Below are 55,151 nucleotides of genomic sequence, written 5' to 3'. Positions count from 1 at the left end.
TCACGACTTCCTTGATTTCCTGGACGGGCTCGTTGGTGCCGGACACCGCGCGAATCTGCGAGGCCAGCTTGATCGGCTCGCCGGTCTTGACGGCGGAGCGCGGCGTCACGACCGTGTTGTAGGCATCGATCTTCGCGTAGGGCGGCAGGTTGTTGCGATTGTTCGCGCGATATTCGCGATCGACTTCGGCCGCCGTCTTCGTCTGCCGCGTCGCGACTTCGATCACGGCGCACGCGGCGAGTCCGGCAACCGCGCCGCCGATCGCGCCCTTGGTGCCGCCGATCAGCGCACCGACCAGCGCGCCGCCGGCGCCGAGCGCGGTACAACGCAGCACGGATTCAGACGAGATTCCGCCGGTCCCGTTCTGGGTGGCGCAGCCGCTGGCGAGCAAGGTGACCGCGCAGGCGGCGGCGAGGGTTTTCTGGATGGTCATGTCGGTATTCTCCGGCGCTTCATTCAAGTGTGCTGTTGTTGCGCAGTGCATCCATCTGCCGCGCCTTGGCCTTGCCGATGAGCGTCTTCGCCGGACGGTTGCCGGGCTCGATCGCAAGAACGCTTTCCGCTGTCGCAATGGCCTTGTCGTACTGGCCGCGCGACAGGTCGCCCTGCGCGCGCTTCAGCAGGCCGTCGACGGCGGGCGCGGCAGGGTTGGCCGCCGTGGACGGGCGGACGGGCGGTGTCGGACGCGGCTTGCCGCGCGCTGCTTCCGCAACGGCGGCGGGTGGGGTTGGCGCGGGCGTGTCGTCCTGCAGTTTCGCGAAGGGCGACGGCTGCTGCGCGTTCGCGGATGCGGGCGGCGCGTTCGACGCCGGTGGCATTACGGGTGCCGGAGCCGTCGCGACAGTCGTGACGACGGCCGCGCCCGACGCAGGCGAGGTCATGGCTGCGGCGGCCGTTTCGGTCGGTGCGGACGCCGGTGCGTCGGTCGGCATCGTCGCAACGACCGCGCCGGTGGTGACGGAACCCGGTTCCGCGAGGTCCGATGCGGCGTTGGTCGTGGTGGCCGGAACGGTGGATGAGGCGACCGGTTCCGGCGTTGCAGGTGGGCTCGCCTGGCGGCCGTGCCACCAGAATGCGCCGCCCGCGCAGGCAATGGCGACTGCGACGCCGGCTGCGATGACCTTGAGTTTGGCCGACGGATCGTCGGTCGTCGTCGCGGGCCGTGTGATCGGCCGGGGCACCACGCCGGACTCCGGGCGCTCGGGTTCGGCCGACGCCGACATGACATTGGCATCCGCCACGTCGCGAGGCGGGGCAGCCGTATCGACCACGCTTGTTGCGTCGTCGGCGAGTGCCGCTTCGGCATTCGCCGATGCGCCCGCAGGCGCGGCTTGCGCATCCGTGACGCTTGGCAAGACAGGCAGCGCAGCGATTGCGTCGTCGCGATGGTCTGCCGCTGTCATGTGCGCGGCGGTGGCTGCGGCGTCATGCGATTGCAGCGGTGCGCCGGCGCGACCCGATACCGTATCGGCGGTGTTCGCGACGTGCGCGATGTCTTTTTCCGTGGTGTTCGCCGCCAATGATTCGACGCCGGTTTGCGGTTTTTGAGCATCGACGGTGCCGTGTGCAGGCGCGTGAGCGGATTCCGCAGCCGCGTATGCGGGTTGCAGCGCCGGCTCGGCCGGCGGCGCGGGCACCTCGGCCTCGGTTGCGCCGGCGTCATTGGCCGATGCGACGGGCGTGCCGCACTTGTTGCAGAAACGCTGGTTCGGCGTCAGAACGGCGTGGCAGCTCCGACACGGTGCGCCGGCCGCTTCGGGCCGGACGGCCGCAACCGGCGTTCCGCATTGCTTGCAGAACTTGAGACCGCCGGGCAGATCGGCCCCGCAGTGGGTACACGCAGTCATAATTAAGTAATCCTCTTCTTTCGATCGATCGACGTGACGGCGCCGTGCGAGCATGCGCACGTGTGTCGGAATCGCGGGATGGCGGCGTACCGGCCGCGTGCTACGAAGGCGAGCGACGCGGAACGGGCCGTTCAGCGCGGGATATCAGTCGGAATCGGGGCGGCCGCGCGGGAAGGGTCGGTGTAGAGAAGAAGAAATCCGGCCGACGTGAATTGGCACGTACGGCCCAACGGATCCGGATGCCCCGGTATTGAATGGCGAGTTCAAGCTTTCCCCGTTTCAGTCGCCGGATCGAATCCGGCTGACTGTTTTCATTATTTAAATTGATCATACAAATGGTCTTCTGCAGCGGATATTACACTGAAATTACGAGGTTTTGCCATCCGTAAGGCGCGCGGCGCAGCGCGCATTCGCATGCAAACCTGATCGGATGCACCGTGTGCACTATCGCCGGCCTGAGGTGTATTCATCGCCGTGCGCCAGCTTGCGTTGACGCACACTGGAGCGTGTCCTGGCGTGCGCCCGCCATCGTCTTGCAACCGGCGAGAACGGCGGTGCCGCCCGTGAGAGGAGGCCCGGTTCCCTCACTTCGCATGCCGGGGTTCGGCACCCGCCGCCGCGGAAGCGGCGGAAGCCGCCGGCGGCACGCTCATGTACGCCGGCGCCGGCTTCGTCTTCTGCCGGACACCCGGTGGTGGCGCCGTCGGGCGCTGCGTCATGTCGGCCAGCATCTGCCCGCACGGCAACGGGCGACTGTGGCCCGGCTGCAGCAACGCGAGCAGGCTGGCGAGCGGATTCAGCAAGCCCAGCCCGACCGCCGCACCGCCACGCGCGATCAATGCGCCAGCCTTCACCCCGACGTGCGGTTGCTTGAAGGACCCGGTGACATACAGCGGCGAGCGGAGCGATATCACGCGGAATCCCTTGGTATGGGGACGGATCGTCAGATTCATGGTCTCGTCCCGCAGGTTCACGTTGCCGTCCATGCCGATCACCGCATCCTCGGTGTCGAGCGCGAATACGCGCGAGTCGAGCACGCCGTTGGTGGCCACGAAGTCGGCCACGCCGCAGTTGATCCTGACGTCACGTGTGCCGAACAGTTTCTCGTACACCACGTTTGCGACGTTCAGCCCCGCGGCTTCCATCAGCAAGAGACTCACCGTGCCATCGGTCACCAATGTCTTCACCTCGCCGTTGGCAGTCGCCGCGAGCGCCGCCGGCGAATTGCCGGTGGCCGATAACGCGGCATCGCCGTTGACCTCGCCGAGCGCCGTTTGCATCACCGGGAACGTCGGGAACAGTTGCTTGAGTTTCAGGTGCCGCGCCTGCAGCGAGAACCGCCCCTTGAGCGGCGTGCCGCTGCCGTCCAGGTGAATGTTCGAAGCAAGCGTACCGCCCGCGACGCCGAAGTTCAGCGGGTCGAGCGTCAGCACGCCGTCATGCATCACGATGTGGGTCGACAGGTCGGTGATCGGCAAGCTCGCGGTCTTGACGATGCGCCGCCCGGTCAACCGAACGTCGGCGTCGATCTTCTTCCAGCGGTCCGTGCGAAATGCCTCGACCGGCAACGCCTTGTTCGCGGGCTGCGCGACCGCGGCGCCCCGCCGCGCCTTGCTGGCATTCGTGTCGGCGCCGATGAGCGGCGCAAGGTCGGAGAACTGCAGCAGCCTGGACACCAGCGTACCGGACAAGAGCGGCCTCGGTTCGCGCGACACGTACACCAACGTGCCGCCGAGATCGCTGCCGCCGACGCGTCCCGTGAAGTCCTCGTACTTGAACACGTTGCCGGACGCCCGAAATTGGCCGATCAGTCGGCCGTCGGTCGCATAAGGCGAGGTTTCGGGTAGCGTGATGCCCGTGACGTCATACAGGTGGGCCATGCTCGTGCCCGCGAGCCACAGCCTGAGATCGACCGCGGCCAGGTGAGACGGATCCGTCAGCGTGCCGACGAGCGCCAGGTGCGTATCGCCAAAGCGCACATCGGCCTGAACCGGAAACGGGCGTTGCGTGCCCTGCACGTCCAGCAAATTGCCGATCTTCCCCGTGCCGGCGATATTGCCCTGCTTGTAGGTCCCCTTGACGGTCCAGCCAATCGTGTAAGTACCGACGCCGGGAGATGCGGCGGGCGCTGCGCCCGCCGATGCGCGCGTTGTCGCCGAGGCCGCTGCGACAGCCGCGGGTGGGTTCGACGCCACCGGTGAGCCGGATGCGGCCGGGGCGATGGCGGCGCCGGATGTCGTCGCGACGGCATGCGAAGCAGCGACCAATGCTTGCGAGGCCGCGGCCGATGCACGGGACGCCGCGTCGGCACCCGACGCGGGAACCACCGGTTGCACCGAACGGGAGTGCGCCTGGGCCGCGAGCTTTCTTTGACCTGCCGGCCCGACGGTCTGTGCCGATTCGTGGTGCGCCAGTGCCTCCTGCTGCTTCATCACCGCGCCGAACGGAATCGGCTGGCCGAGCGTGTCGATCACCGCGCTCAGATCGAATTGCTTTTGCTGGTCGTAGTAGCCGAGATGGCCTTGGGCGAACGCGATCTCATGCAGGTCGAGCGTCCATCGGCCCGGCTGCGCGGGCTGCTTGAGCTTGAACGTCCAGTTGGCTCGACCGTCCTTCAGGCGCTCGAGGTCGACGGATGGATTGACCAGGTCGATTGCCGGAATCACGATGCGGCGAGCCATCAGCGGCAGCGCCTCGACCTCGAAACTGATCGCGTCCAGCGTGACGAAATACTGCGTGCGCGCCCAATCGGGATTGGAGATCGTGACGTTGCGTGCGATGAACCGCGGCCATGGCACCCAGGCGCGCCAGCCCCGCTCGCTCACGGGCCGGCGCCACCCGACATGCAGATCGCCGTTGATGGCGAACTGCCGTCCGATCGCGTCCGACACCTTGTCATCGATCCAGGGCCGGGCTTGATTCCAGTCGAACGTCACGATGACGATCACCAGCGCGGCAAGCGCCAGGGTGACGATCACGGCAAGCCACGCGGCCGCCTTGCCGACGGTGTGGCCGATGTGCATTGCTCACTCCCCGAGTTTGCTGCACGGTATCGCGCAATTCGTGTTCCTGAATATACGTTGAACGGTGATGTCTGATGATATCGACCCGCAAGCGCGTTCGATCGGCCGGGCGCTCGCGCGCAGCGTCCCGCCGAGGGCGCTGGCCACCCACGACTTCATCGTGCGCGCGAAGGTGACGGCCTTCTCGCCGAAGCCCCTCTACCACGACAGGTTCGTCGCCGGCGACGACGGCAGCCTGACGGGTATCGCGCGCACTGCGCCGGACGCTCATGAGGCCAACGAACAGGTTCGCTTCGCGTGGCTCACCCGCCAGGACTGCAGCGCGAACCACCGGAAAGCGATGACGCTGCCGGCCGACGAACGCGATCTCGATTTCGTCGTGCACGTGGGCGACTACATCATGAAACGGTCAGGACCACTCGCCCTGGCCGCGCCCGCCGACGCACTGCGTGGCCGCACGCGAATGACCGTGCCCAGGGATTCAGTCGAGGTGCACGTCGAACACACGCAGGTTCCGATGCGCCGTCTTTTTTGAATGTACTCTGCGTTCCCGCACATTCGCGTGCGTGCCCCGGTTCGGTCATGCACAGCGTCTCTCCACGCGGTACCTCAGTGGAAATGTCCGCCGAAAAGCCCGAGCAATCCTATGACGATCAGGTAGATTGCGACGATGTAGTTCAGCAGGCGCGGTACCACCAGAATGAGAATTCCGGCGATCAGCGAGACCAATGGGCTCAGGTTCGTGAATGCGTACATGGCGTTGCCCTCTTGACAATAGATCGCGATATCGCTGAGTGAAGCGCCTCTCCTGAAACTGAAACGATGTCGCTTGAAAGTGCGTTTGCCGCCCATCGACATCCGGCTACTCGGCAGGAGGCATGCGCTTGACCCGAGTCATGTCGGTGGCGGATCTCCGGGCGCCAGGCAAACACGCAGCCGGCGGCCACGGGCCGTACTGCATCAGGTTGTGCTTCGTCGCTGCACGCGATTCCCCGCACCGGCGGAAGATTCTTTACCCGCGCAGGCAATCTGAACGACGGACACGTGTCGTGCAGCGTTCTCTTGCGGATCGGAGCGATTTCCGTGCCTGGCTCGGCGTGCGAGCGCCCGTGCAAATACCTCCAGGCGTTCGCGCGTCTCACGGCGCTTCGTCGTGCCGAAGCCGTCACGCGCCGCGGCGGCGGGACAGAATTGACAAGCGCTTGAAAAATCGTCCGCGGATCGCGTGCCGGTCGTTGCGCAGTCGCGCCGCCGCCCGTCAGGATTCCGGCGAAGGGTCGGCCGGCTCGCGATCGCGACCGGCGTCCTGCGGTTCCTCCCCGGCGGCGACCCGCTTCGCCATGTCGAGGTAGGTCTGGGCCATCGCGCGCAGTTCTTCCTCCGACGCGTCCTCGATCCCGATCAGCCGGTCGCTGGCCGCGTGCGTGACGGCGACGAGTTCGTCGAGCTTCAGGTGCATCGCGACACTGTCGCGATTCTGGTTGCGCTGCAGCAGAAACACCATCAGGAACGTGACGATCGTCGTCCCGGTATTGATGACGAGTTGCCATGCATCCGAATAGTGGAACAGCGGCCCGGTGACGAGCCACAGCAGCGTGACGGCCACGGCACTGCCGAATGCGATCGGCGAACCGGCCCACACGGTCACGTGCGACGCGAACCGTTCGAACGCGCGCGTGACGGGATGCCGGACCGCGACCGCCCGAGGGTCCGCCGAGGTCCGGTCGTGTGCGCCCGACCGGGCGCGGGATGGAGGGTTCGCTTCACGCATGGCCGCCTCGCGGAGAAGGATGTCGATCTCGGCGCACGCAATGGCACGGGCGCCACCGATCAACGAGCAGCTTGCGTGCCCGGTCGACCGGCCCGCGCGAGCGGCCCGAACGCCGGTCGCGCGGGGTTCGGGCATCAGGCAGCCGGCTGCCCGACCCGCCCCGACGATCGCCTTCCGGTAGCGACGGCCAACGGCGGTAGCGGCCCGCCCCCTGGCTACATCCGCCCCGCCAGATGAAACCGCGACGCCGGATGCCACAACTGCACCGACGTCGCGACCTGCCCGCCGACCCACGTGCGCCGCCGCAGCAGCAGGCACGGTTCGCCGATTTCCATCACGAGGTGCCGGCGCACCTGCGCATCGGGTTTTTGCGCGTAGATACGGAATTCCGCGCGCTGGATCGGCGCGAGCCGCACCATGTAGTGGTTCGGCGTCTCGACCGTGAAATCCTGCTCGAGGTAAGCGGGAAACAGCGCGGGATTGACGTAGCGATCCTCGAACTGGATCGGCTCGCCCTCCTCGCAATGCACGATGCGCGAATGAAATACCGGCCCCGTACGCAGCCCGAGCGCTTCGACCGCTTCGGGATCGTCGCTGCTTTCGATCGACACCACGCGCGCACTGTGCCGATGGCCGCGCTCGGCGATCTCGTCGGCGATGTTGCGGATCTCGAGCACCGTCGATTCGTAATGACGGCGCTCGACGAAGGTGCCGGCCCCCTGGATGCGGGTCAGCACGCGCTCGGCAGTCAGCTCGCGCAGCGCACGCGACACCGTCATCCGCGCCACGCCGAACTCCTTCACCAGTTCGGCCTCGGTCGGAATCGCGCCACCGGGCTTCCAGTCGCCGTTCGCGATCCGCTCGACCACGTAGCGCTTGATCTGCTGGTAGGCCGGCAGCGCGCGCGCCGGCACGTCGTCGCCCGGTGCGGCATCCGGCCGGGCAGCCGTGTATCGTTCCGCTTCGTTCATGCGCCCTCGATCGAATGAAGGTTGGATGACCTGCCCACCATCGCACCGCCGCTGCTTCACGCGAGCGACGGCGGTGCGCCCGCGACGATGGCCGCCGCGCTCGCGATGTCGTCCGCGAGCGGCCGGTCGTCGTGATACGCCGGCACGCGTTCGCGCACGTAACGCCACAGCGCGTCAGTCGGTGCCGCCGGCGACGCGCGGTTCTCCTGAAGATCGTACGCCTGCGCGGCGGCCAGCAACTCGATCGCGAGCACACGCGTGGTGTTCTCGATGATGTCGAGCGCCTTCAGCGCGGCCGGCGTCGCATGGCACAGGTGATCTTCCTGCAGGCCCGACGTGATGCCGCCGTCGAGGCTCGCGGGCGCGGCGAGCCGCTGGTTCTGCGCAACCAGCGCGACCGCGGTGTACTGCGCGATCATGAACCCGGAACACGTGCCGCCCGGCGTCGCGAGGAACGCCGGCAGCCCGCTCACGAGCGGATTGACGAGACGGTCGAGCCGCCGCTCGGCAATCGCCGCGACCTGCGCCATCGCGGCCGCGAGGCTGTCCATCGCGAGCGCAATGCCCGCGCCGACCGCATGCGCCTGTGAATGGACGGCCGGCGCGTCGCGCGTGCCCGCGACGATCGGATTGTCGGTGACGGACGCGAGCTCGCGGTCGACGACTTCCGCCGTGACCGCCAGCACGTCGCGGGCCGCACCGTGCACGTGCGGAATCGTGCGCAGGCTGAGCGGATCCTGCGTATGCCGCCCGTGCGCCGCGGCGAGCATCGCGCTGTCGGCAAGCATCGCGCGCAGGCGCGCGCCGACGTGCCCGATGCCCGGCGAAATGCGTAGCGCCAGCGACGCCGGATCGAACGCGGCGAGCTGGCCGCCGAGATTCTCGAAGCTCGTCGCCGCGATCCAGTCGGCCCAGTCGAGCAGCCGCTCCGCGCGCGCAAGCGCGAGCGCGGCGAGCCCGGTGACACACGGGGTGCCGTTGACGAGGCTCAGCCCCTCCTTCGCACCGAGCACCAGCGGCTCACGGCCAATGCGGCGCAGCGCCTCGTCGCCGCGCACGCGTTCGCCGCGGTGACGCGCATGGCCGTGGCCGATACAGACGAGCGCGACGTGCGCCATGTGGGTCAGGTAGCCGACCGAACCGTGCGCCGGCACTTCCGGCAGGCAATCGTGTTCGAGCAGCGCGACCAGCTGGTCGACGATGTCGGCGCGCACGCCCGAGTGCCCGTGCGCGTAGTTGTTGATCGCGGCGGCAATGATCGCGCGCGTTTCCGCCGCGCCGAGCGGTGCGCCGACGCCGACCGCATGGCTCATCAGGATGTTGCGCGACAACGCGCCCTGCTGCGCCGGCGACACGATCACGTCGCACAGCGCACCGACGCCCGTGTTGACGCCATACGCGCGAATGCCGCGCGCGACGATTTCATCGACGAGCTCGCGCGCCGCGACGACGCGTTCGCGCGCCTCGTCGGTCAACGCGAGCGGCGCGCCGGCCGCCACTGCCGCAATCTGCCGCCAGTCGAGCGGCCGTGCCGAACGGAATACGGTCATGGCTGCCTCAGTTCGCGGCGCGGTCATGATGGCTCGACACGAACTGGCGGAAGCGTTCGGAGCACTGGCCGCCGAACAGTTCGCCGGGCGTCCCGTCCGCATCGACCTCGCCCTGATGCAGGAACATCACGCGGTTCGACACATGCCGCGCGAAACCCATTTCGTGCGTGACGACCAGCATCGTGCGCCCTTCCTCTGCCAGCGAGCGCATCACGCGCAGCACCTCGCCGACCAGCTCCGGATCGAGCGCCGACGTCGGTTCGTCGAACAGCATCACCTTCGGATGCATCGCGAGCGCGCGTGCGATCGCGACCCGCTGCTGCTGGCCGCCCGACAGATGGGCCGGATAGTAGCCGCGCTTGTCCGCGAGGCCGACACGCGCGAGCAACGCCTCGGCCTCCTCGACCGCTTCCGCGCGGCTGCGCTTCTGCACGCGCAGCGGCCCTTCGACCAGGTTGTCGAGCACGGTCATGTGCGACCACAGGTTGAAGTTCTGGAACACCATCCCGAGCTGCGAGCGGATGCGATCGACCTGGCGCCGGTCGCCCGGATGCAGCTTGCCGTCGCGCGCGCGCTTCATCTTCAGTTCTTCGCCGGCGAGCGCGACCGTGCCGTCGTCGGGCGTTTCGAGCAGGTTCAGGCAGCGCAGGAAGGTACTCTTGCCCGATCCGCTCGCACCGAGGATCGAGATGACGTCGCCTTCGTGCGCATCGAGCGAGATGCCCTTCAGCACATGGTGATCGCCGAACGACTTGTGGATGTTCCTGACCGACAGGGCGACGGGAGCAGCTGTGTTCATCGAATTCTCCTGGAAGGAAGGACGCGGTCAGGATGCGACGCGGCGCGCATCGCGTGCGCCGGCCGCGGGCGGGCCGGACGGCTTCGGCGCGCGCAGGTGGCCCGACAGCCGCCATTCGAGCGCGCCGAGCAGGCGTACGACGACGAAGTTCAGGCCCAGGTAGATGAGGGCCGCGCACACGAACACCTCGGTGGTCCGGTAGGTTTGCTGGATGATCTGCTGCGCGACGCCCGTCACCTCCCACACGGTCACGAGGCTGGCGAGCGCGGTCGACTTGACCAGCAGCACGGCCTCGGTCGAATACGCGGGCAGGCACTGGCGCAGCGCGATCGGGCCGATCACGCGGCGCAGCAGCGCGAAGCCCGACAGGCCGATCGAATAGCCGGCCTCGATCTGCCCGACCGGCACGGCCATCAGCCCGCCGCGCAGGATCTCGGCCGTGTAGCCGGCGGTGCAGAGCGCGAGCGACAGCACCGCGCACACGTACGGCTCGCGCAGCAGCGGCCACATGAAGCTCTCGCGGATCACGCCGAACTGGCCGAGCCCGTAGTACACGAGAAACATCTGGATCAGCAGCGGCGAGCCGCGAAACACGAGGATGTATGCACGCGCAAAGCGGTTCGGCAGCCAGCGCGGCGACACGCGCATCGTGACGATCACGAGCGACAGCAGGCCGCCCAGCACGAGCGACGCGAAGAACAGGCCGAGCGTGGTCGGTACCGCCGCGAGCAGCTGGCGCAGCGTATCGAACAGGAAGTCGAAATCGAGTGACATGTGCGTGCTCCGTCAGTTGCGTGCGAAGTTGCGGCGGAACGACCGGCCGACGATCGCTTCGGCCCGGTTGAACACGCGGTTCGACAGCCCCGTCATGACCAGGTAGAGCGCGCCGCCCGCGACGAAGAACACGAAATACTGATGGGTCGAATTCGCCGCGATCTGGCTCGTGCGCAGCAGCTCGGCGAGCCCGGTGACCGAGATCAGCGCCGAATCCTTCAGACTCAGCTGCCACACGTTGCCGATGCCGGGCAGCGCGAAGCGCAGGACCTGCGGAATCAGGATGCGGCGCAACACCATGCCGCGCGGCATGCCGATCGCGCGCGCCGCTTCGAGCTCGCCTTTCGACACGGCGAGCACGGCCGCGCGATACACCTCGGCCTGGTACGCGCCGGAAATCATCCCCACCGCCAGCGCGCCGATCACGAACGGCGGCACGCCGATGAAGCCTTCCGCGCCGAACCACTGGCCGACGGCCGTGACGAGCGTCGAGCCGCCGAAATAGAACAGGTAGATGACCAGCAGCTCGGGTACGCCGCGAAACACCGTCGTGTACAGGTCGCCGAGCAGGCGGGCGCTGCGGTAGCGCGACAGCTTCGCGGCCGCGATACCCGCGCCGATCACCGCGCCGACCGCGAGCGCGGCAAGCGTCAGCGCAACCGTCATCAGCGCGGCGAGCAGCAGCACGCCGCCCCAGCCTTCGGTTCCGAAGCCCAGCATTTCAAGGATCGCCATGCGTGCCTCCCGGCAAGCGTTGATAGGATCGGCAGGATGTGCGCCGCCGCGCGCAGCTCATGCCGCTTGCGCGGCGGCGGCCGGACATGCGCTTACGGCGTGACGTCGGTCTTGAACCACTTGTCGGCGAGCTTCTTCACGGTGCCGTCCGCGAGCGCGGCGCCGATCGCCGTATCGAACTTCGTCTTCAGGTCGGCATCCTGCTTGCGGAACGCAAGCCCTTCGCCCGGCCCCCAGATCGGTCCGCCGAGCTTCGGGCCCGCGAGCACGATCGATGCGTTGTCCTTCTTCGCGTTGTTCGCCGCGTAGTACGTGACATCGTCGAACGATGCGTCGATACGGCCGGCGACGAGATCGAGATCGCGCTCGGGCGAGGTTTTGTACACGCGGATCGACGCGATGTCCTTGAAGCTGTCGTTGATGAACTTCGTATAGACGGTGCCCGACTGGATGCCGATCGTCTTGCCCTTCAGTTGCTTGCGCAGCGCGTCGACGGTGGGCTTGTCGGCGTTCGCGTCGCCCGACAGCTTGACGATCGGCGCGCCCGGCGCCGCCTTCGGCAGGATCTTCGTATCGGTGACGGCGAACGTCGCGGGCGTGGCCGCATAAGGACGCGAGAACAGCAGGATCTTCTCGCGCTCCGGCGTGATCGAAATCGCATCCATCAGGACATCGAACTTGCCGGCCTGCAGCCCCGGAATCATCCCGTCCCAGTCCTGCGCGACCATGTTGCACTGCACCTTGATACGCTCGCACACGTTGGCGAGCAGTTCGGGCTCGAAGCCGCCGAGCTTGCCGCCCGGCAGCGTGAGGTTCCACGGCGCGTAGCCGCCTTCGAGCGCCACCGTCACGGTCTTCCATTCCTTCGCCTGCGCCGGTGCCGAAAGCGTGGCCGCAGCCGCCGCGATGATGCCGATCGTCCTGACTGCCCACTTGATGCGCTTGCCGTTCACGAGATTTCTCCTTGCGTTGAAGTTCGTCATCCCCTCGGTCATGCAAGCCTCAGGAATTTGTCTATACAAGCATGCAAGAAGAAAAACGGAGCGACAAGCGTTGATCAAAAAAAACCGGGCAAACGCGGGAAATCCCCTAATAACAGGGGTTTTCCGTGCCTCTTCGCGGTGATTCGCGGCACGAATCTGGTGCATTCCGTATGATCTTTCTGTCAGGATGACTAGACAAATTCATGATTCGACTGTTTCGCTAAACACGCTAAATCGCCAGTCGAATGCCACGGTCATGCCTGCAAGCACATCGCTCGAAAAAGCGCATCGGCGGAATCGGGCATGCGGGCCGGCCGCATGCGCCGCCCGTCAGCGCCGCTTGGGCGCACGCCGGTCAAGCCGGCGCTACCCGCGAACCCGGCAACTGCGCGACGCGCATGCGCACGCCGTCACCACGCGGCAAACACGTCCTGCGCGATCCCGAAGCCCGTGCTCATCCCGGCGCCGCTCGTCACGACGACGACGCGCGTGGCGTCATCCGGCGCCTCGATCACGCAATCGGCATTGGGCGCCGACGGATAGCTACCGGTCCAGCGTTCGACGATGTCCAGTTCTGGTATATCGAGCGTCTCGTGCAGCAGGCGCAGGATCTGGGCGTCGATCTCCTGCGTCGCGAACGGCAGCGGTGCGGCGCCGTATTCATGCGAATCGCCCACCACAAGACTGCCGTCGGCGCTCTGCACCGCGATCAGGTGGATGCCGTAACCGAGGCACACCGGTTCCTCCGCCTTCAGGCGCGTGCGCAATGCGTCGGCGGCGGGCAGCGCCGCGAAACCCGAGTACCGCAGCAGGCTCAGGTCGCTCATCACCGCGGCGTGCAGCGCCACCGGGCGGCGCGGCCGCACGCGCAGCATCTGCAACTGGCACAGCCGGACTGCGTGCCGCGCGAACCAGTCGCCGTACAGGTGACGGCTGTCCGCATTGCCGCAGACGATCACGCGCTCCGCGTGCAGCACGCCACGCGACGTCCGCACGGTCGGCGTGCGCACCTCGTGCACCATCTCGCCGTAACGAAACCGCACGCCGAAGCGTTCCGCCAGCCACGACGCCAGCAACCCGATCGCGGTACGCGGCTCGATGCGCAGTTCATGCGGGCTGTGCAGCACGCCTTGCGCGCCGTCCAGCCGCAACGCCGGCGCCACGGCCGCCGCTTCGCCGGGCGTCATGACCCGGCAGCCGTCGGCCATGCCGGTCTGCATGAAGGCATCGATCAGCTGCATCGCCTCGGGGCGACGCGCAATCAGGTGCAGGCCCCGGTGGAGCACGTCGATACCGGCTTGCGGCGCGACGTCCGCCCAGACCTCGCGGCTCGCCCGCGCACGCCGCCAGCTGTGTTCGGCGTGCTGCCCGGTGACGGTGACGAAGCCGAAATTGCGGATCGACGCGCCCACGCATGTGGCATCGCGTTCGACCAGGCAGACGCTCAACCCCTTGAGGGCGGCCGTATAGGCATGCGCGAGTCCGACGATGCCGGCGCCGACGATGACCACGTCATAAGAATCTGCTGCTGCGATGGCATTCACGATTGCACGTTCCTTCTGTCGAGATGACACGCGCCGCTCGTTCTGGGCGGGCGTATCGGTTACCGCTTGCCGCCCCCGTGGGCAGATCCTCCGGGACCGGCGCCCGGTTTCGCACTATCGCGACGCGAGATGACATTCGAATGAAAAAACACAAAACAGCATGAATTGGCATATTTTGCCATTTCGACACGCGGTGAAATCCGCTTCGCCGGTCAGCGCATAGCGGCACGCATCGTCGAACGGCACGCCGCGCGGCCAGCGCCCAGACCATCCCGCCGACGAAGCTGTCTCCGGCACCCACCGTGCTGCACACCGTCGCGAGCCTGCCGGGCAGGCGCCGCGCGCGCCGAGCGTCACTGCAACGATGTCCGCCCGTCCTTGCGCGACGAGCTCGCCCGCCTTGTCGCATGCCGCCCCTTCGTCGAGCGGTTCGCCGGCCGGCGCGGTCGGTTCGCCGAGGCTGGGCGTCACGAAATGGACCCCGGCATCGAGCGCCGGGTTGCGCTCGATCAACGAAGCGGACGGGCAGGCCCTTACAGTGACTCATCCGTCGTCGCCGGGCCCCGCCATGGACGAGCAGCCGCTTTGCACCACCGTGTTCGCCGAGCGCTATGCGCAGCCCGGCGAAACGTCGCGCGCGGCCGTCTTCCAGCGTGTCGCCCGTGCACTGTCGCTCGCCGAGCCGCCCGCGCTGCGCGCGCGGACCGAGCGCATGTTCTTCCTGAACCTGCAGCGCGGCGCGATCGGCGCCGGCCGCATCATGGCGAATGCCGGCTCGAAGGCCGGCGGGACGATGATCAACTGCTTCGTCCACCCGCTCGCGGTTCCGTTGGACCTGCCGCTGCAAGGCGTCGATGCGGCGCTCGCGCAGGCGCTCGACGACGCCCGGCTCACGCTGCTGATGGGCGGCGGCATCGGCTACGACTTCTCGCCGGTGCCGCCCGCCGGCGCATACGAACGCCGCCTGTCGCCCGAACGCGGCGTATGTGCCGCGATCGACCGATTCGATGCGATGTGCCGCGCACTACCGTTCACCGGCCCGCGCCGCGGCGCGCAGATGGGCGTCCTGCGCTGCGATCATCCGGATCTGCTTGCGTTCGTCACGGCCAAGCGCGGGCGATCGCGCTGGCCGACCTTCAACCTGTCGGTCGGCATCACGGACGCGTTCATGGAAGCGGTCGAGCACGACCTGCCATGGGCGCTCGTCCATCACGCGCCGCGCCATGCAGCCGCCGTTGCGTCGCCCCGGCGGCCGGACGGGCGCTACCTTCATGCGACGGTTCCCGCTCGCAAGATGTGGCAAGCGATCGTCAACGCCGCGCGCGACAGCGCCGAACCCGGGCTGCTGTTCCTCGACACGATCCGCGACGCAAATCCAATGCGCGAGCACGAGCGGATCGACGCGACCAACCCGTGCGGCGAACAGCCGCTGCCGCCCTACGGCAGCTGCGTGCTCGGGCCGATCGACCTGTCGCGGTTCGTGCGCCATCCGTTCGGAATCGACGGCGCGCCATGCTTCGACTTCGCGACGCTTGCCGACGCGGTGCGCGTCCAGGTCCGCCTGCTCGACGATGTGCTCGACCTCACCGCGTGGCCGCTCGCCGCGCATGCACGTGAAGCGCAGCGGACGCGGCGCATCGGTGTCGGGGTGACGGGCCTGGGCGACGCGCTGACGATGCTGCGGCTGCGCTACGACAGCGTCGACGCGCGCGCCTGTGCGCGCAGCATCGCACTGACGATGCGCGAGCACGCGTTTGCCGCATCGGCCGCGCTGGCCGCCGAGCGCGGCGCGTTTCCCGCCTACGATCCGGACGCTTACCTGACCGGCCCCGCATACCGCACGCGGCTGCCGCTGAAGGTGCATCACGCGATCGCGCGGCACGGGCTGCGCAACAGCCATCTGCTGTCGTTCGCGCCGGCCGGCAGCGTGAGTCTCGCGTTCTGCGACAACTGCTCGAACGGCATCGAGCCGGCCGTCGGCTGGACGCAGCGCCGGATGGTCCGCACGGCCGACGGACAGGTGCACGCGTTCCGCGTGCAGAACCACGCTTACCGGCTCTTTCGCGCGCTGCATGGCGACGGCGTCGCGCTGCCGGACTACTTCGCCACCGCGGCCGAGATCGCGCCGGCCGATCACGTCGCGATGCTCGCGGTGCTCCAGCCCTGCGTCGATGCCGGCATCTCGAAGACCGTGACGACGGACAGCCAGTGTTCGCTGGCTCAGGTCGATGCGTTGTTCTTCGCGGCATGGCGCGAACGGCTCAAGGGCATCACGGTGTTTCGGCCCGATCCGCGGCTCGCGTCGGTCGTCACCGACGACACCGCGCAATTGCGCGACGGCGCGGTCTGCATCGGCTGTTGAGCGGCCCGATCGACGGCAGCCGGTCAGGCCGGCGCGGCCGTGGCCGTCGCCGGCTCCGCATCGGCGCGCGCAGGCCCCGGCGCACCGCCGCCATCGTCCGGCGGCGCGATGAGCGCCACCAGCGTGTCGTGATCGATCGACTCGTGCTGCAGCAGGCACCGCGCGATCCGTTCAAGCGCGTCGCGATGCGCGCCGAGCGTCGCCGCGACCCGCTCGTGCGCCTCTTCGAGCAACGCGCGCACTTCCTCGTCGATCAACTGCGCGGTGTGTTCGCTGCACCGGCCGTCGCCCGGCGTCCACACGCCGGGCGAACCGCCCTGCGCCGTCGCGTCGTCGAGCGTCGCCAGGCCGAGCTTCGCGCTCATCCCGTACTGCATGACCATGTGGCGCGCCAGCGCGGTCGCCCGTTCCAGATCGTTCTGTGCGCCGGTCGACACGTCGCCGAACGCGATTTCCTCGGCCACCCGGCCGCCGAGCAGCACGTCGAGCCGGTCGAGCAGCTCGCTCTTGCGCAGCACGTAGCGATCCTCGGTCGGCACCTGCTGCGTGTAGCCGAGCGCCGCGATGCCGCGCGGGATGATCGACACCTTCTTCACCGGATCGCAATGCACGCGGCTTTGCGCGACGAGCGCATGCCCCGCTTCGTGGTACGCGATGGTCCGCTTTTCCTCGTCGTTCATCACGCGGCTCTTGCGCTCCATGCCCGTCATCGCGCGATCGATCGCCTCGTCGAAGTCGGCCATGCCGATCGCCGGCTTGCCGAGTTCGGCCGCATGCAGCGCGGCCTCGTTGACGACGTTCGCGAGATCCGCGCCGACGAAGCCCGGCGTGCGCTGCGCGAGTTCGCCGAGATCGACGTCGGCCGCGAGCTTCACGTGCTTCACGTGCACGCCGAGGATCTGCCGCCGGCCATTCACGTCGGGCCGGTCGATCGCGATGTGGCGATCGAAGCGCCCGGGCCGCAGCAGCGCGGGATCGAGGATCTCGGGCCGGTTGGTCGCAGCCATGATGATCACGCCCGAATTGGCCTGGAAGCCGTCCATCTCGACGAGCAGCTGGTTGAGCGTCTGCTCGCGCTCGTCGTTGCCGGACATCAGGCCGACGCCGCGCGCCTTGCCGAGCGCATCGAGCTCGTCGATGAACACGATGCACGGCGCCTTCTGCTGCGCCTGCTCGAACAGGTCGCGCACGCGGGCCGCGCCGACGCCGACGAACATCTCGACGAACGCCGAGCCGCTGATCGTGAAGAACGGCACGGCCGCCTCGCCGGCCACCGCGCGTGCGAGCAACGTCTTGCCGGTGCCGGGCGCGCCGACGATCAGCACGCCCTTCGGGATCTTGCCGCCGAGCCGCTGGTAGCGCTCGGGGTTGCGCAGGAACGCGACGATCTGCTGCAGCTCGGCTTTCGCCTCGTCGATGCCGGCGATGTCGTCGAACGTGATGCCGGTTTCCTGCTGCACGTACACGCGCGCCCGGCTTTTGCCCATGCCGCTCAGGTCCCGGACCCCGCCCGGCCTGCGCATCATGAAGCTCCAGAACGTCACGAGGACGATCACCGGCAATAGCCAGCCGGCAAGCGTTTCGAGCCAGCCTGAATCCGGCGCGCCGCGATAGCGGATGCCGGCGGCCGTGAGGTCGCTGACGAGACGATCGTCGGCCACCCGGTTGGTCGTGAAGCGCCACGGCGGCCCCGCCTTCTTCACGGCGGCCGCGTCGGAGGCCGGCAGCGCCGCGCCGGCTTCCGGCATGCGCAGCGTGCCCGAGATCGACGACTGGCCGACGTCGAGATCGCCGACGAGCCGCGCGTCGACCAGCCGGTGAAAGTCGCTGTACGAAATCGACGTCGTTGCCGGCTGGGCCATCAGCAGCTGATACGCCACCAGCACGGCAAACGCGAACGGGATCAGCAGTCCGGAGTAATCGAATGTTTTTTTCATGGCGTCGATCCGGCACGGCGGGCGCGGGCCCGCTCATGCAACGTCAGGCAACGGTCAGCCGGTCGACAACCTCGCGCACGCCCCTGACCGATCCGGCCGCGCCGCAAGCGGCACGCCGTTCGGCGAGCGACGCGACCGTGCCCGTCAGCGTGACGATGCCGTCGTCGGCGGCGATCGAGATCCCCGCGGATTCGCGCTGCGCGCGCCGCGCGAGCGCTTCGGCGATCCGGGTGCCGACGTCCGGCACCGTAGGGTCGGCGCGCACGCGGATGCGATTCGCGACGCCGACGACGCCGATCATCCGGCTCACCATCGCTTCCGCCGCGCGGCTCTGGAACGCGTGATCCACTTCGCCGTCGAGCGTCACGCAGCCGTGATCGACCTCGACGCGAATCTTGCGATCGCGCAGCGCCTCCTGCCAGCCGAGCGCGAACGTGATCGCGATCGCCAGTTCCTGATCCGCGCACGCGTTCTCCGGCGGCGTGACGTTCAGTTCGAGCACCAGCGCGCGCGCATCCTCGACATGCAGCGCCGTTTTCTGCGCCTCGAGCTTCTGCGCCCAGCTGTCGACCGTGCCGCGCAGCGTCACGATCCGGTCGCGTACGTCGACGTCGATCCGGCGCGCATCGATCGCCGGATTCCAGAACAGCGCCTGCTCGACATCCTGCTTGAGTGCTGCATCGGACTTCATGTCGGTCTCCCGTCGGCCCGCGTGTCGATCGCGACACTTGCGATCGGTGACGGGCCGCACCGGATCCAGCATCGCGCAAGGCGGCGCCGGCGGCTTGACGAGGATCAAGCAACGGCGTGCCTCGGGCAGCCGCCGGCGGGCACGTTCAGGCCGTTTTTTCCGTTGATGCAGATCAACCGTGCGACGGAGCGGGACGCGATCATGACGCCAGACCCTGCGAAATCCGCCACGACCCGGCGCTTCGCATCCGTATGGCAGCCGGCGCCAGCCGCTTCCCGGGAGACCGTCATGAACCGAAAGCAGTATCGAATCGCGCTCGCGACGCTCAGCGTGTTCATCGCGCTCGCGTCGCTGGCCGGCATCATTCACGGGCTGCTGTTCGACGAACGCGTGTTCAGGTACTCGATCCTCACGCTGATCATGAGCATCCTCTCGTTCGTCGTCCTGCTGAATCTCGCCCCGGGCGATCGCCCGTGATACACGCGGCCCTGATGCATCGCCCATCATGAACGGCATCCTCCGCCTCGCGTTCAAGCTGCTCGTGAACGACAGCGCGAAGTTCACCGCGCTCACCGTCGGCATCACGTTCTCGGTGCTGCTGATGATCGAGATGACGTCGCTGTTCGCCGGCATCCTGAACAAGTCGTCGGCGTCCGTGATCAACATCGGTGCGAAGGTGTGGGTGATGGACCCGGCCGTGCAGACGATCGCGAACAGCATCGGCATGCCCGACTACGTGCTCGACGCGGTGCGCAGCATCGACGGCGTCAAGTATGCGGTGCCGCTCTACTCCGGCGCCGCGCTCGTGAAGCTGCGCTCCGGCACCTACCAGGCCGTGACGGTCGTCGGCCTCGACGACGCGAGCCTGCTCGGCCGCCCGACGATGCTGCAGGGCCGGATCGAGGACATCTACGCGGAGAACGGCTTCATCGCGATCCAGGATCCGGAGTTTCCGAAGCTCGAGAATCCGTCGGTCGGCACCGATTTCGAATTGAACGACCACCGCGGCGTGATCGTCGGCATCGCGAAGGTCGCGGCCAGCGGCCTGTTCGGCACGCCGACGCTCTATACCACCTATGCCCGTGCGATCCAGTACATTCCGTCGCCGCGCTTCACCACGTCGTACATCCTCGTCGAGCCGAAGTCGGATGCGGACATCGCGCACATCAAGGCCGTCGTGACAGCGCTCGGCTATCGCGCGTACACGCGCGACGAATTCATCGCTCAGATCGCGCATTTCTACAAGTATCAGACCGGCCTCGGCACCAACATCCTGCTGATGACGATCATAAGCTTCATCATCGGGCTGTCGATTTCCGGCCAGACCTTTTATGCGTTCATCCTCGAGAACCTGGACAAGTTCGGCGCGCTGAAGGCGATCGGCGCGAAAAGCCGCGAGCTCGTCGCGATGATCCTGTTCCAGGCGACGTTTACCGCGCTGACCGGCTACGGGCTCGGCGTTGGCCTGTGCGTGCTCCTGATCAGCCTCGCGAAGCTGCAGATTCCCGACTACGCGGCGCTCGTCACCTACGGCAACCTGGCGCTCGCGTTCGGCATGGTGGTCGTGATCGCGGCGATCTCGAGCTATCTCGGCGTGCGGCGCGTGCTGCGCATCGAGCCGTTCGACATCTTCCGGGGCTGACGATGGCGAAGGTCGCGATCGACGCACACGGCGTCAGCAAATGGTTCGGCGAAGGCGACGCGCGCACGCAGGCGCTGCGCGACGTGTCGATGCAGGCGAACTTCGGCGAGATGCTGCTGATCGTCGGGCCGTCCGGCAGCGGCAAGACGACGCTGCTCAGCGTGATCTCGGGCATCCTGCGGCCGGAATCCGGCTCGGTATCGATCGACGGCGTCGACCTGTGGGCGCAGCCGAACGACGCGATCGCGGATTTCCGGCTGAACCGGATCGGCTTCGTTTTTCAGGACTACCACCTGTTTCCGCGGCTCACGACGGCCGAGAATGTCGCGATCCCGCTGATCCTGAAGCGCCGCCCGTGGGACGACGCGATCAAGGAGGCGCTCGGCTATCTCGAGGTCGTCGGGCTCGCGAACCGCGCGCACCTGCCGCCCGTCAAGCTGTCCGGCGGCGAGCAGCAGCGCGTGGCGATCGCGCGCGCGATCGTCAGCCAGCCCGACCTGCTGATCCTCGACGAGCCGACCGCGTCGCTCGACGGCGACACGGGCCGCATGATCATCGACTTCGTCAAGCACAAGGTGCTGAGCGACACGCGCTGCATCGTGATCGTCACGCACGACGCGCGCATCTTCGAGTACGCGGATCGCATCCTGCGGATGGAAGACGGCAGGCTGAACGGCATCGAGCGCGGAGGTGCGCGATGAAACACCGGTTCGTGTTCGCGGCGGCCGTGCTCGGCCTGCTCGCCAGCCTCGTCGCCGCCTGGCTCTACAGCCGCCAGGAGCCGCCGCAGCCGCCGGTGTTCAAGCCGGCCGCCAATCCGTATGCGCGCGGCGTGTATGCGAACGGCATCGTCGAGAGCGAGCAGGCGGCCGGCGCGAACGTGAACGTCTACCCGGACGTGACGGGCGCGGTGACGCGCATCCTCGTGCACGACGGCGATCCGGTGAAGGCAGGCGATGCGCTGCTGACGATCGACGACTCGGTGCAGCGCGCCACCGCCGCGCAGCTCGCGGCGCAGGCCGATGCGGCCAACGCGCTGCTCGACGAGCTGAAGGCCCAGCCGCGCCGCGAAGTGCTCGACGTGGCGAGTGCGCAGGCGACGGCCGCGCAGGCCAGCCTGAAGCTCGCGCAGGACCAGTACGACAAGCAGCGGCGCGCGTACGACATCGACCCGAAGGCCGTGAGCCGCGATGCGCTCGACACGGCCGCGAACTCGGTACGTGTCGCGGCGGCCAACCTCGACGTCGTGACGCGGCAGTATCGCCTGACGAAAGCCGGCGCGTGGAGCTACGACGTGCGCAACCAGGAAGCACAGGCCATCGCGCTGCGGCGCGCGGCCGACGCGGCCGCCGCGCTGCTCGCCCGCTATACGCTGCGCGCGCCGGCCGACGGCACCGTGCTCGCGATGAACGCGGCCGTCGGCTCCTACCTGACTTCGCAGGGGCTCTACGACACCTACACGCAGGGCAACGCGCCCGTCGCGGTGCTCGGCACGCCGGTCGACCGCCTGCAGGTGCGCTGCTACATCGACGAAATCCTGATCCACCAGCTGCCCGACCTGCACGCGCTGAAGGCGCACATGTTCGTGCGCGGCACGTCGGTCGAGGCCGACCTCCAGTTCGTCCGCGTGCAGCCGTACGTGACGCCGAAGATCGAACTGTCCGACCAGCGCACCGAGCGCGTCGACGTGCGCGTGCTGCCGGTCATTTTCCGTATCGTCCCGAACAAGGCTGTCCGGCTGTTTCCCGGGCAGATCGTCGATGTGTACGTGGCCGGCAAATAATCGCCGCGCCCGCCGGATGCCGCGCGCGGCGGCCGCGCTCGCGGCCGTCGCGTCGCTGGCCGGATGCATGGTCGGGCCCGACTTCACGCGTCCGCCCACCCCGCACGTATCGCGCTTCGCCGCGACGGACGCCACGGCCGGCGCATGGACGGGCGGCGGGCAAACCCAGGCGCTGTCGGCCGCCGAGCCGCTCGCGCGCGACTGGTGGACGCGCTTCGGTAGCCGCGCGATCGACTCGACCGTCGGCGAGGCGCTGACCGGCAGCCCGACGCTCGATCTCGCCGAGGCGACGCTGCGGCGCAGCGAACATGCGCTGCAGGCCGGCGAAGGCGTCTTCTTTCCGCAGGCCGATGCGCAGGCCGGCGCGTCGCGCCAGCGCTATGCGCCGCTGCGCACCGGGCAGGCCCTGCCGGCATCGATCTTCAACCTGTACACGCTGTCGGCGACGGTCAGCTACACGCTCGACCTGTGGGGCGGCGAGCGGCGCCAGGTCGAGGCGCTGGCGGCCGGTGTCGACGCGCAGCGCCAGGCGCTCGCGGGCGCGTACCTGATGCTGACCGCCAACGTCGTCAACACGATGATCGCGCGCGCCGCGTATCGCGACGAAGCCGCGGCCACGCGCGAAATGATCGGCCTGCTCGACGAGCAAATCCGCCTGACGCGCGCGCAGGTGACGGCAGGCGCGGCGCCCTACGTCGCCGTGCTCACGCTGGAGTCGCAACGGGCGTCGCTCGAGGCGACGCTGCCCGCGCTCGATCAGAAGCGCGCACAGGCCGACGACCTGCTCGCGCTGCTCGCGGGCCGCTACCCCGTCGACTGGCAGACGCCCGACCTGTCGCTCGAGCGCATCGCGCTGCCGGCAAGCCTGCCGGATACCGCGCCGTCGTCGCTGGTGCGCCGCCGGCCGGACATCCTGCAGGCGGAAGCGCAGCTGCACGTGGCCAGCGCGCAGGTCGGCGTCGCGACGGCCGCGCTTTATCCGAATCTCACGCTGTCCGCGTCGGGCAGTTTCGACAGTATCGTCGCCGGCCAGTTGTTCGCGCCGGCCGGTCGTGCATGGAGCGTCGGCGCCGGGCTCACCGCGCCGCTCTTTCACGGCGGCACGCTGGTGAACGAGCGGCGCGCGGCGCAGGATGCGTACGACGAAGCCGACGCAACCTACCGGCAAGTGGTGCTGTCGGCGTTCTCGCAGGTCGCCGATACGTTGCGCGCGCTCGCGAACGACGCTGCGGCACTCGATGCACAGGCCCGCGCGATGGCCGCGGCCCGCGATGCGCTGACGCTCACGCAGGCCGGCTACGACGCAGGGATTACCGGCTATGTGCAGTTGCTGGTCGCCGACGTGCAATATCATCAGGCGCGCCTGGCGTGGCTGCAGGCGGTCGCGCAGCGGCTGCAGGACACGGTCGCGTTCTACGTCGCGCTCGGCGGCGGCTGGGGTGACGCGGGCTGATACGCGGCGGCACGGGCACGGGCGTCCGAAGTCAGCCCGTTCGCGTGTGCGTCGCAACGTCGGGCCGCTGCCACGGCGGCAGCTCGGCCCAGCCGAGCGGGCCGTAGACGGTGCCGCCGGCAGCCTCGATCGTCTCGACGAATTCGGCGAGCGTCGCCCCCGCCGGCACGGCCAGCTTCATCGCGTCGACGAATTCCTCGCTGCGCAGCCACGGCACCGCGCCGTCGTTGATCTGCTCGACGCTCCAGTCCTGCCCGTGCCGGCCGGCTTCGGGCGGCAGCAGCCGCGGCGCGTCGAACGCCACGCGCAGCAGTTGCGCGCGCGAATCGCTGTAAGGCGGTTGCGCGACGTCCTGGTAGGGCACGTCGGCCCAGCTTTGGCCGCATTGCAGGTCGAGCGGCAGGCAGGTGAACCACGCCCAGGGTGCGCGGACGAAGCACAGCCGGTAGCCGGTTCGCGCGCCGTCCAGATTGGCGATCAGCGTCATGATGAATTCGTCCCGAAAGCGTCGTGATCCCGCTGCGCATTGCGTACGCGACGTACGCGGAAAAGCGGGGGCACGACATCGCGTTCGCGTACACGTTCACTATCATGCCACCGGCCGGCCCGGGCGTTGACCGACGTCAAGCCGGCACGGCAACGGCCGGAGCGCAAACCTCGCCCGACCGGGGCACGGATACGACAATCCCTGATTTCCGTCAATCGCGTCACACGGATCCGCGCTGTAATCGATTCACTGCTCCGTCCACTCCCGTGAGGCGATCCATGAAACTGACTTTTCTCGGCGCGACCGAAACCGTGACCGGCTCGAAGTACCTGATCGAGCACGGCAACCGGCGCGTGCTGGTCGATTGCGGCCTGTTCCAGGGCACCAAGAACCTGCGGCTGCGCAACTGGAACCCGTTGCCGGTCGCGCCCGACACGCTCGACGTGGTCGTGCTCACGCACGCGCATATCGACCATACCGGCTATCTTCCGGTGCTGGCGCGCGAAGGGTTTCGCGGGCCGGTGTACTGCACGGCGGCCACGGCCGAACTCTGCGACATCATGCTGCGCGACAGCGCGCGGCTGCAGGAGGAAGAAGCCGAGTTCGCGAACCGCCACGGCTACTCGAAGCATCATCCGGCGCAGCCGCTCTACACGCTGGACGATGCGCAGCGCGCGCTGCACCTGCTGAAGCCCGTTGCGTTCGACGAATGCACGCCGCTCGGCGGCGGGCTGGCGTTCCGCCTGCTGCCGGCCGGGCACATTCTCGGCGCGGCGAGCGTCGTGATGCACTGGGATCACAAGGTGCTGGCCTTCTCGGGCGATCTCGGCCGCTATCACGACCCGATCATGCAGCCGCCGCTGGCGCCCGCGCACGCGGACTACCTGGTCGTCGAATCGACGTACGGCGACCGGCTGCATCCGGAATCGGACCCCGAGAACGAACTCGCCGCGCTGTTCGACAAGACCTTCGCGCGTGGCGGCGTCGTGGTGATGCCCTGCTTCACCGTCGGCCGCGCGCAGGAGATCCTGCACTACATCGCGCGCCTGAAGGCGTCGGGCCGGATGGCGCGCGTGCCGGTATTCGTCGACAGCCCGATGGCCACCGACGTGACCGAGATCTATCGCCACCATATTCTCGAACACCGGCTGACGCCATCCGAGGCGAACGCGCTCGGCCACGCGGCCACGATGATCCGCTCGGTCGAGCAGTCGAAGGCGATTGCCGACCATCAGGGCCCGATGGTCATCATCGCCGGCAGCGGGATGGCGACGGGCGGCCGCGTGCTGCACCACCTGAGCCGCTACGCGCCCGATGCGCGCAACACGATCGCGCTGGTCGGCTACCAGGCGGCCGGCACGCGCGGCGCGGCGCTGGCCGCGCACGAGCCGACCCTGAAGATTCACGGCGAGTACGTGCGCGTGCGCGCGCAGGTCGCGTCGATCACGGCGCTCTCCGCGCATGCCGACTACGAGGAGATTCTCCGCTGGCTCGGCACGATGCAGCGCGCGCCGGTGCGGACCTTCGTCACGCACGGCGAGCCGGCCGCGGCCGATGCGATGCGGCGACGGATCGCGGAGCGGCTCCACTGGCCGTGCGAGGTGCCGGTGTACGCGCAGCGCGTCGATCTCGATGCGGTCGAATCCGGCGACACGCGCGAGCCGGCCGCGCTGTCCTCCTGACGGCGTGACCCGCCGGACGTGGCGGGAACCGGGCGTCGCACATCGGTTCCCGCCACGCGCCCCGGCCATCAGCCGACTTCGATGATGACCTTCAGCGCCTGCGTCTGCGCCGCGCGGCCGAACGTGTCGTACGCGCGCTCGACGTCGTCGAGCGAGAACCGGTGCGTGATCAGGCGTTTCGGATCGAGGCGCCCGGCGCGCACGGTCTTCAGCAGCATCGGCGTGCTGACCGTATCGACGAGCCGGGTCGTGATCGAGATGTTGCGATCCCACAGCTTCTCGAGGTGCAGGTCGGCCTTGACCCCGTGCACGCCGACGTTCGCGACCACGCCGCCCGGCGCCACCAGCGACGTGCACATCTCGAACGTCGCCGGAATCCCGACCGCCTCGATCGCGCAATCCACGCCGACGCCGCCGGTCAGCTTCATCGCTTCCGCCACCGGGTCCCCGCTGCGGCCGTCCAGGCAATCGGTCGCGCCGAAGCGCCGCGCGACCTCCAGCCGGTTGCTGTCCGGATCGATCATGATGATCTGCGCGGGCGAGTAGAACTGCGCGGTCAGCAGTGCCGCCAGCCCGATCGGGCCCGCGCCGACGATCGCGACCGAGCAACCCGGCTGCACCTTGCCGTTCAGCACGCCGCATTCGAACCCGGTCGGCAGGATGTCGGACAGCATCACGAGCGCCTCCTCGTCCGCGCCCGGCGGAATCCGGTACAGGCTCGTCTGCGCATGCGGAATGCGCACGTACTCGGCCTGCGTGCCGTCGATCCGGTTTCCGAGGATCCAGCCGCCGGTCTCGCAGTGCGAATACAGGCCGCGCCGGCAATATTCGCAGCGGCCGCACGACGAGATGCAGGAAATCAGCACGTGATCGCCCGGCTTCAGCGCGTCGACGGCGGCGCCGACCTGTTCGACGATCCCGACCCCTTCGTGGCCGAGAATGCGGCCGGGCTCACAGGTCGGCACGTCGCCCTTGAGGATGTGCAGGTCGGTGCCGCAGATCGTCGTGCGCGTCACGCGCACGAGCGCGTCGGTCGGCGACTGCAGTTCCGGCCTGGGCCGTTCCTCGAGCGCCTTGTGCCCGGGCCCGTGGTAGACGAGTGCTTTCATTGCGGTTCCTCCATCGAAAGAAAGGGTGGCAGGTTCGTTCATCAGGACTGCGGCGCATCGCGCACCGGCGCCAGCACCATCGCGAGCGCGCAGGACGCGACCCGGACGGCCGCGCCGTCGGCGCGGCTCGTCAGCACGATCGGCACGCGCGCGCCCACGACGATGCCGGCGCTGACGGCGCCGCCCAGGTATTCGAGCTGCTTCGCGAGCAGGTTGCCCGCTTCGATATCGGGCACGACCAGGATATCGGCGCGGCCGGCGACCGGCGAATCGATCCCCTTGTCGTGCGCCGCCCGCAGCGAGATCGCGTTGTCGAACGCGAGCGGGCCGTCGACGATCGCGCCCGTGAGCTGGCCGCGTTCGGCCATCTTCGCGAGCGCCGCCGCGTCGAGCGTCGAGCGCATCGCCGGATTGACGGTCTCGACCGCGCACAGCACGGCCACGCGCGGGCACGCCACGCCCAGCGCATGCGCGACGTCGATCGCGTTCTGCGTGATGGCCGCCTTCTGCGCGAGGTCCGGCGCGATGTTCACCGCCGCGTCGGTCAGGATGAACGGCCGCGGATACGCCGGCGTCTCGATCAGGAAACAGTGGGACATGCGCTTGTCCGTGCGCAGCCCCGATTCGGCGGCGACGACGGCGCCCATCAGCTCGTCCGTATGCAGGCTGCCCTTCATCAGCGCGCCGGCGCGGCCGGCCGCCGCGAGTTCGACCGCGCGGGCCGCCGCCGCATGGCTGTGCGGCACGTCCTCGATCGTCCAGCGCGAAAGGTCGACGCCCGCGTCGTGCGCGACCCGCAGCACCTTGGCGCGCGGCGCGACGATCAACGGCTCGACCGCGGCCCCCAGCGGCGACGCGCCGAGTTCGGCCAGCGCGACGAGACTGGTTGCGTCGCACGGACGCACGACGGCCACGACCAGCGGCGGCGCGTGGCATGCGCGCGCGATCAGCCCGGGCAATGCGCCATCCGCGCGCGGCAGCAGGCCGGGCAGGCACGCGCCGCCGCCCGCATCCGGATGCCGGTGCCCGTTCATGTCTCGAGCACGTAGGCGCCGGGCGCCGCGGCGAGCCCGGCGGCCGGCGTGCGGGCCGGCACGTCGCCCGACGAGCGCGCGCGCAGCCAGTCGCGCCAGCAGGTCCACCACGATCCGTCGACCGCGGGCGTGTCGTGCACGAATTCGCGCGGGCTGCGATACGGCGCGCCGGGTTCGCGGGTCGCGCAGCGGTAGTGGCGGCCCGGATGGCCGGGTTCCGACACGATGCCCGCGTTGTGGCCGCCCGCCGTCAACACGAAGGTCAATGCATGGTGCGTCAGCAGATGGAGCTTGTAGACGGAACGCCACGGCGATACGTGATCGCGCTCGGTGCCGACCACGAACGTCGGCACGTCGAGATCCGACAGCGCGATCGGCCGCCCGTCGACGCGGTAGCGGCCTGCCGCGAGATCATTGTCGAGGAACAGCCGGGTCAGGTATTCGGAATGCATCCGGTACGGCATGCGCGTGGTGTCCGCATTCCACGACATCAGGTCGTTCGGCTTCGTGCGCCGGCCGAGCAGGTATTCGCTCATCATCCGCGACCAGATCAGGTCGCGCGCGTTCAGCAGTTCGAACGCGGCGGACATCTGCGCGCCGTCCAGGTAGCCCTGCCGCCACATCAGCGCATCGAGTGCGGACAGTTCGCTCGCGTCGATGAACAGGCCGAGTTCGCCGGGTTCGCTGAAATCGGTCTCGGCCGCGAGCAACGTGACGGATCGCAGCGCCTCGTGTTGCCGCCCGTCGCGCGCGAGCGCCGCCGCGCCGATCGCCAGCAGCGTGCCGCCGAGGCAATAGCCGGCCGCGTGGACCGCTTCGCCGCAGATCGACCGGACCGCGTCGAGCGCCGCCAGGCACCCGTCGCGCAGGTAATCGTCGAGCCCGAGATCGCGCGCTTCCGCGCCCGGATTGCGCCACGACACCGCAAACACGGTGTAGCCCGCATCGACCAGGAAACGGATCAGCGAATCGTGCGGCTGCAGGTCGAGGATGTAGTACTTCATGATCCACGACGGCACGACCAGGATCGGCTCGCGCGCGACGCGCGGCGTCGTCGGGTCGTATTGCAGCAGCTCGCACAACGCGTTGCGCCACACGACCCGGCCCGGCGTGACGGCCACGTCGCGCCCGGGCAGGTACGCCCGCACGTCGCGGCCGCGCTGGCCGCCGGCGCGATCGAGCCACGCGTTCGCATCGTCGAGCCAGTGCCGTGCGCCCGCCGCGAGGTTCGCGCCGCCGCTGCGCATCGTCGCGTCGAGCGCGACCGGATTGGTCGCCAGGAAGTTGCCGGGCGAGCACGCGTCGAGCCATTGACGCGCGACGAAACCGACCAGCTCCTCATGGTGCCGTTCGACACCCGGCACGCCGCGCGTCGCGTCGCGCCACCAGCGCTGGACCGACAGGAAGGCGTCGCGATACGCGCAAAACGGCCAGCTCGACCACACCGGCGCGGCGAAACGCGGATCGGCGCCCCCCGCATGCACGGCCAGGCCGTCCGCGCCGGCGTCGTCCGCCGCGGCTTGCTCCGCCGCCGCGGGCGCGGGCGCCAGCCACGCCTGCGTCGCGAGTTCGAAGCACTTGCCCGGCGACACCACCAGATGCGCGCCCCAATCGAGCATGGCCAGCGCCAGCGACACGGGCGACAGCCCGAAGGTCATCGCGGCAACGTTCGCATGCGCGGCGCGGTTCCATCGTTCGGCGGGCGTCGCCTCGGTTGCCGCGCCTTCGCAGGCGCCGGTCTTGCGCCCGTCCCGATCCGGCGGCGGCCTCGAATCGCCCGGAAGCGGCGCACGGATGACGGACGCTTTCATCGCATGTACATGCCGCCGTTGACGTCGAATTCCGCACCGGTCGCGAAGGCGCCCGCATCGGAACAGAGGAAGGCGACGAGCGCGGCGATTTCGTCGGGATCGCCGAGGCGGCCGGCCGGAATCTGCGGCAGGATCTTCGTGTCGAGCACCTCCTTCGGCACCGACTCGAGCATCGCGGTGGCGAGATACCCGGGCGCCACGGTGTTGACCGTGATGCCGTGCCGCGCGAGCTCGAGCGCCAGCGACTTCGTGAAGCCGTGGATGCCGGCTTTCGCGGCCGCGTAGTTCGCCTGCCCGTACGCCCCGCGCTCCCCGTTCACGGACCCGATGTTCACGATCCGCCCGAAGCCGGCGTCGATCATGCCGGGCACGAACGGCTTCGTCATGTTGAACAGGCCGTCGAGATTGGTGCGCAGCACCGCGTCCCACATGCTCTTGGTCATCTTCACGAAGGTGGCGTCGTGCGTGATGCCGGCGTTGTTGACGAGCACGTCGACGCGCCCGAATTCGGCCAGCACGCGTGCCGCGCAGTGCTGGCACGAGTCGTAGTCGGCCACGTCGACCTCGTACGCACGAAACGTGCGGCCCGCCTCGCGTTCTTGCGTGAGCCACGTCGCGACGTGGTCGTTGCGTTCGGTGTGCGACACCGCCACGGTCATGCCGGCGTCGTGCAGGCGGCGGCTGATCGCGGCGCCGAGGCCGCCCATCCCGCCGGTGACGAATGCAACGCGCTCAGCGGACATGATCGTGCTCCTGCGTGGCGTGGCTGCCATCGAGACGCCGGACGGCCGCGGCCTCGTCGCCCGCATCGACGGCTTCCGTGATGCCGAGCTCGAACGCGGCCATCCAGTCGCGCCACGGCATGCTCGCCTCGTTGACCACGGCCAGCCGCCCGAGATCGGGCCACCAGTCGGTCTGGCAGCGCGCCAGCGTGCCGGCGCCGTAATCGCGCAGCCACGTGCGCCAGGCGCTCGCGCTCTCGAACTGCCCGCGCATGCACAGCTCGGTGGCGTCCTGCCAGATCGCGACGGTGGCGATCGTGTAGTCGCGCGTCACCTGCCGCGCCGCTTCGCCGAAGGACGTCCATTCGTTCGTCGCCGTGAGCGCCTGCTGCAGGTCGCGCACCGCGTCGCGGTCGCGCTCGATACGCCGCCCGGCCAGCGCGAGCCATTCATGCTGCCAGCCGCGGTTCAGCGCGGCCATGCGCAAGGCAAGATCGCAGCCCGCGCGGCAAGCGTCGTTCGGTGTCGTCAAAGCGTGGGGGCTCATCGTCTTCCCTCCTTCGATCCGGTCAATGGGTTGGCATCCGTGTCATGCCGCCTGCCCGGCATCGGCATCGCGACCGCTTCACTGTGCGACCGGTGCGCATGGCGCCCGTTGATCTGAGTCAAGCACGCGGAAACCCTGCTTCGTAGACTGGATTGCACTGGCGGATCATCCGTCGATGGAGCGATTCCGATGAGCTACAAAAGCCTAGTCGTGCATCTCGACACGAGCGACCGCGCGCATTCGCGTCTCGAGTTCGCGTTGCGTCTCGCCCGGCGCTTCGGTGCGCATCTCACCGGGCTGTTCGCGGTCTACACGCCGGAGCCGCATTCGTTCTACGTGATGGCCGGCTCCGCCGACTATTTCCGCGAACACCGCGAACAGCGCGACGAACGGCTCGCCGCGCTGGAGCGCCTGTTCCATGCGGAGGCTGCCCGCGCGAAAGTGCCGGCAGCCTGGGTTCGTGCAGACGAACGCGCGAATGCCGCCGTGCCGCGCGCCGCCCGTCTTGCCGACCTCGTGATTGCAGGCCAGAGCGACCCGAACGATCCCGAAACCTACATCGACGACCAGTTCGCGGAGAACCTCGTCCTGTCCGCCGGCCGCCCGGTGCTGTTCTGGCCGTACACCGGAGAATTCCCGTCGATCGGCGAACGGGTGTTCGTCGCGTGGGACGGCAGCCGCGAAGCCGCCCGTGCCGCACACGACGCGCTGCCCTTCCTCGAGCATGCGAAGCGCACGACCGTCGTCGCCGTGGTCGACGGCAATTCCGAAGCGGCGACCACGCGCATTCCGGCCGCCGATGCCGCGTTGATGCTGGCGCGCCATGCGCGCGACGTGAACGTGCTCGACATCGATACCGGCACCGGCGCGTCGATCGGCGACACGCTGCTGTCGCGCGCGTACGAAACGGGTTCGGACCTGCTCGTGATGGGCGCGTACGGCCATCCGCGCTGGCGCGAGCTGGTGATGGGCGGCGCCACCCGCACGGTGCTCGCGTCGATGACGCTCCCGGTGCTGATGTCGCACTGAGCCGGCCGATGCGCACGCTCGCGCTGCTCGCCGTCAATGCCGGTTCGTCGAGCGTCAAGTTCGCGGTCTTCGCGTATCCGCCGCACGGCGATCCCGCGCGGCGGCCGCTGCACGAGGGGGAAGCGGCCGCAACCGGCAACGGCGTGTCGATCCGCTTCGACGCCGCCCCGGGCGGCACGCTGCCGCTGCACGCGGGCGATCCGTTCCGCGCCGTGCTCGCGCAGATCGCGATGTGGATCCGCGTGCAACTGCCGCATGTCGCGCTGGGCGCGATCGCCCATCGTGTCGTGCACGGCGGCGCCCGGTATGCCGACCCGATCGTCGTCGACGACGCGGTGCTCGACGCGCTTCGCACGCTGACGCCGCTCGCGCCGCTGCATCAACCGCACAGCCTCGATGCGATCGACGTGCTGCGCGACGCGTTTCCCGACGTGCCGCAGGTCGCCGTGTTCGATACCGCGTTTCATCGCACGCTACCGCGCGCCGAGCAATTGCTGCCGTTGCCGCATGCATGGTTCGACCAGGGGGTGCGTCGCTACGGGTTCCATGGTCTGTCGTACGAATACCTGGCCATCGCGCTCGACGAGCGGTTCGGCGCGCGTGCGCACGGCCGCGTGATCGCCGCCCATCTCGGCAGCGGCGCCAGCCTGTGCGCGATGCGCGACTGCCGCAGCGTTGCGACGACCATGGGCTTCTCGGCGCTCGACGGGCTGATGATGAGCACGCGCTGCGGCACGCTCGACCCCGGCGTCGTCCTGCACCTGCTCGAGATCGGCAAGCTGTCCGGCGATGCGCTGGGCCATCTGCTGTATCACGAGTCGGGCCTCAAGGGCGTGTCGGGCGCGTCCGGCGATCCGCGTGTGCTGCTGGCGTGCGAAGCCGCCGGCGACGCATTGGCCGGCGATGCGCTGACACTCTACGTCCACCGCATCGTGCGCGAAGCCGGCGCGCTCATCGCGCTGCTGGGCGGCCTCGACATGCTGGTCTTCACCGCCGGCATCGGCGAGCACTCGGCCGTGTTGCGTGAGCGAATCTGCGCATCGCTCGGCTGGCTCGGCGTCGACATCGATGCGCGCGCGAACGCGGACCACGCGCAGGTCGTGTCGTCCGCGTCGAGCGCGGTCACGGTGGTCGTCGAGCCGACCAACGAAGCGTGGATCGCCGCGCGCGCCGCGATCGGCGTGCTGCGCGGCAACCGCGACGCTTGATCCAGATCAGCGCGATCGGCGCGCGCGCGCCGATGATGATTTCATCCACCTCCGTTCAAGGGAAACGCCATGTACTCGAACATTCTGGTTGCGCTCGACGGCAGCGACACGTCGTCCCGTGCACTCGACGCCGCGCTGGGCCTCGCGTCGGAAACGGGTGCGCGGCTGACCCCCGTCTACGTCGTCGATTTCCTGGTGCCCGCCTACGACATGGTCGGATACGATCCGTCGATCCTGATCGATGCGTTCCGGGAAGAAGGGCTGCGCGTCACCGACGACGCAGCGCGCCGCATGAAGGCGCGCGACGTGGCCGGCACGCCGCGGATCACCGACGTCGATCCGGCGGGCGAAGACATCCCGCACCGGATCGTCAGTCTTGCCAATGAAATCGAGGCCGACCTGATCGTGATGGGCACGCATGGACGGCGCGGCGCCCAGCGCCTGTTCCTCGGCAGCGTGGCCGAGCGCGTGCTGCGTCTGGCCACGTGCCCGGTGCTGATGATTCCCGCGAGCTGCCCGTCCGGCAAACCCGCCGAGACCGTCGCGGCATCAACCGAAAAGGAGCCGTCATGAGCTACAAGACCCTGCTTGTCCACCTCGACGACAGCGAACGCTGCGCGACGCGCGTCGACCTCGCGCTCGAACTGGCGGGACGCTGGAACGCGCATTTGATCGGCCTCTACGTGGTCTGCCAGGATCTCTTCGAGCCGTTGCGGCGGCCCGACGAGCCGCTCAAGCTGGCCGTCTACGAGCGGCTGTGCGAACAGCGGCGCAAGGAAGCCGAGGAGAGATTCCTGACGGCAGCCGAGCGCGCGGGACGCAGCGTCGAATGGCAGGCGCCGGCCGGCGACGCGACGACAGTCGCCATCCTGCACGCACGTCACGCCGATCTGCTGGTGCTCGGCCAGGAAGACCCCGACGATCGCATGACCTACGTGGCGCGCCATTTCATCGAGGATCTCGTGATGGGCAGCGGCCGTCCGGCGCTCGTCGTGCCCTATGCGGGCGACGTGCGAACGATCGGCGAGAACGTGCTGATCGGCTGGGACGGCGGGCGCGAAGCCGCCCGCGCGATGGCCGATGCGCTGCCGCTGCTCGCCCGCGCGCGCTTCGTCAACGTCGAGACGGTCGTGCGCGGTCAACCCGACCCGGACCAGACGCCGGCGGGCGTCGACGTCGCCGCGTATCTCGAGCGGCACGGCGTTCGCGCGTCGTTCTCGACGACGCCGCGCGACCGGTCGGTCGGCGTGGGCGCGACGCTGCTGAACCGGGCGACCGACCTGCATGCGGATCTGCTCGTGATGGGCCTGTACAGCCATGCGCGCATGCACGAACGCGTGCTGGGCGGCGCGACGCGCACCATCCTCGAGACGATGACGGTGCCGGTGCTGCTGTCGCACTGACGCCGCACGCATGACGACGGGGCAGCCGCGGGCGGCTGCCCTCTGCGGTCACAGCACGGCCGCACACGCGCCGTGCCCCTCGCGCACGACCAGCACCGGCCGGTCGGCGCTGCGCACCAGCGATTCGGCGACGCTGCCGAGCACCGCACGGCGCACGCCGCGGCGTCCGTGCGTCCCCATCACGATCAGGTCCGCGTCGCATTCGGCGGCGGCTCGCGCCAGCACGGACGACACGTCCTCGCCGCACGCGTCGATCGTGTGCGCGGTGCCGCGGACGCCGCACAGGCGAAACGCGGTCTGCGCATCCGCCACCGCGATCGCGGCCTTGTCCGCATCCAGCCCCCTCGGGTCACGCTGGTCGATATAGCCGCTGTCGAAGTCAGCCACTCTTGGCGCGTCCGATACCACGCACACGGCGACGATCAGGCCCCCCGAAGCGCGGGCGAGCGCGATCGCCTCGTCGAGCGCGAGCCGCGAACTGCGGCTGCCGTCGAGCGCCGCAAAGATCCTTGCATACATGATGCCTCCCTGGTGGCGTCCGGTTTTTGACTGGAATGCCACACCAGTCTGGGCCCGGCGGGCGTGATCCGGTTGACGCCGGTCAAGCCTGCCCGGCCGCAGGCGTACGCATCGGTCCCGATTGGCGAAGACAGACAAAACGCGCACAATTTCGGGCGACATCGCAACTTCGGTCCGCCCCACGTTTCGTGCCTCGCGTCCGGCCGGACGCCCGCCAGCCGCCGGCGAAATCCGATCGGCTGCGCATGGAGATCACGGCCGACAACCCGGCGGCCCCCGTCTATTCCGGCGGCTTCGGCGGCGACGACGGCAGTTCGGCCCCCGACCGGCTCGCGCGAACGGGATGCACGATTACCGTGGCGTTGCCGCTTCACGCCATCCAGCAAGGAGATGGGCTGTCATGATCCGGGTACTCATCGCCGACGACCACGCCCTCGTCAGGGACGGCCTGCGGCACATCCTGCAGAGCGCGAGCGGGTTCGAAGTCGCGGGCGAAGCGCGCGACAGCGCGTCCACGATCGCGCTCGTGCGTGACACGGCCGCGAATGTGCTGGTGCTCGACCTGTCGATGCCCGGCCGAAACGGCGTCGAACTCATCAAGCAGATCAAGGACGAGAAACCGGCATTGCATATTCTCGTGCTCACGATGCACGCCGAGCAGCAATACGCGGTGCGCGCGTTCCGCGCCGGCGCATCCGGCTACATGACCAAGGAAAGCGCCAGCGCCGAGCTGGTCGCGGCGCTGACCAAGATCGCGGCCGGCGGCGTCTACGTCAGCCTGACGATGGCCGAACAGTTTGCGCAGAGCCTGAACGAGCCGACCGATCTCCTGCCGCACCAACGGCTGTCCGACCGTGAATTCGAGGTGTTCCGGCGGGTCACCACCGGCGAGTCGATTTCCGAAATCGCGGAGGCGCTCTGCGTCAGCGTCAAGACGGTCAGCACCTACAAGACGCGGATTCTCGAGAAGATGCAGATGCCGAACGACACGGCGCTCGTGCGCTATGCGATGCGCCACAAGCTGTTCGAGGATCCGGACGAACTCTGACGCGGCTCCGTCGCACGACCGCCGCGCCTTCGCGTCGACCCGGACAGAATGCCGCACCCGTGTAGGAAACCGCCTACAGCGCTTCCGCGTGACCTACTGCATCTTCAATGCCTGCTGATTTCCTTGACGCCGCGCAACATCCATACTCCAGATCAAGAAAAACAAGCACGCGCCTGGCGAAGCAACGGCGGCAATCGCCGCCGGGACAGGTTTCCTTTTCGTCCGGCGCGGCTTTTCCGATGGGGGCGGCTTGCACCAGGGCCGCCGGCGTTACCACCAGCGCGACCCCGTCCCACGACGGCCCGCCGCTGTCCCCAATGTACTGGAGTACTGGAGCCGATCATGCAAAGCCATGCCGATGTTTCGCCGACCGTGCCGTTACGCCCGTTCATCCCGTTGCATCCCGTCGAACGGGCGGAACAACCGAAACGCGCCGCGTCCCGCTGTTCGACGTGTTCGTTGCGCACGGTCTGCCTGCCGCCTGACCTTTCGCCTGACGATTTCGCGCGGGTCGACGCGATGATCTGCACGACGCGGCACGTCAGGCGCGGCGAAACGCTGTTTCGCGCAGGCGACGCGTTCAACAGCATCTATGCGGTGAGAACCGGGTCGTTCAAGACCATCGTGATGCACCGCGACGGCGACGAGCAGATCACCGGCTTCCAGATCGTCGGCGAATCGCTCGGGCTCGACGGCGTGCACACCGGCCACCACAACGGCGATGCGATCGCGCTCGAGGACAGTACCGTCTGCATCATTCCGTTCGGCCAGCTCGAGCAGATCTGCCGCGAGGTGCGGCCGATGCAGCATCACGTGTACCAGATGATGAGCGGCGAAATCGTCCGCGAATCCTCACTGATGCTGCTGCTCGGCACGATGACCGCCGAGCAGCGCGTCGCCGCGTTCCTGCTGAACCTTTCCACGCGCTTCAAGGCGCGCGGCTACTCGGCCGCCGAATTCGTGCTGCGGATGACGCGCGACGAGATCGGCGAATACCTCGGGATGAAGCTCGAAACGGTCAGCCGCATGCTGTCGAAGTTCCAGCGCAACGGGCTTGTCGCCGCGCAAGGCAAGCAGATCCGCATCGTCGATTCGGAAGGCCTCGGGCGGATCTGACCTCGCCGCACGCGCGGCGGGCGCATCAGCCGCGCATGGCGAGCACCGCCGCCCCGGACAGACGCCCCGTGCGCAAGTCGTCGAGCGCGCGGTTCGCGTCGGTCAGCGCGTAGCGCACGGCCTCGACCCGCAACGGCATCGCATCGGCGATCCGCATGAATTCGACGGCATCCGCACGCGTCAGGTTGGCCACCGATGCGATGCGGCGCTCGCCCCACAGCCACGCGTACGGAAAGCCGGGAATGTCGCTCATGTGGATGCCGCCGCACACGACGATCCCGCCCTTGTCGAGCGCACGCAGCGCGGCCGGCACCAGCGCCCCCACCGGCGCGAAGATGAGCGCGGCATCGAGCGGCTCGGGCGGCGTTTCGTCGCTGCCGCCGGCCCATGCGGCGCCGAGTGACAGCGCGAGCTGCTGGGCAACCGCATCGCCGGGCTTCGTCAGCGCGAACACCTTCCGTCCCTCGCCATGCGCGACCTGCGCGACGAGATGCGCCGCCGCGCCGAAACCGTAGATGCCGATGCGCCGCGCGTCGCCCGCCATGCGCAAGGTGCGATAGCCGATCAGGCCGGCGCACAGCAGCGGCGCGGCCTCGAGATCGGAATAGCGCCGCGGCAGATGCACGCAATACCGGTGGTCGGCGACGGTGCGCTCCGCGTAGCCGCCGTCGATCGTATAGCCCGTGAATCCGGGGCTGTCACACAGATTTTCGCGGCCGGCCGCGCAATACGCGCAATGGCCGCACGTCGACCCGAGCCACGGAACACCGACGCGCTCGCCCACCGCGAAGCCCGTCACGCCCGCGCCGAGCGCGCGCACCGTGCCGACGATCTCGTGCCCCGGGATCAGCGGCAGCTTCGGATGCGCGAGCTCGCCGTCGACGACGTGGAGATCCGTCCGGCATACGCCGCATGCGTGTACGTCGATCAGCAACTGGCCCGCCGCCGGCAACGGGTCCGGCACGCGCGTCTCGCGCAAATGCGGTGTCGCGCCGTCAAACATCATCGCAAGCATGCTCGCCTCCCCGCGCAATCGTGTTCGCGCGCTGCACGTTCCAAGGCTAATCGCACACGCGCCGCGTGTGCATGGCCCGGTGACGGGCGCTTGATGTGGGTCAACGACGCTCGGACGGTTGCTGACACGATGAAGTGGCATAACGCCCGCGTGTGGCGCCCAGGAGATGTTCGAATGATATCCGTTCCCCCATTGGCCGCAAGCACCCACCCCGAGGACCGTCTGAGGTCGCTGCTGGCCTACGCGGTGCTGGCCCCGTCCAGCCACAACTCGCAGCCGTGGCGGTTCATCGTCGACGGCCCCACGATCGCGGTCTGCGCGGATCGCGTGCGCGCGTTGCCCGTCATCGATCCGTTCGATCGCGAGCTGATCATCAGCTGCGGCGCGGCCCTGCTCAACCTGCGCGTCGCGCTCGATCACGCCGGGCTCGCCCACACGATCAGCACCTTTCCGTCCGATATCGATCCCGATCTGCTGGCGATGATCCGGGTGTGCGACGACGGCTACTCCGACGCGTCGCTCGGCGCGCTGTTCGATGCGATTCCGGAGCGCGTCACGACGCGCGCGCCGTTCAACTCGACGGCCGTGCCGGACGCGCTGCAGCGCGAGCTGATCGCGGCCGGCGTCGCCGAAGGCGCGGAGGTCACCTGTATCGATTCGATCGCGCATCGCGCACGGGTGGCCGCGCTGGTCGCGGAGGCCGATCAGCAGCAGTTCGCGGACCCGCGCTTTCGCCGCGAACTGGCGAGCTGGATCGATCCGCGCCGGCACGTCGACGGCATGCCGGCGTTCGCGGCCGGCGTGCCGACGCTGCTGGACTTCGCGGCGCCCGTCGTGACGATGGCGGTGCGAACCTTCGATCTCGGCGACGGGCTGGCCGCGCTGCATCACCAGCTCGTCGGCGCCTCGCCGCTGATCGTCTGCCTGTCGACCGTGCGCGACGATCGCGACGCGTGGCTCGCCGCGGGACAGGCGCTGGAGCGCGTCCTGCTCGTCGCGACGCGCGCAGGCTATACGGCGTCGTACCTGAACCAGCCGATCGAGACGGCCGGGCTGCGCGCCCACCTGCGCCACATGCTCGGGCTGCACGGCGAGCCGCAGTTGCTGCTGCGCGTCGGGCGCGGCCCGCATGCGCCGCACTCGCCGCGCCGCCCGCTCGACGAAGTCGTCTCGTGAGCGCGCCTCGCGGCGCGTAATCGCCCTTCCGATCCGGACGAGGAAAGACAACATGAACCTCCCGCGCTACGCTGCCTTCTGCGCGATCGTCACGGCGGCCAACCTGGCCGCCGCGCAGACGGCCGTGCCCGAGCCGACCGATCTCGTCAATGCGCAGCACTGCATGTTTTGCCATACGGTCGACATGACGTTCCTCGGGCCGTCGTTCCGCGAGATCGCGCAGCGCTACCGCGGCGATCCGGCGGCGGCGCCGGAACTGGAACGCAAGCTGCGCGTCGGCGGCCGCGTGCACTGGGGCGACACGCCGATGCCGCCCGCCGAGGATCGCGGCGGCCCGCTGTCCGCCGACGACGCGCATCAGCTCGTGCAATGGGTGCTGAGCCAGTAACCGGCCCGCCGCCCCGCAACGCATGTCCACCACCGTCAAACGCATTCCCGCCGGTCTCGAACGAGGCGACGCGCGCCGTGGTGCCGCGGCCGGCGCGACGCCGGCGAATGCACGCGGCAAGCGCGCCCGCACGCGGCCCGATGCGATCGTCCGGGGCGACGACGTCCAGCGCATCCCGCGTCGCGCGTCGCGTCTCATCCAACGCGCGAGGCGCACGCCCGACGACGACGACGATGCCACCATCCTGCAGCACGCGGGCATGCGCGGCATCCGGCTGCAGCTCGACTACTGGAAGGCCGAGGAACGCCTGCAGAAAGAACGCATCGGCCATGCCGTCGTGATCTACGGCAGCACGCGCATCGTTGCCCCTGCCGTCGCGAACGCGCGGCTGAACGAGGCCAATCGCCTGCTCGCGGCGCGTCCGCACGATGCGGGCCGGCGCCGTGCCGTCGCGGCGGCGAGCCGGCTCGTCGAGCACAGCGTGTATTACCGCGTCGCGCGCGAATTCGGGCGCATCGTCGGCCACGCCGACCGGTGCACGCGAGCTGCGCGGCTCGCCATCGTCACCGGCGGCGGCCCCGGCATCATGGAGGCCGCGAACCGCGGCGCGTACGAGCGCGGCGCGCCGAGCATCGGCTTCAACATCGAGCTGCCGCGCGAACAGGCGCCGAATCCGTACATCACCCCCGATCTCCACTTCCGGTTTCACTATTTCGCGATCCGCAAGCTGCACCTGCTCGAACGCGCGAAGGCGGCGGTATTTTTCCCCGGCGGCTACGGCACGTTCGACGAGCTGTTCGAAGTCCTGACGCTGCTGCAAACGCGCAAGATCCCGCCGCTGCCGGTCATCCTCGTCGGCGAAGCGTACTGGAGGCGCGCGGTCGACCTGGAATTCCTCGCCGACGAAGGGATGATCGACCGCCGCGATCTCGACCTGTTCACGTACTGCGAATCCGCCCCCGACATCTGGCGCGCGATCGGCGGCTGGTATGCGCGGCGGCGCGCGGCACGGCCGGTGCGCCGCCGCGCGCCGCCGAAGCCGCGTGCCATGTAGGAATCCGCCGACGCCCGCCGCACGATTCCTACCGCAGCTTCGGGGTACGCCGATTGAATCGCCCAGGCACGGCGACGATACTGGATTCACGGATCACGGCTGCACGGTATCCGGATTCGAGGCCATCAGGAGAATCGTCATGTCACACGCTACCCATCTTCCCGACCCGGGCGATCAGGCCGGCCGGTCCGACGCACCCGCGCTCGACACGCAGGCGCTCGTCGCCCTCGCGCGCGACGCCGGCATGCTCGTGATCCTCGACGCCCAGATCGGGCGCGAGCGGTACGAAAGCGTGACGGGATCGGTCGCCACGCTGGCCCGCTTCGCCCAGGCGCTGCAACTGTCGGCGCTCAAGGCCGCTTGAGATCGACTGAAACCGCTTGACACCGGCTGAGACTGCCTGAGACCGCTTGAAGCCGCGCGTGACCGTGCCGCGCCGCCGCTTGCCGCACGAAACCGGGTGGACAGCCAGACACATCGATGCATGCGCATACGCATGCGGCACGTATCGAATCGGATGACGAACGAAACGCCGCCGCCCGGGCGACACGCTCACGAGCGCCGCTGCCTCACACCGTGAACGTGTTCGACTTCCTCATCTCGACCCACGTCATCCCGGCCCGCAGCCCGTCGATCGCGGCTTCGCGCTCGGACGCATGGGTCCGGCTGTGCGAGAACGTACGCTCGCACGTGCCATCCTGCGACATGAGCGCGACATGGATCCTGCAACGGTAGCCGCCCGTTTCGGCGGCGACCGTCTCGATCGCCACCGACCAGCCGGTGTCATGTACCTCGCCTGACAGACTCATCTCGCTTCCCTCCTTCATCCACGCGGACTGCCTGTCCGGTTGCCGCGCACCGCGCTTACTCGACAACCAGGTCGTCAATGACGGCACGCACCCCGCGCGCGGACCACGCGGCACCGCGCACGGCCTTGCGCTCGGAGAACGAGCCGACCTTGCCGGACAGGCGCACGGTGCCGTCGCGCACCTCGATCGCGATGTGTTTCGCCTCGCGCTCCGCATGGCGCATGATCGCGCGCTTGATGCTGCCGCCGATGTCGGCCGACCCGGCCGCAGCCTGCACCGCGATATGGTCGGTCACGCCCGTCACGCTGCGCATCTGCGAAATCGCCCGCACGGCCAGGTGGCTCTGGTACGCCCACTCGACCCTGCCGGACAGCGTGATCCAGCCATGTTCGACCTGCACCTTGACCGCGTCGTCGCTCAGTCCGACCGTCCAGTGCAGCACCGAACGCACCGCGTTCGCGATGTCCTCGTCGGTGCGGACGTCGTCGTCCGGCAGATGCACGGTCAGGTCGACGACGAGTGCCTTGACGCCGGCCACGCGATTCGCCGCGCGCTCGATCGCCAGCTTCTCCGCATAGCTCGGCGGGTGCCCCGACAGCGTCACGATCCGGTCGGCCACCTCGATCCCGATTCGGGTCGCGTCGATCGCCGGGTCGGACTCGAGCTCGTCCTGAACGTCCTGCTTCAACTGCTTGTCGGTCTTCATCGCCTGCACTCCTGTGAGCCGCGGCGAGCCTGTCCGCCGCACATCTCCAGATTTGCACACGCACCGCCACGACTCGCTGATGCAGGTCAACGGACGCCGCGCGTCGCGCGTCACACTTCGCAGCCGCCGGGCTCGGCACGGCCGTGCGCGGCCGGATCAACCCCCGCGCGCTTGCCGACGCGCTGCGGCTGAACGAGGACGCGCTCGCGATCCTCGCGCAGACGGTCGGCTACCGCGCCGGCGGCACGGGATCGCATGCGTAAGCGTCCGGGCGGCCGCCTCGAAGAAACGGCGCGCGGATCGCTCCGCGCGCCGTCATCTCCGTTCGGGCGGCGTGGGCAGGCATCGCCCGCTGCCTGCCACCCGATCAGCTGATCGTCAGTTTCTTCTGCGCGACCGGCGTCTTTTTCGGCAGCGTCAGCGACAGCACGCCGTCCTGGTAAGTCGCGGATGCGCGCGCGTCGTCGATCTCGCCCGACAGCGAGAACGAACGGCTGATCGCGCCGCTGTAGCGCTCGCGCCGGATCACGCGTTCGCCATCCTTCTGCTCCTTGTTGCGCTCGATCTTCGCGTTGATCGATACGGTGCTGCCCATCACCTGGACGTCGATGTCGTCCTTGGCGACGCCCGGCAGTTCCGCATTGACCTTGTACGCATCGTCGCTTTCCGTCACGTCGATCTTCATCGCGGCAAGATCGGGCTCGTCCGTCAGCGTCATCCCGCGCAGCGGCCTGAACAGCCCCTGAAACAGGTCGGCGACGGGTTCCATCGAAAACGGATCGTAACGCGTGACATTGCTCATGGTTCGTACTCCTCGAACGATAGAGAGGCGGCCCGCGCGTTCGTCCCGCCCGCGCGAAGCCATGACTAAGACCGGATTGACGCGGCGCCGTATGCCGCGCAACGGACGAACGATCATCAGGATTCCAGCGTAGCTGCCCGCATCGGCAGGCGCTTGACGCGCGTCAACGGCGCCGGTCGCTCACGTGCAGAACCGGAAATAGCCGCTGTGGAGCAGGATCGGCCGGCCGCCCATCTCCTCGAGCAGGCACCGTGCGGCACGCTCGATCGCGGGACGATGGCGGGCAAACGCATCCACGAGATCGCTTTCGCGCGGCGACGCCGCGCGGAAGTGATCCTCCAGCGCCGCGGCGGTGATCGCGCAGCGCACGCGGCGGCCTTCGACCAGCGCCGGAAAGGTCAGCGCCGGATCCTGGCCGCAATACGTCGGATGTTCGGAAGGAAAGGAGATCTGCATGATGGTCACCTGGGCAGGTTGCGCATGGGCAAGCGCCGGCCGGCGGCGCGCCGCGCGCGGCGGCACTACGCCGCCGCCGCGGCCGGTGCGACGTCGCTGCCGCGCACGAGCAGGACCGGGCAGCTCGATCCGCGCAGGAACCGTTCGGCGACGCTGCCGAGGAACAACCGCCGGACCCCGCGCCGACCGTGCGTGCCGATCACGGCCAGATCGATCGACCGGTCGGCGACGTAGCGCTGCAGCCGTTCGGCGACACTCTCGCCGAGCTCGGTCTCAACGAGTTCGGCCTCGCCGTTGACCGCCGCGTGCGCGATGGTCCGTTCCGCGCGCCGCAGGACCGACACACCGTCGCGCCGGATCTCGGCGAGCAATGCATCCGGGTCCATGCGTCCGCCGAACGTGATCAGCAGCGACTTGTCGACGACGAAAACGGCGAACAGGCGGGCGCCGCACGATCGCGCCACTTTCAGGCCCTCGTCGAGCGCCCGTTGCGATGAAGGACTGCCGTCCACGGCGACCATGATGTTCGTGTACATACCGACCTCGCTGGATGAACCGACGCGCCGGCGGCGTTCGGATTGGCTTTCATCATCGGCGTTCGCCGCAAGCGGGCGTTGACGGAGGTCAACGGTTCGAAATCACGCGGAAACCGGCAGGCGCGCCAGCGCGAGACGCCGGATCATCCCGGCGCATCCGGCGCTGGCGCATCCGGCGCGCTCGCCGGATTCAGATACGCCCGAAAGCCTCGCTCGATGTCGAGGATCCTCGCCGCGCACGCGTCGTACCGCCAGCCCGGGCCGCCATCGCTGTCGTACATGCCCTTGCACATCGCCTTGAGCCGGATCACCGAGGCGCCGCCCCCCGAGGCCGCGCGCGATGCCCACAAATAGACTTCGCCGGCCAGGAACGGGGGCGCCGTCTCGATCGTATCGGCATCGGCCCGCGTGATCCGGGTCGACGAATGCGCCTCGACGTAGCGGCGTGCAAGGCGCCATGCACGGTCGCATTCGGCAGGGGTCGAACACGGCAGTGCCGCGGCCTGGCGCGTCTCGAACAATTGCGTTTCCGTCGACCGAAAGGCCGCGTTCCGTTCCGCACCGGCGCACGCGCCCAACGCAAGGAGCACGCCGACCGCCCACACCCGTTGTTTCATCACCCTCACCCTGCTTCGCAACGCATCGCGTTCCGCCCGCAATCGGGCGGCATGAACACGCCCGGCGCGAATCCGGCCCTGTCGCGGCCCACATCCCGCATGCGGCGCGCAGTCGCGTGGCCGCATCGCGCGAGCGTTCGAATCGACTGTATGGCCGCCGTCGGGAATGCGGTTGACCTGGGTCAATCGCGCGGCCGGGCGATGCGAACCGCCTGCCGCAAGACCGTCGACGGCCCCCGTGCCTGCCCGTGCGAACCCGTCCGTGCGCGCGGCAGCGACGGGCTTGACGCGCATCAAGCCGGAACGGACTCCGGTCGGCTGCAACAGGGGACGTCGCACGGTTCGCGGTCGTGGAGGCGCTGCCGGCCGGCATGCCCGGTGCGCCGATCAACGCAACCGTGCGGTCCGGACATCGCCATGGTCATTTCCCCTTTCGCGGCCGCGCTCGCCGCAGGCACGCGGCCACGGCCCCCGGCGCGCACCGGCTCATCCCCGCTGCTTCTCCTCGAAGTACGGCTGGCGTGCCGCCACGAGACGCAACTCGTCGAGCAGCGCCGCAGCCGCGCGAAGCAAGTCGTCGAGTGAAACGATCCCGACCAGTTCCCCATCGTCGCCGACGACCGGCAACCGGCGCACAGCGTGCTGGCGCATCCGTTTCGCAAGCAGCCAGATATCGTCGTCGACGTGCGCGATCGCGACGGGTTCCGACATGACATCGCCGACGAACAGCGAGGCGGGCTGCACCTCGGGGCTCACCACGGCGAGCACGATGTCCCGATCGGTCAGCATGCCGACCGGCTCGCATCGCCCGTCCCGTTCACGTACGACGATCAGGTCGCCGGCGTGCGCGTCGCGCATCCTGGCGGCCGCGTCGACGACGGTCATCCGTGCGGAACACGTGGCGACATCGCGGGTGCACAGCATCGCGGCATTCATGTTCGTTCTCCCGGCCGGGGGCGAAGCGGATCATCGGCGGGCGACGCGCCCCGGCCTCGTCGCGATGACCGCCTGTTCGCACCCGATGAAAACAACGCAAATCCGGCTCCGTTGCCGGAAACCGATGCAGGTCCGCGCGGCGCGCCGGACGACGTTCCGCGCGACATCGAGGCGGTAAACGTTCGGCGCGCGGCCGCGAAGCCGGTGTCGTCGACACGGCCGAAGCGATCGGCCACGCAGCACCGGTTGGCGGGATCGCCTTGCCGGCGCCACGGCTTGCTCGCCGGCATCATCCGGATCGCGTTCTCGCGAGGACTCGGCCGCCGGTCGCCAACGACGTCGACCGGCCGCGCGGGGTATCGCGCGGCAGGCAGCGCGTTCAGCGTGCCTGCTGCGGCGCGGATAGCGATCCGGTGGCCAGCGGTGCCCCTGAAGAAGGCAAGCATGATGGTGTCCGTAGCATGAACGTGAAGACGCAAACGGCACGGAACATGCCGGCCTCGCCGATGGCCGGCATGCAGGAACACCCATCCTCGCGCTTGCCGGTCAATCCCCGTTGACGCAAGTCATCGAACGAGCGCGGGCACACGAAATGGCCGCCGACTCGCCCGACGGAAGTCGGCGCCGCGCCGCTCACTCGAACCGGCAAGCCCCGCGCGGCAGCGCCGAGAGCGTGTCGCTCGACAGTTTCAGAATGCCGTCGAAATTGGCCTGATTGTCCGCCGGACAGAAATCCGCGAGCGTCATGCCGTCCGGACGCGTGTATTCGACATTGAATACAGCCTTGTCCTGCGCGATAAAGCTGGCGTAGCCGCCGCACTCATGGAACCTGTTGCATTGCTCGTTGAGCGCCCAGTCGGCCACTTTCGCCATCGCGGTCGCGATGCCCGAGCCGTTCTTGAGCCCCATCGACATCCCGCGATCGTGCGCGGCGGCGATCAGCGCCGTGTTGTAGCGCAGCTGATCGTCGCGCGTCAGCGGAAAGCCCGTTTCCTGGCGATAGCTGTCGTCGAGGTCCGGCTCGATGCCGTCGCAGCCCTTTTTCTTCGCCTGGTCGAGACGCGCCAGCATCAGCGGCATCAGGATCGCGGTCTGGCGAATGTCCAGCCAGCGTTCGTGATCCTCGTATCCTTCGACGGGGTTGCCGAGCACGCTGTCCGGAAACTTGCCGGCATCGCCACGGCTGTCTTCGCGACCGCCCACCTCCATGTAGCAGACGACATAGATGCCCTTCGCCTTCAGGCGCTGGATCGTGCCGGCATCGGTCAGCTCCATGTCGACGTCGAACATCTTGCGCGGGTTGGTCACGCCGTCCAGCACCGTCTCGTCGATGCGGTTGCCGTCGATCTGCCATTGCCAGCTCGTGCCGGGCGCGAGCGGCTTCCACGCGGTGGCTTGCGACGCGCGCGCCGACGCCGAGGCCGCCGCGACGGCGGTGCCGGGCGCGAGCGAATCCGAGTCGCCGCCGCACGCGGCGAGCAGCAGCATCAGCACGACTGAAGCGAACGATCTGGCGGACATGGCGAATCCTTTGCCTGTTGGGCGGCTTGTCAGGATGCGGGGAACACACGTGCAGCGTGATGCGGGCGATGTCTCTGCCGACGCTGCGGTGGCGCGGAAATGCGCGAGGCACGTGCGGATGGTAGGCGGGAACGCCGCGTCGATCTGTTCCAGTTTGTCGATTTTTGTCGGCGTGGCGGGTGGCGGCAGGCCATGGCTGCCGTGGTACGAACTTCCTCACGCGCAACGGCTTCTCGATGCGACGAACGTGACGGTTGCCTGACCGATCCGTCTCTTCGCCTGCGCGACGGCCGCGATCCTGCAGATCCGTTCGCATTCGAGCAGCAGTTGCCGTTCAAGGCATGCTCCCGGCGATTCCTCCGGTTGCCGGCCGCGGCAGTCGGAGACCATGGGACACTTCGCCGCCATGATGCGGGCGGCCCGCATGGTCTCCCCCCTTGCCCGGCTTCGTTCAATTGCCGGGCGCCAGGTCCGCGGCAAACCGGTTCGTATAACCGAGCGTACCGACCCCGCCGATCGAATTGCACGTCGACGATGCGGCGCCCGGCGGACAATCGACGTCACGGTCGAACGACCAGAAGTGAACACCCACGAGACCGTTCTGTTTCACGAACTGCGCAACGGTGTCTGCATCCGCCGGCGTAAAGGTTTCGCCGCTCACATCGTTGCCGCCGATCATCGGCGTCAGCTCGATCTGGCTGTACGGCACGCCCCAGCGGTCGTGCAGGTTCATCGCCGCCTGGATCGCCGATTGCCCCATCTGGCAGGTGCCGTTCGCGACCACGCAGTTCCCCGCCCCGGCCGACCCGTAGTCCATCGTCATCAGGTCGATGGTGTAGTTCTTCAGGCCGACCGCCTGGATCGCCTGCATGACCCAGTCGCCATACACGTTGAAGCTGTCGGGGGCGTTGGCCCCCCAGGAACTGGCCGTGGTCGCGCCCTGCTGGGAAGGGGCCAGTGTCGCCAGCGTGAAGCTGAAGCGCAGGCCGGGATAGTTCTGCTGGGCGACCGCCACGCGCTGGACGAGATCGTTGATCACTTGTTGCGTCTGCCCGCCCTCGATATCGAAATCGATTCCGATCAGGTTGCTCGAGGCATAACGGTTGATGAAGGCCGCCATGCCCGCATCCGTCCCGCACGTGAACATGCCGGCCGCGCCGCCGGTGGAAATCACGTAATTCACATTGGCCGCGGTGAAAAGCGGCACATTGGCGGCCGCCATCGCACCGCCGTCGACGCCCGCCCAGTTCTCGCTGCCGCATTCCCCGGTCGCAAACGCGAGCGTCAGCGTACGGACACCGGGTGGCAGTACCGACAGCACCGGGCTCATCTGGCCCGTGACGTTCGACGAGATGACGTTCGTATTCCAGTTCATCGAAATCGTCGCGTCCTTGTACGGGCTGTACACGAACGCCGGCGCCGTGCCGGTGGCCGTCCCGCCTGCCGCGGCGGCGCCGGTGCCGAAAGACGACCATGCCAGCAGAAGCGCCAGCGCGCCCTTCAAGGTCGATCGCTGGATGATTCCGGATGGGTTGCTCTTCATGTTCATGTCCTCATCGTGTTTGACGCATTGCCGGCACCTGTCCTTCACGCAAACCATGCCGGGGAATATTTCAGGAAGACCCGCTCCACCCAGGTGGGCTGAGCGGAAATCCGCCAAGTGACATCGACAGCAAACGCGTGCACAATTGATACGGACTACCAAATCAACATCGTGCTCATATCCGTCATTCGTTCCTTGCCCGGTGGCCAGGTCATGGACTTTCACCGCCATGCAACCGCCTGCCGCGCCGCTCGCAAAATCAATGGAAGCTTGCTGCACCGGCTGGCGTCAGCGCGCCGCCGGCCCGGTTCCGCGCGTCAAGCAACGGATTGACGTACCCGATAGGCGCCTTCCCGGACGTGGCGGGTCGGTACCGCTGCCGCATGGCCCGGCACCGTCGCTCCGGGCAAGGAAAGCAAGGCGGATGAAAGCGAAACGGCATGTGGCAGAGGGGCCGTTTCATTTCTCGAACCCTGTCCCTTCGTCGCTCCGATCTGGTTCATCATTTTCCCTTTCGATTGACAAAGCGCCGCCCAGGTCGAATTCACGGGAAATCAACCTTACAAATTGTCACTTGAAGACAAATTTCGATATTGATTCTGTCTTTATATCAACAACGGAAAAAACCACGACTCGTTCAATACGGGTGAAGCATGTCGTACGTCACTTTCGCGCAAGGCCGGATGCCCGGAACGACGCGACGCCAGCGGTATCGTGAAGTCGTCACGCCGGCCCGAGATGGCGCCTGCGATACGATGGCGAACACCGATATTTCGACGGCCGATGTAGTAATGCTTCAATCCGGCGCCCGCACTTTGATTTGTTATACTACATAATCATCCGGCATCAACCCTGGAATCGACTATTTCCACTCATGTCGAAACCCGAAATACTCACGCGATCGCATTGCCGAATTGAAATTGTCGCCATTCGATAATTCAAACGGATATCTCGCAGCCATCCGGATCATTGTTCAAATTGACGAAATTCAGGCGCTGCGATCGTGCTTCGTATTGGCGACCGGCTCGCCATGACATCGTGGTTGCTGTTCTATCCTTGATGCATCCACCGAAACCGGAGGCAGATCATGAACGTCAATGTCGCCGCCCAGGAGTCGGCCCGCACCGCCGAACGGGTCACCCGGGTGTATGCGAGGCTCCTGCTGGTCGGCTTCGCGCTGACGCCTGCTTACCTGATCGCCTATCTGTACGTGTTCCAGGACCCGTCGCTGACATTCGAGAATCACGCCTTCCATGAACTGGCGATCGCGGTCGCCACGCTCGAGGGCGCGTTCGTCACCTATGTCTGCTGGCGCTGCTATCGCCTGTCGGGCGAGCCGTTGCTCCGCTGGCTCACGCTGGGCTTTCTGGGCTTTTCCCTCATCTATGCGTTGCATGGCTTGTTCACCGGCATGGCGCATCACAACATCTGGCTGTTCCTGCTGTACGGGCCGGCGTCGCGCCTGACCATGTCGATCCTGATCCTGGTCGGGCAGTTCACCTACAGTCACAAGGCCGACAGCGCAGCAACCCGCGCCGATCCCCGCATCTGGCTACCCTGGCTCGCGCTGTTCGCGCTCGTCGACGTCGCGGTCGCCGTGATCGCCTTCTCGCCGGTGGCCGGCCACCTGTGGGTACGCGTGTCGATGGAGGGCGGCGCGATGCTGCTCTCGGTCGCGAACGTCGTTGCGCTGGTCATGCGCCGCATCCGCTCACCGCTGATGACGATCTACGGCATTTCGGTGACGTCATTCGCGTTCTCGTCGCTCGCCTTCATCCTCGGGCGGCCGTGGAATCACATGTGGTGGCTGGCGCATGCCATTTTTGCGGCCGGCTTCTTCCTGCTCAGTTTCGGCGTGGTGCAGGCCTTTCATACAACCCGTTCGTTTTCGAAGATCTACAGCCAGGAAGAACTGTTTGCGCGGTTGAGGGACGCGATGGCCAGGACGGAGCACGCCCTGCAGGCGCTTCAACGGACCAACGAAAAGCTCGAACACCTGGCAGCCACGGACCCGCTCACCGGCGCGACCAACCGGCGGCAATTCATCGAAAGCGTGGAAGCGGAAATCAATCGCGCAAAGCGCAATGGCGCGCCGTTCTCGCTGCTCGCGCTCGATCTCGACCACTTCAAGGCGATCAACGACAGTTACGGCCATCAGGCAGGCGATCAGGTATTGCAACGCTTCGTCGACAAATGCGCCGATGCGATCCGGCCGTACGATGGCGTCGCGCGGGTGGGCGGGGAGGAATTCATGGTGCTGCTTCCGCAAGCCGCGCTGGACACCGCGCTGTCAATCGGCGAGCGCATCCGCACGGCGATCGCGGGCACGCCGTTCGAAGCAGGCACCGGCGAACCGATCAAGGTCACCGTGAGCGTCGGCGCATCCGAATTCGGCCGGGACGGCGAGACGATCGACGCGATCCTGCGCAAGGCCGACGAACGCCTGTACCGCGCGAAGCATCAAGGTCGCAACCAGGTGGTCGCCGGCTAGCCGGTTGCCGTATCGGCGCCGTCCGCGTCGCCTCCGGCAGGCGTTCTTCGATTCATGACGCCCGGCCATCGCCGGGCGCGTCATGTCGCAGCAGGTTCAGAACGGGCTGCGTGTCGTATCGCCCTGGGTGAACGTCGCGTCGACGACCTGATAGAACGCCATCGCCGTATCCGCGACTTCCCAGACCGCAAGGATGACGTGGTAACCGCTACGCACCGGCAACCGGCATTGGTGAACGGTCGGCTGCTGCGGCACCAGGTTCGCGTTCGGGTTCCAGTAGGGCTGGCCGGGATTCTGGATCGTGCAGAACGGCGTGGGCTCGAACTGCGCGCGCGTCAGCTTTTCCGACGGGTTCCAGTCGGTGCGTGTAATGAAGTAGTTCCAGCGCCGCGTCTTGTGCACCGCGCTGAATTCCCATTTGAAATTCTGCAACGCGCCCGGCCGCAGCGGGATCTTCTGCCAGCGGCCCGGCGACTGCTCGTTCAGCACGGGCAGCGGGCCATTCGTGCTGGCGCCGGCGATTTCGCCGTCCTTCGGCGGGGCGGCATTCTTCGCGTCGTCCGGCGCAAACGGATCGGATAGCCCGCTTTGCGTCGCGGGGAAGAACTTGCCGTTCTCCATCGCGTTCGCGTGCCAGGCGTCGACATGACAGTTCGGATTCTGGCCCTGCGTGCACAGCACGATGCGCGAAGGCGGTTCGGTCAAGCGGCCGTGCGCGTGCGCACCGGCCGCCGCGACCAGCAGCGCCGCGGCGGCCAACGAGCATGGCATTACGGAAGCAACGTATCTGCGGATGTTCTTTTTCATGAGCCCTCATGGCATTGATGTCGGAACGGATAGGCGCATATCGAGCCTGCAGCAAGATCCCTGGCGGAGATTCCCGTCGACGCGCACATTGATCGGCAAAAGCGGCAGCCCAATGAAACCGCGGCAAGCGATGATCAATCGCCACGTTTTCTGACAAATCGCTTTCACCGAACCAAACCTTATCCGCAAAAATAGAAAAAATAAATGTCCCGTATTGATATTTTTTTAATTTTAATCAACCGCTTGAATCGTTTTTCATTCAAGCTTTTTTTGGCTCGAATTCAATTGCGATATTGAATAAACCGCCAATTCATTCATAAACGGTTTCCTAAAGACTGCTGATTCCGCTGCAAGGCGTTCCAGCAGATCAAGCAGCAGCCAAGTTCGAGAAAAGCGTCATGAATGTCGGCGCGTCGCGCGAAACGGATACGGAGGTGTCGGAAGTGGTGCAACCAGGCATGCGTGCACTCAACGGCCGGGCGAACCTTTCCGGCGCCGTTGCCGTGAGGTTCCCCGCGCCCGGCGATACGGGTTGGCGCCTGGCCCGCTCGCGCTGTCGCTCCTGTTCCCCGTTCGGCCGGCGGCCACCGCACCGCAAGCCACGGTGACGCAGCCGGCCACGGAGCCGTTGCCCGGGTATCCGGGCAAGGAAGTCGAGACGATCGTCGTGAATGACCCGCCCGCCAGCGTCGATCCCGTGCATCGTCACGATGCACACGCATTCGTCTACGTGCTCGACGGCAGCATCGTGATGGGCCTGAACGGCGGGAAAACGGTCACGCTCCATGCCGGCGACACGTTTCATGAAGGCCCGGACGACGTGCACACGGCCGGACGAAACGCCAGCCGCACGAAGCCGGCGAAATTCGTCGTGTTCCTGATCAAGAACACGAGTGCGCCGGTCCTGACGCCGGTGAACTAGCGCGGTCGCGATCGGGGCCCGGCAACGCCGGGCAGCCTCCCCGCGTCAGCCACGGCAATGAATCGGGTGCGCCTTCACGGCAAGCGCGTGAAGTAATCGCGCGCCAGCGCAACCCAGTACCGGACACCGGCCGGAATGATGTCGTCGTTGAAGTCGTATTTCGGGTGATGGAGCGCCGGTGCGACGTCGCCGTCCGGCGCATTGCCGATCAGCACGTAGGCGCCGGGGCGCTCCTCCAGCATGAAGCCGAAGTCTTCGGAAGTCATGTTCGGCGGCACGTCGCGCTCAAGGCGTTCGTCGCCGAACGTCTCGCGTATCACCGCTTCGCACAGCGCGGTCTCGGCCGGCGTGTTGACCGTTGCCGGGTAGTACTGAAAGAATTCCACGTCGACGCGTGCGCCATGGGCGCTTGCCAGCCCCTCGCACATGAGCCGCACGTCGCGCTGTAACTGTTGCTGCAACGCGGACGACAGCGTGCGAATCGTCCCGCGCAGCTCGGCGCTGTCCGGAATGACGTTGTCCGTCGTTCCCGCATGAATCATGCAGACGGAAATGACGGCGGGATCCACCGGATCCTTGTGCCGCGCGGCGATGGTCTGGCACTGCAGCACCATCGAGCACGCGAGCGGCACGGGATCGATACCCAGGTGCGGCTGCGCCGCGTGCGCGCCCTTGCCGGTTACCGTGATCCTGAAGCGCGAGCCCGCGGCCATGATCGGGCCGGTACGCAGCCCGAAGTGCCCGGCCGGCAAACCGGGCCAGTTGTGCATGCCGAATACCGCTTCGGTCGGGTATTGCTCGAACAGCCCGTCGTCGATCATCTTGCGCGCGCCCGCGCCCCCTTCTTCTCCGGGCTGAAACACGAAATGGACGGTGCCCGGCAGTTGCGGCAGGTCCTTCAGCACGCGCGCGGCGCCGAGCAACATGACGGTATGGCCGTCATGGCCGCACGCGTGCATGATCCCGTGCGTGCACGATGCATGCGCAAAGTCGTTGGCCTCCTGGATCGGCAACGCGTCCAGATCCGCGCGGAGCACGATGCCGCGGCCCGGGTCCGCACCGGGCAGGCTCGCCACGACGCCGGTGCCGCCGAGGCCGCGCGACACCGCGTAGCCGAGCGCCTCCAGCTCGCGGGCGACGACGTCGGCCGTCCGGTGTTCTTCGAACCGCAGCTCGGGATGCGCATGCAGGTCGCGCCGCAGCTTCGCCCAGTGCGCGTGATGCGCGCGCAACGACGTATCGGGAATGACGGGGTTTTCCAATTTCGGCACCTTCGGAAAGAAAACGGCTTCCATGCTGTCGCGCCACCGCGTTCGCACGCGGCGGCCGCGTCAGTCGTAATAGCCGACGATCGACTTGATCTCCATGTACTCTTCCATCCCTTCGATCCCGTACTCGCGACCGTTGCCCGACTGCTTGTACCCGCCGAACGGCGCCTGCGGGTCCCATGCCGGATAGTTCAGGTGCACCTGCCCCGACCGGATGCGTGCGGCCACCGCGCGCACGCCGTCCTTGTCGGCGCCCTGCACATGTGCGCCGAGCCCGTAGACCGTGTCGTTCGCGATGGCGATCGCCTCTTCCACGGTGTCGTACGGCAGGATGGCGAGGACCGGACCGAAGATCTCCTGCTGCGCGATCGTCATGTCGGGCCGCACATCGGAAAAGATCGTCGGCCGCGCGTAAAAGCCCTTGTCGAACCCCGCGGGCCTTCCGGGACCGCCGGCGATCAGCTTGGCCGCTTCGTCGATGCCGGTGTCGATCATCTGTGCGACCCGGCCGAACTGCGCACGAT

General features: G+C 68.0%; 58 protein-coding genes and 2 pseudogenes (2 of these 60 running past the window's edge). 23 read left to right on the top strand and 37 right to left on the bottom strand.

Annotation, left to right across the window (positions count from 1 at the left end):
* The 3 genes from LGN17_RS27565 to LGN17_RS27555 all read right to left on the bottom strand — a co-directional run.
* On the bottom strand, positions 1-433 hold the 5' portion of the coding sequence (locus LGN17_RS27565) for a hypothetical protein (RefSeq protein WP_226199952.1). 251 nt of this gene lie to the left of the window's left edge; the window shows 433 of its 684 coding nt (coding positions 1-433); its start codon is at positions 431-433; the stop codon falls past the left edge of the window.
* Between the two features lie 19 nt (positions 434-452).
* The gene (locus tag LGN17_RS27560; protein ID WP_226199950.1) at positions 453-1,901 is read right to left on the bottom strand and encodes a zinc ribbon domain-containing protein; all 1,449 of its coding nucleotides are present in this window, start codon (positions 1,899-1,901) and stop codon (positions 453-455) included.
* A 530-nt stretch (positions 1,902-2,431) separates the two neighbouring features.
* Positions 2,432-4,825, bottom strand: coding sequence for an AsmA family protein (locus LGN17_RS27555; protein WP_226200014.1), 2,394 nt, complete (start codon positions 4,823-4,825; stop codon positions 2,432-2,434).
* Between LGN17_RS27555 and LGN17_RS27550 the strand changes: the two genes are divergently transcribed.
* Together LGN17_RS27550 and LGN17_RS27545 are read left to right on the top strand one after the other, a co-directional pair.
* Complete coding sequence (locus LGN17_RS27550; RefSeq protein WP_226200016.1) at positions 4,785-4,931, top strand: hypothetical protein; 147 nt, start codon at positions 4,785-4,787, stop codon at positions 4,929-4,931. The genes LGN17_RS27555 and LGN17_RS27550 overlap by 41 nt on opposite strands.
* A gap of 99 nt (positions 4,932-5,030) precedes the next feature.
* Positions 5,031-5,405 carry a hypothetical protein gene (locus LGN17_RS27545; protein WP_226199948.1) on the top strand — a complete coding sequence of 125 codons (375 nt, stop codon included), beginning with the start codon at positions 5,031-5,033 and terminating at the stop codon, positions 5,403-5,405.
* Between the two features lie 74 nt (positions 5,406-5,479).
* Here LGN17_RS27545 and LGN17_RS27540 read toward each other — a convergent pair whose 3' ends face one another.
* The 10 genes from LGN17_RS27540 to LGN17_RS27495 form a co-directional block, all read right to left on the bottom strand.
* On the bottom strand, positions 5,480-5,626 hold the full coding sequence (locus LGN17_RS27540; protein ID WP_226200012.1) for a DUF3096 domain-containing protein: 147 nt from the start codon (positions 5,624-5,626) through the stop codon (positions 5,480-5,482).
* Between the two features lie 502 nt (positions 5,627-6,128).
* On the bottom strand, positions 6,129-6,641 hold the full coding sequence (locus tag LGN17_RS27535; RefSeq protein WP_226199946.1) for a low affinity iron permease family protein: 513 nt from the start codon (positions 6,639-6,641) through the stop codon (positions 6,129-6,131).
* 215 nt (positions 6,642-6,856) lie between these two features.
* On the bottom strand, positions 6,857-7,612 hold the full coding sequence (hutC, locus tag LGN17_RS27530; RefSeq protein WP_226199944.1) for a histidine utilization repressor: 756 nt from the start codon (positions 7,610-7,612) through the stop codon (positions 6,857-6,859).
* A gap of 56 nt (positions 7,613-7,668) precedes the next feature.
* Positions 7,669-9,162 carry an aromatic amino acid ammonia-lyase gene (locus LGN17_RS27525; RefSeq protein WP_226199942.1) on the bottom strand — a complete coding sequence of 498 codons (1,494 nt, stop codon included), beginning with the start codon at positions 9,160-9,162 and terminating at the stop codon, positions 7,669-7,671.
* A gap of 7 nt (positions 9,163-9,169) precedes the next feature.
* Positions 9,170-9,961, bottom strand: a complete 792-nt coding sequence (locus LGN17_RS27520; protein ID WP_069258218.1) for an ABC transporter ATP-binding protein — start codon at positions 9,959-9,961, stop codon at positions 9,170-9,172.
* 27 nt (positions 9,962-9,988) lie between these two features.
* Positions 9,989-10,735 (bottom strand): ABC transporter permease, encoded by a 747-nt coding sequence (locus tag LGN17_RS27515; protein ID WP_175970359.1) that lies wholly within the window; start codon positions 10,733-10,735, stop codon positions 9,989-9,991.
* 12 nt (positions 10,736-10,747) lie between these two features.
* Positions 10,748-11,470 carry an ABC transporter permease gene (locus LGN17_RS27510; protein WP_226199941.1) on the bottom strand — a complete coding sequence of 241 codons (723 nt, stop codon included), beginning with the start codon at positions 11,468-11,470 and terminating at the stop codon, positions 10,748-10,750.
* A 92-nt stretch (positions 11,471-11,562) separates the two neighbouring features.
* Complete coding sequence (locus LGN17_RS27505) at positions 11,563-12,423, bottom strand: transporter substrate-binding domain-containing protein (protein ID WP_226200010.1); 861 nt, start codon at positions 12,421-12,423, stop codon at positions 11,563-11,565.
* 440 nt (positions 12,424-12,863) lie between these two features.
* Positions 12,864-14,000, bottom strand: coding sequence for a TIGR03364 family FAD-dependent oxidoreductase (locus LGN17_RS27500; protein ID WP_413227055.1), 1,137 nt, complete (start codon positions 13,998-14,000; stop codon positions 12,864-12,866).
* A gap of 111 nt (positions 14,001-14,111) precedes the next feature.
* Positions 14,112-14,510 carry a hypothetical protein gene (locus tag LGN17_RS27495; protein ID WP_226199937.1) on the bottom strand — a complete coding sequence of 133 codons (399 nt, stop codon included), beginning with the start codon at positions 14,508-14,510 and terminating at the stop codon, positions 14,112-14,114.
* A 55-nt stretch (positions 14,511-14,565) separates the two neighbouring features.
* On the opposite strand from LGN17_RS27495, the gene LGN17_RS27490 reads away from it, so the two are divergent.
* Positions 14,566-16,359 carry an adenosylcobalamin-dependent ribonucleoside-diphosphate reductase gene (locus LGN17_RS27490; RefSeq protein WP_226199935.1) on the top strand — a complete coding sequence of 598 codons (1,794 nt, stop codon included), beginning with the start codon at positions 14,566-14,568 and terminating at the stop codon, positions 16,357-16,359.
* 23 nt (positions 16,360-16,382) lie between these two features.
* Here LGN17_RS27490 and ftsH read toward each other — a convergent pair whose 3' ends face one another.
* Positions 16,383-18,296, bottom strand: coding sequence for an ATP-dependent zinc metalloprotease FtsH (ftsH, locus tag LGN17_RS27485; protein WP_226199933.1), 1,914 nt, complete (start codon positions 18,294-18,296; stop codon positions 16,383-16,385).
* Between the two features lie 43 nt (positions 18,297-18,339).
* Positions 18,340-18,987, bottom strand: coding sequence for a BON domain-containing protein (locus LGN17_RS27480; RefSeq protein WP_226199931.1), 648 nt, complete (start codon positions 18,985-18,987; stop codon positions 18,340-18,342).
* 288 nt (positions 18,988-19,275) lie between these two features.
* Between LGN17_RS27480 and LGN17_RS27475 the strand changes: the two genes are divergently transcribed.
* Genes LGN17_RS27475 through LGN17_RS27455 form a run of 5 tightly spaced genes read left to right on the top strand, consistent with a single transcriptional unit; the run spans position 19,276 to position 23,865 of the window.
* A complete protein-coding gene (locus LGN17_RS27475) occupies positions 19,276-19,464 on the top strand; it encodes a DUF2964 family protein (RefSeq protein ID WP_175970347.1) in 189 nt (62 codons plus the stop codon).
* Positions 19,465-19,492: 28 nt separating this feature from the next.
* Positions 19,493-20,629: an ABC transporter permease gene (locus LGN17_RS27470; RefSeq protein WP_226199929.1), complete on the top strand. Its 1,137-nt coding sequence runs from the start codon at positions 19,493-19,495 to the stop codon at positions 20,627-20,629.
* Complete coding sequence (locus LGN17_RS27465; RefSeq protein ID WP_226200008.1) at positions 20,626-21,330, top strand: ABC transporter ATP-binding protein; 705 nt, start codon at positions 20,626-20,628, stop codon at positions 21,328-21,330. The genes LGN17_RS27470 and LGN17_RS27465 overlap by 4 nt, the downstream gene beginning before the upstream one ends.
* On the top strand, positions 21,327-22,412 hold the full coding sequence (locus tag LGN17_RS27460; protein WP_226199927.1) for an HlyD family secretion protein: 1,086 nt from the start codon (positions 21,327-21,329) through the stop codon (positions 22,410-22,412). The genes LGN17_RS27465 and LGN17_RS27460 overlap by 4 nt, the downstream gene beginning before the upstream one ends.
* On the top strand, positions 22,390-23,865 hold the full coding sequence (locus LGN17_RS27455; protein ID WP_226199925.1) for an efflux transporter outer membrane subunit: 1,476 nt from the start codon (positions 22,390-22,392) through the stop codon (positions 23,863-23,865). The genes LGN17_RS27460 and LGN17_RS27455 overlap by 23 nt, the downstream gene beginning before the upstream one ends.
* A gap of 31 nt (positions 23,866-23,896) precedes the next feature.
* On the opposite strand, the gene LGN17_RS27450 is transcribed toward LGN17_RS27455, so the two are convergent.
* Complete coding sequence (locus tag LGN17_RS27450; protein ID WP_226199923.1) at positions 23,897-24,352, bottom strand: hypothetical protein; 456 nt, start codon at positions 24,350-24,352, stop codon at positions 23,897-23,899.
* Positions 24,353-24,630: 278 nt separating this feature from the next.
* Between LGN17_RS27450 and LGN17_RS27445 the strand changes: the two genes are divergently transcribed.
* The gene (locus tag LGN17_RS27445; RefSeq protein ID WP_226199920.1) at positions 24,631-26,034 is read left to right on the top strand and encodes an MBL fold metallo-hydrolase RNA specificity domain-containing protein; all 1,404 of its coding nucleotides are present in this window, start codon (positions 24,631-24,633) and stop codon (positions 26,032-26,034) included.
* Between the two features lie 68 nt (positions 26,035-26,102).
* On the opposite strand, the gene LGN17_RS27440 is transcribed toward LGN17_RS27445, so the two are convergent.
* Genes LGN17_RS27440 through LGN17_RS27420 form a run of 5 tightly spaced genes read right to left on the bottom strand, consistent with a single transcriptional unit; the run spans position 26,103 to position 31,257 of the window.
* Entirely contained in the window at positions 26,103-27,143 is a 1,041-nt protein-coding gene (locus tag LGN17_RS27440; protein WP_226199918.1) for a zinc-dependent alcohol dehydrogenase family protein, read from the bottom strand.
* Between the two features lie 41 nt (positions 27,144-27,184).
* On the bottom strand, positions 27,185-28,177 hold the full coding sequence (locus tag LGN17_RS27435; protein ID WP_226199916.1) for a bifunctional enoyl-CoA hydratase/phosphate acetyltransferase: 993 nt from the start codon (positions 28,175-28,177) through the stop codon (positions 27,185-27,187).
* Positions 28,174-29,988, bottom strand: coding sequence for a PHA/PHB synthase family protein (locus LGN17_RS27430; RefSeq protein ID WP_226199914.1), 1,815 nt, complete (start codon positions 29,986-29,988; stop codon positions 28,174-28,176). Before LGN17_RS27430 ends, LGN17_RS27435 begins: the two co-directional genes overlap by 4 nt.
* Positions 29,985-30,731: a beta-ketoacyl-ACP reductase gene (locus LGN17_RS27425; protein ID WP_226199911.1), complete on the bottom strand. Its 747-nt coding sequence runs from the start codon at positions 30,729-30,731 to the stop codon at positions 29,985-29,987. Before LGN17_RS27425 ends, LGN17_RS27430 begins: the two co-directional genes overlap by 4 nt.
* Positions 30,721-31,257 carry a hypothetical protein gene (locus LGN17_RS27420; protein WP_226199910.1) on the bottom strand — a complete coding sequence of 179 codons (537 nt, stop codon included), beginning with the start codon at positions 31,255-31,257 and terminating at the stop codon, positions 30,721-30,723. The genes LGN17_RS27425 and LGN17_RS27420 overlap by 11 nt, the downstream gene beginning before the upstream one ends.
* A 189-nt stretch (positions 31,258-31,446) precedes the next feature.
* On the opposite strand from LGN17_RS27420, the gene LGN17_RS27415 reads away from it, so the two are divergent.
* The 4 genes from LGN17_RS27415 (at position 31,447) to LGN17_RS27400 (ending at position 34,897) form a co-directional block, all read left to right on the top strand.
* Entirely contained in the window at positions 31,447-32,286 is an 840-nt protein-coding gene (locus LGN17_RS27415; protein WP_226199909.1) for a universal stress protein, read from the top strand.
* Positions 32,287-32,294: 8 nt separating this feature from the next.
* Complete coding sequence (locus LGN17_RS27410; RefSeq protein WP_226199907.1) at positions 32,295-33,494, top strand: acetate/propionate family kinase; 1,200 nt, start codon at positions 32,295-32,297, stop codon at positions 33,492-33,494.
* A gap of 69 nt (positions 33,495-33,563) precedes the next feature.
* Positions 33,564-34,067 carry a universal stress protein gene (locus tag LGN17_RS27405; RefSeq protein ID WP_226199905.1) on the top strand — a complete coding sequence of 168 codons (504 nt, stop codon included), beginning with the start codon at positions 33,564-33,566 and terminating at the stop codon, positions 34,065-34,067.
* A complete protein-coding gene (locus tag LGN17_RS27400) occupies positions 34,064-34,897 on the top strand; it encodes a universal stress protein (protein WP_226199903.1) in 834 nt (277 codons plus the stop codon). Before LGN17_RS27405 ends, LGN17_RS27400 begins: the two co-directional genes overlap by 4 nt.
* Positions 34,898-34,945: 48 nt before the next feature.
* Here LGN17_RS27400 and LGN17_RS27395 read toward each other — a convergent pair whose 3' ends face one another.
* Positions 34,946-35,416, bottom strand: coding sequence for a universal stress protein (locus LGN17_RS27395; RefSeq protein ID WP_226200006.1), 471 nt, complete (start codon positions 35,414-35,416; stop codon positions 34,946-34,948).
* A 245-nt stretch (positions 35,417-35,661) separates the two neighbouring features.
* On the opposite strand from LGN17_RS27395, the gene LGN17_RS27390 reads away from it, so the two are divergent.
* From LGN17_RS27390 to fnr, 3 genes are all read left to right on the top strand, one after another.
* A complete protein-coding gene (locus tag LGN17_RS27390; RefSeq protein ID WP_226199900.1) occupies positions 35,662-35,820 on the top strand; it encodes a hypothetical protein in 159 nt (52 codons plus the stop codon).
* Complete coding sequence (locus LGN17_RS27385) at positions 35,817-36,464, top strand: response regulator transcription factor (protein WP_226199898.1); 648 nt, start codon at positions 35,817-35,819, stop codon at positions 36,462-36,464. Before LGN17_RS27390 ends, LGN17_RS27385 begins: the two co-directional genes overlap by 4 nt.
* Before the next feature lie 342 nt (positions 36,465-36,806).
* Complete coding sequence (gene fnr, locus LGN17_RS27380; protein ID WP_226199896.1) at positions 36,807-37,580, top strand: fumarate/nitrate reduction transcriptional regulator Fnr; 774 nt, start codon at positions 36,807-36,809, stop codon at positions 37,578-37,580.
* Positions 37,581-37,605: 25 nt separating this feature from the next.
* On the opposite strand, the gene LGN17_RS27375 is transcribed toward fnr, so the two are convergent.
* Entirely contained in the window at positions 37,606-38,595 is a 990-nt protein-coding gene (locus tag LGN17_RS27375) for a zinc-dependent alcohol dehydrogenase family protein (RefSeq protein WP_226199893.1), read from the bottom strand.
* A gap of 174 nt (positions 38,596-38,769) precedes the next feature.
* On the opposite strand from LGN17_RS27375, the gene LGN17_RS27370 reads away from it, so the two are divergent.
* The 4 genes from LGN17_RS27370 to LGN17_RS27355 all read left to right on the top strand — a co-directional run bounded on the left by LGN17_RS27370 (position 38,770) and on the right by LGN17_RS27355 (position 41,577).
* On the top strand, positions 38,770-39,771 hold the full coding sequence (locus LGN17_RS27370) for an Acg family FMN-binding oxidoreductase (protein WP_226199891.1): 1,002 nt from the start codon (positions 38,770-38,772) through the stop codon (positions 39,769-39,771).
* A 52-nt stretch (positions 39,772-39,823) separates the two neighbouring features.
* Positions 39,824-40,159: a c-type cytochrome gene (locus LGN17_RS27365; protein ID WP_226199887.1), complete on the top strand. Its 336-nt coding sequence runs from the start codon at positions 39,824-39,826 to the stop codon at positions 40,157-40,159.
* A gap of 22 nt (positions 40,160-40,181) precedes the next feature.
* The gene (locus LGN17_RS27360; RefSeq protein ID WP_226199884.1) at positions 40,182-41,213 is read left to right on the top strand and encodes an LOG family protein; all 1,032 of its coding nucleotides are present in this window, start codon (positions 40,182-40,184) and stop codon (positions 41,211-41,213) included.
* A 139-nt stretch (positions 41,214-41,352) separates the two neighbouring features.
* Positions 41,353-41,577: a hypothetical protein gene (locus tag LGN17_RS27355; protein ID WP_175951894.1), complete on the top strand. Its 225-nt coding sequence runs from the start codon at positions 41,353-41,355 to the stop codon at positions 41,575-41,577.
* 205 nt (positions 41,578-41,782) lie between these two features.
* Here LGN17_RS27355 and LGN17_RS27350 read toward each other — a convergent pair whose 3' ends face one another.
* Together LGN17_RS27350 and LGN17_RS27345 are read right to left on the bottom strand one after the other, a co-directional pair.
* A complete protein-coding gene (locus tag LGN17_RS27350) occupies positions 41,783-42,022 on the bottom strand; it encodes a hypothetical protein (RefSeq protein WP_226199882.1) in 240 nt (79 codons plus the stop codon).
* A gap of 55 nt (positions 42,023-42,077) precedes the next feature.
* Positions 42,078-42,728 (bottom strand): BON domain-containing protein, encoded by a 651-nt coding sequence (locus tag LGN17_RS27345; RefSeq protein ID WP_226199876.1) that lies wholly within the window; start codon positions 42,726-42,728, stop codon positions 42,078-42,080.
* Positions 42,729-42,847: 119 nt separating this feature from the next.
* Between LGN17_RS27345 and LGN17_RS27340 the strand changes: the two are divergent.
* Positions 42,848-42,991, top strand: a pseudogene (locus LGN17_RS27340) (SagB/ThcOx family dehydrogenase); the annotation flags it as partial.
* A 104-nt stretch (positions 42,992-43,095) separates the two neighbouring features.
* Here LGN17_RS27340 and LGN17_RS27335 read toward each other — a convergent pair.
* From LGN17_RS27335 to LGN17_RS27300, 8 genes are all read right to left on the bottom strand, one after another.
* Positions 43,096-43,530 (bottom strand): Hsp20/alpha crystallin family protein, encoded by a 435-nt coding sequence (locus LGN17_RS27335; RefSeq protein WP_226199873.1) that lies wholly within the window; start codon positions 43,528-43,530, stop codon positions 43,096-43,098.
* Positions 43,531-43,710: 180 nt separating this feature from the next.
* On the bottom strand, positions 43,711-43,986 hold the full coding sequence (locus LGN17_RS27330; protein WP_226199871.1) for a DUF1488 domain-containing protein: 276 nt from the start codon (positions 43,984-43,986) through the stop codon (positions 43,711-43,713).
* 65 nt (positions 43,987-44,051) lie between these two features.
* Positions 44,052-44,522, bottom strand: a complete 471-nt coding sequence (locus tag LGN17_RS27325) for a universal stress protein (protein ID WP_226199868.1) — start codon at positions 44,520-44,522, stop codon at positions 44,052-44,054.
* A gap of 143 nt (positions 44,523-44,665) precedes the next feature.
* Positions 44,666-45,436, bottom strand: coding sequence for a hypothetical protein (locus LGN17_RS36780; RefSeq protein ID WP_319000867.1), 771 nt, complete (start codon positions 45,434-45,436; stop codon positions 44,666-44,668).
* Between the two features lie 189 nt (positions 45,437-45,625).
* Positions 45,626-46,075: a CBS domain-containing protein gene (locus tag LGN17_RS27315; RefSeq protein WP_226199866.1), complete on the bottom strand. Its 450-nt coding sequence runs from the start codon at positions 46,073-46,075 to the stop codon at positions 45,626-45,628.
* Positions 46,072-46,521, bottom strand: coding sequence for a hypothetical protein (locus LGN17_RS27310; RefSeq protein WP_226199863.1), 450 nt, complete (start codon positions 46,519-46,521; stop codon positions 46,072-46,074). The genes LGN17_RS27315 and LGN17_RS27310 overlap by 4 nt, the downstream gene beginning before the upstream one ends.
* A 187-nt stretch (positions 46,522-46,708) precedes the next feature.
* Entirely contained in the window at positions 46,709-47,596 is an 888-nt protein-coding gene (locus LGN17_RS27305; RefSeq protein WP_226199860.1) for an endo alpha-1,4 polygalactosaminidase, read from the bottom strand.
* Positions 47,597-48,047: 451 nt separating this feature from the next.
* A complete protein-coding gene (locus LGN17_RS27300; protein ID WP_226199857.1) occupies positions 48,048-49,418 on the bottom strand; it encodes a chitinase in 1,371 nt (456 codons plus the stop codon).
* 808 nt (positions 49,419-50,226) lie between these two features.
* On the opposite strand from LGN17_RS27300, the gene LGN17_RS27295 reads away from it, so the two are divergent.
* Entirely contained in the window at positions 50,227-51,630 is a 1,404-nt protein-coding gene (locus LGN17_RS27295) for a GGDEF domain-containing protein (protein ID WP_226199854.1), read from the top strand.
* A 96-nt stretch (positions 51,631-51,726) separates the two neighbouring features.
* Here the strand turns inward: LGN17_RS27295 and LGN17_RS27290 are convergent, their stop codons facing one another.
* Positions 51,727-52,401, bottom strand: a complete 675-nt coding sequence (locus tag LGN17_RS27290; RefSeq protein ID WP_226199851.1) for a lytic polysaccharide monooxygenase auxiliary activity family 9 protein — start codon at positions 52,399-52,401, stop codon at positions 51,727-51,729.
* 350 nt (positions 52,402-52,751) lie between these two features.
* Positions 52,752-53,015: pseudogene (locus LGN17_RS27285) on the bottom strand (IS5/IS1182 family transposase); the annotation flags it as partial.
* Between LGN17_RS27285 and LGN17_RS27280 the strand changes: the two are divergent.
* A complete protein-coding gene (locus LGN17_RS27280) occupies positions 52,970-53,359 on the top strand; it encodes a cupin domain-containing protein (protein ID WP_226199849.1) in 390 nt (129 codons plus the stop codon). The pseudogene LGN17_RS27285 and the gene LGN17_RS27280 sit on opposite strands and share 46 nt — an antisense overlap.
* A 74-nt stretch (positions 53,360-53,433) precedes the next feature.
* Here the strand turns inward: LGN17_RS27280 and LGN17_RS27275 are convergent, their stop codons facing one another.
* Positions 53,434-54,621, bottom strand: a complete 1,188-nt coding sequence (locus LGN17_RS27275; RefSeq protein WP_226199848.1) for a M20 aminoacylase family protein — start codon at positions 54,619-54,621, stop codon at positions 53,434-53,436.
* Between the two features lie 69 nt (positions 54,622-54,690).
* A protein-coding gene (locus LGN17_RS27270; RefSeq protein ID WP_226199846.1) for an aldehyde dehydrogenase family protein crosses the window boundary here: on the bottom strand, positions 54,691-55,151 show its end. Its footprint extends 997 nt past the window's final position; 461 of the gene's 1,458 nt are visible here — the last part of the coding sequence; its start codon lies beyond the right edge, outside the window — the gene reads right to left on this strand; it ends in the stop codon at positions 54,691-54,693.

It is taken from the genome of Burkholderia sp. AU30280 (assembly GCF_020420125.1).
In the GTDB taxonomy this organism is placed as follows: domain Bacteria; phylum Pseudomonadota; class Gammaproteobacteria; order Burkholderiales; family Burkholderiaceae; genus Burkholderia.
This window is presented reverse-complemented; position numbering and strand designations above follow the sequence as displayed.

Bases quoted from the DNA above. Each gene is read 5' to 3' on its own strand.
- LGN17_RS27310 (WP_226199863.1), bottom strand. From the start codon at position 46,521: ATGCTTGCCTTCTTCAGGGGCACCGCTGGCCACCGGATCGCTATCCGC.
- LGN17_RS27440 (WP_226199918.1), bottom strand. From the start codon at position 27,143: ATGAAAGCACTCGTCTACCACGGGCCCGGGCACAAGGCGCTCGAGGAA.
- LGN17_RS27315 (WP_226199866.1), bottom strand. From the start codon at position 46,075: ATGAATGCCGCGATGCTGTGCACCCGCGATGTCGCCACGTGTTCCGCA.
- LGN17_RS27370 (WP_226199891.1), top strand. From the start codon at position 38,770: ATGATATCCGTTCCCCCATTGGCCGCAAGCACCCACCCCGAGGACCGT.
- LGN17_RS27355 (WP_175951894.1), top strand. From the start codon at position 41,353: ATGTCACACGCTACCCATCTTCCCGACCCGGGCGATCAGGCCGGCCGG.
- LGN17_RS27480 (WP_226199931.1), bottom strand. From the start codon at position 18,987: ATGAAGTCCGATGCAGCACTCAAGCAGGATGTCGAGCAGGCGCTGTTC.
- LGN17_RS27460 (WP_226199927.1), top strand. From the start codon at position 21,327: ATGAAACACCGGTTCGTGTTCGCGGCGGCCGTGCTCGGCCTGCTCGCC.
- LGN17_RS27375 (WP_226199893.1), bottom strand. From the start codon at position 38,595: ATGCTTGCGATGATGTTTGACGGCGCGACACCGCATTTGCGCGAGACG.
- ftsH (WP_226199933.1), bottom strand. From the start codon at position 18,296: ATGAAAAAAACATTCGATTACTCCGGACTGCTGATCCCGTTCGCGTTT.
- LGN17_RS27510 (WP_226199941.1), bottom strand. From the start codon at position 11,470: ATGGCGATCCTTGAAATGCTGGGCTTCGGAACCGAAGGCTGGGGCGGC.
- LGN17_RS27305 (WP_226199860.1), bottom strand. From the start codon at position 47,596: ATGTCCGCCAGATCGTTCGCTTCAGTCGTGCTGATGCTGCTGCTCGCC.
- LGN17_RS27325 (WP_226199868.1), bottom strand. From the start codon at position 44,522: ATGTACACGAACATCATGGTCGCCGTGGACGGCAGTCCTTCATCGCAA.
- LGN17_RS27290 (WP_226199851.1), bottom strand. From the start codon at position 52,401: ATGCCATGCTCGTTGGCCGCCGCGGCGCTGCTGGTCGCGGCGGCCGGT.
- LGN17_RS27350 (WP_226199882.1), bottom strand. From the start codon at position 42,022: ATGAGTCTGTCAGGCGAGGTACATGACACCGGCTGGTCGGTGGCGATC.
- LGN17_RS27390 (WP_226199900.1), top strand. From the start codon at position 35,662: ATGGAGATCACGGCCGACAACCCGGCGGCCCCCGTCTATTCCGGCGGC.
- LGN17_RS27385 (WP_226199898.1), top strand. From the start codon at position 35,817: ATGATCCGGGTACTCATCGCCGACGACCACGCCCTCGTCAGGGACGGC.
- LGN17_RS27515 (WP_175970359.1), bottom strand. From the start codon at position 10,735: ATGTCACTCGATTTCGACTTCCTGTTCGATACGCTGCGCCAGCTGCTC.
- hutC (WP_226199944.1), bottom strand. From the start codon at position 7,612: ATGAACGAAGCGGAACGATACACGGCTGCCCGGCCGGATGCCGCACCG.
- LGN17_RS27360 (WP_226199884.1), top strand. From the start codon at position 40,182: ATGTCCACCACCGTCAAACGCATTCCCGCCGGTCTCGAACGAGGCGAC.
- fnr (WP_226199896.1), top strand. From the start codon at position 36,807: ATGCAAAGCCATGCCGATGTTTCGCCGACCGTGCCGTTACGCCCGTTC.
- LGN17_RS27455 (WP_226199925.1), top strand. From the start codon at position 22,390: ATGTGTACGTGGCCGGCAAATAATCGCCGCGCCCGCCGGATGCCGCGC.
- LGN17_RS27430 (WP_226199914.1), bottom strand. From the start codon at position 29,988: ATGAAAGCGTCCGTCATCCGTGCGCCGCTTCCGGGCGATTCGAGGCCG.
- LGN17_RS27450 (WP_226199923.1), bottom strand. From the start codon at position 24,352: ATGACGCTGATCGCCAATCTGGACGGCGCGCGAACCGGCTACCGGCTG.
- LGN17_RS27445 (WP_226199920.1), top strand. From the start codon at position 24,631: ATGAAACTGACTTTTCTCGGCGCGACCGAAACCGTGACCGGCTCGAAG.
- LGN17_RS27520 (WP_069258218.1), bottom strand. From the start codon at position 9,961: ATGAACACAGCTGCTCCCGTCGCCCTGTCGGTCAGGAACATCCACAAG.
- LGN17_RS27425 (WP_226199911.1), bottom strand. From the start codon at position 30,731: ATGTCCGCTGAGCGCGTTGCATTCGTCACCGGCGGGATGGGCGGCCTC.
- LGN17_RS27475 (WP_175970347.1), top strand. From the start codon at position 19,276: ATGAACCGAAAGCAGTATCGAATCGCGCTCGCGACGCTCAGCGTGTTC.
- LGN17_RS27295 (WP_226199854.1), top strand. From the start codon at position 50,227: ATGAACGTCAATGTCGCCGCCCAGGAGTCGGCCCGCACCGCCGAACGG.
- LGN17_RS27560 (WP_226199950.1), bottom strand. From the start codon at position 1,901: ATGCTCGCACGGCGCCGTCACGTCGATCGATCGAAAGAAGAGGATTAC.
- LGN17_RS27525 (WP_226199942.1), bottom strand. From the start codon at position 9,162: ATGACCGTATTCCGTTCGGCACGGCCGCTCGACTGGCGGCAGATTGCG.
- LGN17_RS27335 (WP_226199873.1), bottom strand. From the start codon at position 43,530: ATGAGCAATGTCACGCGTTACGATCCGTTTTCGATGGAACCCGTCGCC.
- LGN17_RS27330 (WP_226199871.1), bottom strand. From the start codon at position 43,986: ATGCAGATCTCCTTTCCTTCCGAACATCCGACGTATTGCGGCCAGGAT.
- LGN17_RS27535 (WP_226199946.1), bottom strand. From the start codon at position 6,641: ATGCGTGAAGCGAACCCTCCATCCCGCGCCCGGTCGGGCGCACACGAC.
- LGN17_RS27400 (WP_226199903.1), top strand. From the start codon at position 34,064: ATGAGCTACAAGACCCTGCTTGTCCACCTCGACGACAGCGAACGCTGC.
- LGN17_RS27345 (WP_226199876.1), bottom strand. From the start codon at position 42,728: ATGAAGACCGACAAGCAGTTGAAGCAGGACGTTCAGGACGAGCTCGAG.
- LGN17_RS27415 (WP_226199909.1), top strand. From the start codon at position 31,447: ATGAGCTACAAAAGCCTAGTCGTGCATCTCGACACGAGCGACCGCGCG.
- LGN17_RS27405 (WP_226199905.1), top strand. From the start codon at position 33,564: ATGTACTCGAACATTCTGGTTGCGCTCGACGGCAGCGACACGTCGTCC.
- LGN17_RS27490 (WP_226199935.1), top strand. From the start codon at position 14,566: ATGGACGAGCAGCCGCTTTGCACCACCGTGTTCGCCGAGCGCTATGCG.
- LGN17_RS27550 (WP_226200016.1), top strand. From the start codon at position 4,785: ATGACGATCACCAGCGCGGCAAGCGCCAGGGTGACGATCACGGCAAGC.
- LGN17_RS27435 (WP_226199916.1), bottom strand. From the start codon at position 28,177: ATGAACGGGCACCGGCATCCGGATGCGGGCGGCGGCGCGTGCCTGCCC.
- LGN17_RS27420 (WP_226199910.1), bottom strand. From the start codon at position 31,257: ATGAGCCCCCACGCTTTGACGACACCGAACGACGCTTGCCGCGCGGGC.
- LGN17_RS27395 (WP_226200006.1), bottom strand. From the start codon at position 35,416: ATGTATGCAAGGATCTTTGCGGCGCTCGACGGCAGCCGCAGTTCGCGG.
- LGN17_RS27410 (WP_226199907.1), top strand. From the start codon at position 32,295: ATGCGCACGCTCGCGCTGCTCGCCGTCAATGCCGGTTCGTCGAGCGTC.
- LGN17_RS27470 (WP_226199929.1), top strand. From the start codon at position 19,493: ATGAACGGCATCCTCCGCCTCGCGTTCAAGCTGCTCGTGAACGACAGC.
- LGN17_RS27365 (WP_226199887.1), top strand. From the start codon at position 39,824: ATGAACCTCCCGCGCTACGCTGCCTTCTGCGCGATCGTCACGGCGGCC.
- LGN17_RS27540 (WP_226200012.1), bottom strand. From the start codon at position 5,626: ATGTACGCATTCACGAACCTGAGCCCATTGGTCTCGCTGATCGCCGGA.